The organism is Enterobacter cloacae complex sp. P38RS (genome assembly GCF_014930775.1).
Lineage (GTDB): Bacteria > Pseudomonadota > Gammaproteobacteria > Enterobacterales > Enterobacteriaceae > Enterobacter > Enterobacter bugandensis.
In genome coordinates, this window is the sequence record NZ_JADBRS010000007.1 from 57,672 (window position 1) to 113,639 (window position 55,968).

Annotated in this window: 58 protein-coding genes (2 of these 58 running past the window's edge); 42 read left to right on the forward strand and 16 right to left on the reverse strand. The window is 57.2% G+C overall.

The features are described 5' to 3' along the window. Both IM303_RS11365 and IM303_RS11370 read left to right on the forward strand, forming a co-directional pair. A protein-coding gene (locus tag IM303_RS11365; protein ID WP_193359920.1) for a VOC family protein crosses the window boundary here: on the forward strand, positions 1 to 484 show its 3' portion. The gene continues 860 nt to the left of window position 1, outside the view; 484 of the gene's 1,344 nt are visible here — the last part of the coding sequence; its start codon lies off the left edge, out of view; the stop codon is at positions 482 to 484. A 43-nt stretch (positions 485 to 527) separates the two neighbouring features. Continuing rightward, the gene (locus tag IM303_RS11370) at positions 528 to 2,033 is read left to right on the forward strand and encodes a carboxylesterase/lipase family protein (RefSeq protein ID WP_193359921.1); all 1,506 of its coding nucleotides are present in this window, start codon (positions 528 to 530) and stop codon (positions 2,031 to 2,033) included. On the opposite strand, the gene IM303_RS11375 is transcribed toward IM303_RS11370, so the two are convergent. Next, positions 2,020 to 2,862, reverse strand: a complete 843-nt coding sequence (locus IM303_RS11375) for a LysR family transcriptional regulator (RefSeq protein ID WP_193359922.1) — start codon at positions 2,860 to 2,862, stop codon at positions 2,020 to 2,022. The genes IM303_RS11370 and IM303_RS11375 overlap by 14 nt on opposite strands. 114 nt (positions 2,863 to 2,976) lie before the next feature. Between IM303_RS11375 and IM303_RS11380 the strand changes: the two genes are divergently transcribed. The 4 genes from IM303_RS11380 to rimL all read left to right on the forward strand — a co-directional run bounded on the left by IM303_RS11380 (position 2,977) and on the right by rimL (position 7,567). Continuing rightward, a complete protein-coding gene (locus IM303_RS11380; RefSeq protein ID WP_193359923.1) occupies positions 2,977 to 4,146 on the forward strand; it encodes a pyridoxal phosphate-dependent aminotransferase in 1,170 nt (389 codons plus the stop codon). 155 nt (positions 4,147 to 4,301) lie between these two features. After that, complete coding sequence (locus tag IM303_RS11385; RefSeq protein ID WP_025756391.1) at positions 4,302 to 5,075, forward strand: transporter substrate-binding domain-containing protein; 774 nt, start codon at positions 4,302 to 4,304, stop codon at positions 5,073 to 5,075. Positions 5,076 to 5,317: 242 nt separating this feature from the next. After that, complete coding sequence (locus tag IM303_RS11390; protein WP_045260490.1) at positions 5,318 to 6,973, forward strand: glucan biosynthesis protein D; 1,656 nt, start codon at positions 5,318 to 5,320, stop codon at positions 6,971 to 6,973. A 45-nt stretch (positions 6,974 to 7,018) separates the two neighbouring features. Further along, positions 7,019 to 7,567: a 50S ribosomal protein L7/L12-serine acetyltransferase gene (gene rimL, locus IM303_RS11395; protein WP_045260491.1), complete on the forward strand. Its 549-nt coding sequence runs from the start codon at positions 7,019 to 7,021 to the stop codon at positions 7,565 to 7,567. Here rimL and ydcK read toward each other — a convergent pair. Beyond that, positions 7,562 to 8,542, reverse strand: coding sequence for a YdcK family protein (gene ydcK, locus IM303_RS11400; RefSeq protein ID WP_048958177.1), 981 nt, complete (start codon positions 8,540 to 8,542; stop codon positions 7,562 to 7,564). The two genes, rimL and ydcK, sit on opposite strands and share 6 nt — an antisense overlap. Positions 8,543 to 8,664: 122 nt before the next feature. Between ydcK and tehA the strand changes: the two genes are divergently transcribed. Next, positions 8,665 to 9,666 carry a dicarboxylate transporter/tellurite-resistance protein TehA gene (tehA, locus tag IM303_RS11405; RefSeq protein ID WP_193359924.1) on the forward strand — a complete coding sequence of 334 codons (1,002 nt, stop codon included), beginning with the start codon at positions 8,665 to 8,667 and terminating at the stop codon, positions 9,664 to 9,666. After that, the gene (gene tehB, locus IM303_RS11410) at positions 9,666 to 10,259 is read left to right on the forward strand and encodes a tellurite resistance methyltransferase TehB (protein ID WP_028013116.1); all 594 of its coding nucleotides are present in this window, start codon (positions 9,666 to 9,668) and stop codon (positions 10,257 to 10,259) included. The genes tehA and tehB overlap by 1 nt, the downstream gene beginning before the upstream one ends. Here tehB and pepT read toward each other — a convergent pair. Further along, entirely contained in the window at positions 10,256 to 11,485 is a 1,230-nt protein-coding gene (gene pepT, locus IM303_RS11415; protein WP_193359925.1) for a peptidase T, read from the reverse strand. The two genes, tehB and pepT, sit on opposite strands and share 4 nt — an antisense overlap. 111 nt (positions 11,486 to 11,596) lie before the next feature. Between pepT and IM303_RS11420 the strand changes: the two genes are divergently transcribed. Continuing rightward, positions 11,597 to 13,192, forward strand: a complete 1,596-nt coding sequence (locus IM303_RS11420; RefSeq protein ID WP_193359985.1) for an ABC transporter substrate-binding protein — start codon at positions 11,597 to 11,599, stop codon at positions 13,190 to 13,192. Positions 13,193 to 13,326: 134 nt separating this feature from the next. Beyond that, positions 13,327 to 14,001, forward strand: a complete 675-nt coding sequence (locus IM303_RS11425; RefSeq protein WP_041910029.1) for a DUF3313 domain-containing protein — start codon at positions 13,327 to 13,329, stop codon at positions 13,999 to 14,001. 34 nt (positions 14,002 to 14,035) lie between these two features. Here the strand turns inward: IM303_RS11425 and IM303_RS11430 are convergent, their stop codons facing one another. Continuing rightward, positions 14,036 to 14,932 carry a DMT family transporter gene (locus tag IM303_RS11430; RefSeq protein ID WP_047365193.1) on the reverse strand — a complete coding sequence of 299 codons (897 nt, stop codon included), beginning with the start codon at positions 14,930 to 14,932 and terminating at the stop codon, positions 14,036 to 14,038. 174 nt (positions 14,933 to 15,106) lie between these two features. Between IM303_RS11430 and IM303_RS11435 the strand changes: the two genes are divergently transcribed. Beyond that, positions 15,107 to 15,979, forward strand: a complete 873-nt coding sequence (locus IM303_RS11435) for a helix-turn-helix transcriptional regulator (protein WP_193359926.1) — start codon at positions 15,107 to 15,109, stop codon at positions 15,977 to 15,979. Here the strand turns inward: IM303_RS11435 and IM303_RS11440 are convergent. Next, on the reverse strand, positions 15,953 to 17,125 hold the full coding sequence (locus tag IM303_RS11440) for a benzoate/H(+) symporter BenE family transporter (protein ID WP_193359927.1): 1,173 nt from the start codon (positions 17,123 to 17,125) through the stop codon (positions 15,953 to 15,955). The two genes, IM303_RS11435 and IM303_RS11440, sit on opposite strands and share 27 nt — an antisense overlap. A gap of 92 nt (positions 17,126 to 17,217) precedes the next feature. Between IM303_RS11440 and IM303_RS11445 the strand changes: the two genes are divergently transcribed. Both IM303_RS11445 and IM303_RS11450 read left to right on the forward strand, forming a co-directional pair. Next, positions 17,218 to 17,745, forward strand: a complete 528-nt coding sequence (locus IM303_RS11445) for a helix-turn-helix domain-containing protein (RefSeq protein ID WP_193359928.1) — start codon at positions 17,218 to 17,220, stop codon at positions 17,743 to 17,745. Positions 17,746 to 17,825: 80 nt separating this feature from the next. Then, positions 17,826 to 19,790 (forward strand): U32 family peptidase, encoded by a 1,965-nt coding sequence (locus IM303_RS11450; protein ID WP_193359929.1) that lies wholly within the window; start codon positions 17,826 to 17,828, stop codon positions 19,788 to 19,790. Here IM303_RS11450 and IM303_RS11455 read toward each other — a convergent pair whose 3' ends face one another. Continuing rightward, positions 19,791 to 20,021 carry a DUF2554 family protein gene (locus tag IM303_RS11455; protein ID WP_047368536.1) on the reverse strand — a complete coding sequence of 77 codons (231 nt, stop codon included), beginning with the start codon at positions 20,019 to 20,021 and terminating at the stop codon, positions 19,791 to 19,793. It abuts the gene before it with no gap. A gap of 246 nt (positions 20,022 to 20,267) precedes the next feature. On the opposite strand from IM303_RS11455, the gene IM303_RS11460 reads away from it, so the two are divergent. Then, the gene (locus tag IM303_RS11460) at positions 20,268 to 20,630 is read left to right on the forward strand and encodes a hypothetical protein (RefSeq protein ID WP_045260501.1); all 363 of its coding nucleotides are present in this window, start codon (positions 20,268 to 20,270) and stop codon (positions 20,628 to 20,630) included. Positions 20,631 to 20,785: 155 nt separating this feature from the next. On the opposite strand, the gene ftrA is transcribed toward IM303_RS11460, so the two are convergent. Beyond that, on the reverse strand, positions 20,786 to 21,793 hold the full coding sequence (ftrA, locus tag IM303_RS11465) for a transcriptional regulator FtrA (RefSeq protein ID WP_192986893.1): 1,008 nt from the start codon (positions 21,791 to 21,793) through the stop codon (positions 20,786 to 20,788). 73 nt (positions 21,794 to 21,866) lie between these two features. Between ftrA and IM303_RS11470 the strand changes: the two genes are divergently transcribed. From IM303_RS11470 to zinT, 8 genes are all read left to right on the forward strand, one after another. Beyond that, the gene (locus tag IM303_RS11470; protein ID WP_047365183.1) at positions 21,867 to 22,280 is read left to right on the forward strand and encodes a rhodanese-like domain-containing protein; all 414 of its coding nucleotides are present in this window, start codon (positions 21,867 to 21,869) and stop codon (positions 22,278 to 22,280) included. Between the two features lie 156 nt (positions 22,281 to 22,436). Further along, a complete protein-coding gene (locus IM303_RS11475; RefSeq protein ID WP_193359930.1) occupies positions 22,437 to 23,540 on the forward strand; it encodes a cobalamin-independent methionine synthase II family protein in 1,104 nt (367 codons plus the stop codon). Between the two features lie 202 nt (positions 23,541 to 23,742). Further along, positions 23,743 to 25,014: an urea ABC transporter substrate-binding protein gene (gene urtA, locus IM303_RS11480; RefSeq protein WP_192986895.1), complete on the forward strand. Its 1,272-nt coding sequence runs from the start codon at positions 23,743 to 23,745 to the stop codon at positions 25,012 to 25,014. A gap of 24 nt (positions 25,015 to 25,038) precedes the next feature. Then, the gene (gene urtB / locus IM303_RS11485; RefSeq protein ID WP_193359931.1) at positions 25,039 to 26,613 is read left to right on the forward strand and encodes an urea ABC transporter permease subunit UrtB; all 1,575 of its coding nucleotides are present in this window, start codon (positions 25,039 to 25,041) and stop codon (positions 26,611 to 26,613) included. Next, on the forward strand, positions 26,613 to 27,686 hold the full coding sequence (urtC, locus tag IM303_RS11490; RefSeq protein ID WP_047368539.1) for an urea ABC transporter permease subunit UrtC: 1,074 nt from the start codon (positions 26,613 to 26,615) through the stop codon (positions 27,684 to 27,686). The genes urtB and urtC overlap by 1 nt, the downstream gene beginning before the upstream one ends. Further along, a complete protein-coding gene (gene urtD, locus IM303_RS11495; protein WP_048999557.1) occupies positions 27,686 to 28,483 on the forward strand; it encodes an urea ABC transporter ATP-binding protein UrtD in 798 nt (265 codons plus the stop codon). The genes urtC and urtD overlap by 1 nt, the downstream gene beginning before the upstream one ends. A gap of 9 nt (positions 28,484 to 28,492) precedes the next feature. After that, positions 28,493 to 29,191, forward strand: coding sequence for an urea ABC transporter ATP-binding subunit UrtE (gene urtE, locus IM303_RS11500; protein WP_028013134.1), 699 nt, complete (start codon positions 28,493 to 28,495; stop codon positions 29,189 to 29,191). 52 nt (positions 29,192 to 29,243) lie between these two features. Next, positions 29,244 to 29,885, forward strand: a complete 642-nt coding sequence (zinT, locus tag IM303_RS11505; RefSeq protein ID WP_193359932.1) for a metal-binding protein ZinT — start codon at positions 29,244 to 29,246, stop codon at positions 29,883 to 29,885. 46 nt (positions 29,886 to 29,931) lie between these two features. Here the strand turns inward: zinT and ydeE are convergent, their stop codons facing one another. Beyond that, positions 29,932 to 31,125, reverse strand: coding sequence for an efflux MFS transporter YdeE (ydeE, locus tag IM303_RS11510; RefSeq protein WP_193359933.1), 1,194 nt, complete (start codon positions 31,123 to 31,125; stop codon positions 29,932 to 29,934). Between the two features lie 194 nt (positions 31,126 to 31,319). Between ydeE and eamA the strand changes: the two genes are divergently transcribed. Beyond that, positions 31,320 to 32,219: an O-acetylserine/cysteine exporter gene (gene eamA / locus IM303_RS11515; protein ID WP_192971062.1), complete on the forward strand. Its 900-nt coding sequence runs from the start codon at positions 31,320 to 31,322 to the stop codon at positions 32,217 to 32,219. Positions 32,220 to 32,257: 38 nt separating this feature from the next. Here the strand turns inward: eamA and marB are convergent, their stop codons facing one another. From marB to marR, 3 genes are read right to left on the reverse strand one after another with little or no spacing between them, the layout of a single operon-like run. Continuing rightward, on the reverse strand, positions 32,258 to 32,476 hold the full coding sequence (gene marB / locus IM303_RS11520) for a multiple antibiotic resistance protein MarB (protein WP_028013138.1): 219 nt from the start codon (positions 32,474 to 32,476) through the stop codon (positions 32,258 to 32,260). A gap of 33 nt (positions 32,477 to 32,509) precedes the next feature. Further along, positions 32,510 to 32,890, reverse strand: a complete 381-nt coding sequence (marA, locus tag IM303_RS11525) for an MDR efflux pump AcrAB transcriptional activator MarA (protein ID WP_008502237.1) — start codon at positions 32,888 to 32,890, stop codon at positions 32,510 to 32,512. Positions 32,891 to 32,910: 20 nt separating this feature from the next. Beyond that, the gene (gene marR / locus IM303_RS11530; RefSeq protein ID WP_028013139.1) at positions 32,911 to 33,345 is read right to left on the reverse strand and encodes a multiple antibiotic resistance transcriptional regulator MarR; all 435 of its coding nucleotides are present in this window, start codon (positions 33,343 to 33,345) and stop codon (positions 32,911 to 32,913) included. 256 nt (positions 33,346 to 33,601) lie between these two features. Here marR and IM303_RS11535 point away from each other — a divergent pair, with 256 nt between their 5' ends. Next, positions 33,602 to 34,267 (forward strand): MarC family NAAT transporter, encoded by a 666-nt coding sequence (locus IM303_RS11535; RefSeq protein WP_041909999.1) that lies wholly within the window; start codon positions 33,602 to 33,604, stop codon positions 34,265 to 34,267. A gap of 46 nt (positions 34,268 to 34,313) precedes the next feature. Here the strand turns inward: IM303_RS11535 and IM303_RS11540 are convergent, their stop codons facing one another. Then, on the reverse strand, positions 34,314 to 35,510 hold the full coding sequence (locus tag IM303_RS11540; RefSeq protein WP_041909997.1) for a sugar transporter: 1,197 nt from the start codon (positions 35,508 to 35,510) through the stop codon (positions 34,314 to 34,316). A 177-nt stretch (positions 35,511 to 35,687) separates the two neighbouring features. Between IM303_RS11540 and IM303_RS11545 the strand changes: the two genes are divergently transcribed. The 3 genes from IM303_RS11545 (at position 35,688) to IM303_RS11555 (ending at position 37,870) form a co-directional block, all read left to right on the forward strand. Beyond that, positions 35,688 to 36,476 carry a PhzF family phenazine biosynthesis protein gene (locus IM303_RS11545; protein ID WP_049137834.1) on the forward strand — a complete coding sequence of 263 codons (789 nt, stop codon included), beginning with the start codon at positions 35,688 to 35,690 and terminating at the stop codon, positions 36,474 to 36,476. 26 nt (positions 36,477 to 36,502) lie between these two features. Further along, entirely contained in the window at positions 36,503 to 37,297 is a 795-nt protein-coding gene (locus tag IM303_RS11550; protein WP_193359934.1) for a PhzF family phenazine biosynthesis protein, read from the forward strand. Positions 37,298 to 37,387: 90 nt separating this feature from the next. Then, positions 37,388 to 37,870: a GNAT family N-acetyltransferase gene (locus IM303_RS11555; RefSeq protein WP_193359935.1), complete on the forward strand. Its 483-nt coding sequence runs from the start codon at positions 37,388 to 37,390 to the stop codon at positions 37,868 to 37,870. Here IM303_RS11555 and IM303_RS11560 read toward each other — a convergent pair. Continuing rightward, positions 37,824 to 38,702, reverse strand: coding sequence for a LysR family transcriptional regulator (locus IM303_RS11560; protein ID WP_028013145.1), 879 nt, complete (start codon positions 38,700 to 38,702; stop codon positions 37,824 to 37,826). The two genes, IM303_RS11555 and IM303_RS11560, sit on opposite strands and share 47 nt — an antisense overlap. Positions 38,703 to 38,800: 98 nt before the next feature. Between IM303_RS11560 and sad the strand changes: the two genes are divergently transcribed. The 8 genes from sad (at position 38,801) to IM303_RS11600 (ending at position 47,668) form a co-directional block, all read left to right on the forward strand. Further along, on the forward strand, positions 38,801 to 40,189 hold the full coding sequence (sad, locus tag IM303_RS11565) for a succinate-semialdehyde dehydrogenase (protein ID WP_193359936.1): 1,389 nt from the start codon (positions 38,801 to 38,803) through the stop codon (positions 40,187 to 40,189). 107 nt (positions 40,190 to 40,296) lie between these two features. After that, positions 40,297 to 41,886, forward strand: coding sequence for a methyl-accepting chemotaxis protein (locus tag IM303_RS11570; protein WP_192986904.1), 1,590 nt, complete (start codon positions 40,297 to 40,299; stop codon positions 41,884 to 41,886). Between the two features lie 62 nt (positions 41,887 to 41,948). Next, a complete protein-coding gene (gene glsB, locus IM303_RS11575; protein ID WP_028013148.1) occupies positions 41,949 to 42,875 on the forward strand; it encodes a glutaminase B in 927 nt (308 codons plus the stop codon). Next, positions 42,875 to 43,237 carry a DUF4186 domain-containing protein gene (locus IM303_RS11580; RefSeq protein WP_192986906.1) on the forward strand — a complete coding sequence of 121 codons (363 nt, stop codon included), beginning with the start codon at positions 42,875 to 42,877 and terminating at the stop codon, positions 43,235 to 43,237. Before glsB ends, IM303_RS11580 begins: the two co-directional genes overlap by 1 nt. Before the next feature lie 170 nt (positions 43,238 to 43,407). After that, positions 43,408 to 44,373, forward strand: coding sequence for a sensor domain-containing diguanylate cyclase (locus IM303_RS11585; protein WP_028013150.1), 966 nt, complete (start codon positions 43,408 to 43,410; stop codon positions 44,371 to 44,373). Positions 44,374 to 44,456: 83 nt separating this feature from the next. Next, positions 44,457 to 44,984 carry a GNAT family N-acetyltransferase gene (locus tag IM303_RS11590; protein WP_193359937.1) on the forward strand — a complete coding sequence of 176 codons (528 nt, stop codon included), beginning with the start codon at positions 44,457 to 44,459 and terminating at the stop codon, positions 44,982 to 44,984. Positions 44,985 to 45,100: 116 nt separating this feature from the next. After that, the gene (locus IM303_RS11595; RefSeq protein WP_193359938.1) at positions 45,101 to 46,552 is read left to right on the forward strand and encodes a tagaturonate reductase; all 1,452 of its coding nucleotides are present in this window, start codon (positions 45,101 to 45,103) and stop codon (positions 46,550 to 46,552) included. Positions 46,553 to 46,753: 201 nt separating this feature from the next. Then, the gene (locus IM303_RS11600) at positions 46,754 to 47,668 is read left to right on the forward strand and encodes a bestrophin family protein (RefSeq protein WP_193359939.1); all 915 of its coding nucleotides are present in this window, start codon (positions 46,754 to 46,756) and stop codon (positions 47,666 to 47,668) included. Here the strand turns inward: IM303_RS11600 and IM303_RS11605 are convergent. After that, positions 47,656 to 48,204: a GNAT family N-acetyltransferase gene (locus IM303_RS11605; protein ID WP_028013154.1), complete on the reverse strand. Its 549-nt coding sequence runs from the start codon at positions 48,202 to 48,204 to the stop codon at positions 47,656 to 47,658. The genes IM303_RS11600 and IM303_RS11605 overlap by 13 nt on opposite strands. 144 nt (positions 48,205 to 48,348) lie before the next feature. Here IM303_RS11605 and IM303_RS11610 point away from each other — a divergent pair, with 144 nt between their 5' ends. The 6 genes from IM303_RS11610 (at position 48,349) to IM303_RS11635 (ending at position 53,820) form a co-directional block, all read left to right on the forward strand. Next, positions 48,349 to 48,819 carry a GNAT family N-acetyltransferase gene (locus tag IM303_RS11610; RefSeq protein ID WP_028013155.1) on the forward strand — a complete coding sequence of 157 codons (471 nt, stop codon included), beginning with the start codon at positions 48,349 to 48,351 and terminating at the stop codon, positions 48,817 to 48,819. 12 nt (positions 48,820 to 48,831) lie between these two features. Beyond that, positions 48,832 to 49,272, forward strand: a complete 441-nt coding sequence (locus tag IM303_RS11615) for a GNAT family N-acetyltransferase (RefSeq protein WP_028013156.1) — start codon at positions 48,832 to 48,834, stop codon at positions 49,270 to 49,272. Positions 49,273 to 49,417: 145 nt separating this feature from the next. Further along, positions 49,418 to 50,413, forward strand: a complete 996-nt coding sequence (locus tag IM303_RS11620; protein WP_028013157.1) for an alpha/beta fold hydrolase — start codon at positions 49,418 to 49,420, stop codon at positions 50,411 to 50,413. Positions 50,414 to 50,457: 44 nt separating this feature from the next. After that, positions 50,458 to 51,198, forward strand: coding sequence for a response regulator (locus IM303_RS11625; protein ID WP_059357547.1), 741 nt, complete (start codon positions 50,458 to 50,460; stop codon positions 51,196 to 51,198). Continuing rightward, complete coding sequence (locus IM303_RS11630) at positions 51,195 to 52,493, forward strand: ATP-binding protein (RefSeq protein WP_193359940.1); 1,299 nt, start codon at positions 51,195 to 51,197, stop codon at positions 52,491 to 52,493. Before IM303_RS11625 ends, IM303_RS11630 begins: the two co-directional genes overlap by 4 nt. Before the next feature lie 136 nt (positions 52,494 to 52,629). Then, entirely contained in the window at positions 52,630 to 53,820 is a 1,191-nt protein-coding gene (locus IM303_RS11635) for a cytochrome c biogenesis protein/redoxin (RefSeq protein WP_193359941.1), read from the forward strand. A 6-nt stretch (positions 53,821 to 53,826) separates the two neighbouring features. On the opposite strand, the gene tam is transcribed toward IM303_RS11635, so the two are convergent. Both tam and IM303_RS11645 read right to left on the reverse strand, forming a co-directional pair. Further along, positions 53,827 to 54,585: a trans-aconitate 2-methyltransferase gene (gene tam / locus IM303_RS11640; protein WP_048958805.1), complete on the reverse strand. Its 759-nt coding sequence runs from the start codon at positions 54,583 to 54,585 to the stop codon at positions 53,827 to 53,829. Between the two features lie 83 nt (positions 54,586 to 54,668). Next, positions 54,669 to 55,253 (reverse strand): NUDIX domain-containing protein, encoded by a 585-nt coding sequence (locus IM303_RS11645; RefSeq protein WP_063154080.1) that lies wholly within the window; start codon positions 55,251 to 55,253, stop codon positions 54,669 to 54,671. 86 nt (positions 55,254 to 55,339) lie between these two features. Between IM303_RS11645 and IM303_RS11650 the strand changes: the two genes are divergently transcribed. Continuing rightward, positions 55,340 to 55,968 carry the 5' portion of a DeoR/GlpR family DNA-binding transcription regulator gene (locus IM303_RS11650; RefSeq protein WP_193359942.1) on the forward strand. 127 nt of this gene lie beyond the right edge of the window, so 629 of the gene's 756 nt are visible here — the first part of the coding sequence; its start codon is at positions 55,340 to 55,342; its stop codon lies off the right edge, out of view.

A 55,968-nucleotide genomic window follows, 5' to 3' on the forward strand; every position in this document is an offset into this window, starting at 1 on the left:
CTTCGGTGAAATTGAACAGCGCGGCGTGGCACTGACCCCGAAAGGCCGTGAACTGTACGATAGCCTGCTGGCCCAGGCCGGAACCGGAAAAGATAACCTCACGCACCAGCTGCATTTGCGGGAGATTTTCAGCGCCTTCCCGGACAGCGAAATGTTCCTGCGCCGTCAGGAGCTGGCGTATTTTCGCTATCGCCTGACCCCGGCGGGAGAGGCCCATCGTCACGCGTTTCGTCCGGGGGATGACCCGCAGCCGCTGATCGAGCGCGGGTGGGTGGTGGCCCAGCCGATAATTTACGAAGATTTCCTTCCGGTCAGCGCGGCGGGGATTTTCCAGTCCAATCTCGGGAATGAAACCCAGGCGCGCAGCCACGGAAATGCCAGCCGCAATGCGTTTGAAGCCGCACTCGGCTGCCCGGTGTATGACGAATTTACGCTCTACGAGGAGGCGGAAAAGCGCAGCAAACAGCGTTGCGGTTTGCTCTGAAATCGTTACTCTTCAGGGGTGTGATGGAAAAAATAAGGTCGTTATGCAAAATCCTTCCGCCCCTGTGGTTGAAACGCGCCAGGGCGCACTGTCTGGTTTAACCGATGAAAACGTTCACCTCTGGCGCGGTATTCCCTATGCCGCACCGCCCGTTGGCGACTGGCGCTGGCGCTCACCCCGGCCGCCGGAACGCTGGGATGGCGTGCGTGCAGCTACCGACTTTTCGCCCTCAAGCTGGCAAAGCAGTGAATATTGTCAGGAGCTGGGCGGGGGCGATCCCGGCCAGTTTTCTGAAGACTGCCTCTATCTGAACGTCTGGTCCCCTATCGACCGTACCGGGCCGCTGCCGGTCATGGTCTGGCTGCACGGCGGCGGGTTTACGATCGGCGCCGGAAGCCTGCCGCCGTATAACGGCAAAGCCCTGGCATCCCGCGGGGTGGTTGTCGTCACGATTAACTACCGTCTCGGCCATCTCGGCTTCTTCGCCCATCCCGCTCTGGAAGGGGAAGAGGAGCGGGTGGTGCATAATTTTGCCCTGCTTGACCAGATGGCCGCGCTCGAATGGGTGCGGGATAATATTGCCGCGTTTGGTGGCGACCCGAATAACGTGACCCTGTTTGGTGAATCCGCCGGCGCGCGCAGCGTGCTGTCGCTGCTGGCCTCGCCGCTGGCGAAAGGACTATTCCATAAGGCGATAGTGCAAAGCGGGTACACTTTGCCGGATACGCCGCGCGCGCAGGCCCTGCAAAAAGGGGAAGCGCTGGCCGCCCACTTCGGGCTGGAAAATGCGACGGCAGAGCAGCTGCGCGCGATCCCGCCCGAGGCGTTCTGGCCGCTGACCGCGCCGCTGAACGTCGCCCCGGCCCCTATCGTTGGGGATTGCGTTCTGCCGGAGGCGATGCTGGACGTCTTTTTCGCCGCCCGCCAGCATCCCGTGCCGGTGATGATTGGCTCCAACAGCGATGAAGCCAGCGTGATGGCGGTGTTTGGTGTCGATCTCGCCGGGCAGATCCAGAAGCTTCGCCGGGAGCGCCGCTTCGGGCTGGGGCTCATCAAGCTGCTTTATCCGGGCGTGAAGGGCGACGAGGAGCTCGGCAGGCAGGTGTGCCGCGACATGGCCTTCACCACTATGGGCTACGTGGTGATGCAGGCCCAGCAGCGCGTCGGCGGGCTTTGCTGGCGCTACTGGTTTGACTATGTGGCCGAAGCGGAACACCCCACCTATATCAACGGTGCCTGGCACGGCAATGAGGTGCCGTACGCGTTCGATACCCTCGGGCAGGTGGAGCCTTCGCGCCAGTACGTTAACGAACGGGATCTGGCGTTTGCCGCCCAGGTGGCTGATTACTGGGTGAGCTTTGCGCGCGATGCCGGAACGCATGACAGCCTTCACGGGCCGACGCGCTGGCCCGCCTGCCGCAAAGGGCGGGACGTGCTGTTACGTATTGGTGTGAATAAACATGCAGGTTTCAGGCTTGAAAACCGCTTTATGCGCGCCCGCATGAGCCTCTTCAAGCGCGTAATGAAGCACCACGTCAGCCTCGATTAAGCAAACAGGCGCGAAACGCCGCCAGACCATTCTCCTGATAAGGCGTTTCGCGCAGCACCAGCCGGTAGCTCGCGCCGGTTTTAATGCTGGTCTCATAGGGCCGCATTAGCCTTCCGGCGCGGATATCTTCTGCCACCAGCGTTTCGTCGGCAATGGCTACGCCCAGCCCCTGAATGGCGGCGGTAATGGCGAGATCCATCGTATCGAAGTGTTGATTTTTGTGCATAGCAAAGCCCGGACCTTCCTGATTCGCCAGCCACAGTGACCAGTCTGTCTTATCCCTTGTCGGATGAAGAAACGTCAGCGAACCCAGCGCGGCACCCGCTCGCACGGGGCTGAACACCGGCGTCAGCGCCTCTTCGAACAGCAGATCGCCTGCGCTCATGTGCGTGCCGAAGACGATGGCAGCATCGTAAGATTCGGTTTTGAAATTGACGTTATGATCGGTCGTGGTGGTGAGCGCGATCTGCAGATCCGGCTGTTCGCGCTCCACTTCCAGCAGGCGCGGCACCAGCCAGCGCATCGCGCAGGTGGGGGCCTTGAGGCGGATCACCGTGTGCTGGCTGCGGGCCTGGTCGGCCACGCTCAGCAGTTGTTCGAAGGAGGACTGCAGTTCGGGAAGCAGGGCGCTGCCCTGAGGGGAGAGGCGCAACCCGCGCGCGTGGCGCTCAAACAGCGGAAAGCCAAACCAGGCTTCAAGGGAGGCAATCTTACGGCTCACGGCCCCCTGCGTCAGGCAGAGTTCCGCGGCGGCGTGGGTAAGATTCAGATGACGCGCGGTGACTAAAAATGCGTCGATGGCATTGAGCGGGAGCGAACGGCGTGACATTGAAACACCTCAGCTATGCATTTTTCTCATGGCTATTATGACAACAATTCGATTGTCCCGGCAACGGAGTTGTTGTTTGAATAGTTATGCAATATCCATGAGAGGGGAAAGAGGATGACTTTACGAACGCCGGTGCAAACGCGCTCCAAGCTGCCAGACGTGGGGACCACCATTTTTACCGTTATCGGCCAGCTTTCGGCCCAGCATAACGCCATCAACCTTTCTCAGGGGGCACCGAATTTTTCCTGCGACCCGAAGCTGATCGCCGGCGTTACCCGCGCGATGGAGGCAGGGCATAACCAGTATGCGTCGATGACCGGCCTGCAGCCGCTCAAAGAACGCATCGCCGATAAGATTGCCGCGCTCTACGGCACGCAGTATAACCCTGCCAGCGAGGTGCTGGTCACCGCCAGCGCCAGCGAAGGGCTCTATTCGGCGATAAGCGGGCTGGTGCACCCTGGCGATGAGGTGATCTACTTTGAGCCGTCGTTTGACAGCTACGCGCCCATCGTCCGTCTTCAGGGAGCAACGCCTGTCGCCATCAAGCTCACGGTGCCGGATTTTGCCGTCAACTGGGATGAAGTCCGTGCGGCAATCACCCCGCGCACGCGCATGATCATCATCAATACGCCGCACAACCCGAGCGGCCAGGTTTTCTCCGCTAATGACCTGCAGCAGCTGGCGGCGCTGACGCACAATACCGACATCATTATTTTGTCTGACGAAGTGTATGAACACGTCGTGTTTGATGGGGAACCGCACCACGGGATGGCCACGCACCCGCAGCTGGCGGAGCGTAGCGTGATTATTTCTTCTTTCGGAAAAACCTATCACGTCACCGGCTGGCGCGTGGGTTATTGTGTGGCGCCCGCAGAGCTGATGGACGAGATATGTAAAGTCCATCAATTTTTGATGTTCTCTGCCGATACGCCAATGCAATACGCGTTTGCAGAACACATGACCGATCCGCAAACCTGGCTGTCGCTGTCGGCGTTTTACCAGCGTAAGCGCGATCTGCTGCACGGCCTGCTGGCCGATTCGCCGTTTACCCTGCTTCCGAGCGCCGGGTCGTTCTTTATGCTGGCGGACTACAGCCAGTTTAGCGACGAGCGCGACAGCGAGCTGGTGAAGCGGCTGATTGTTGAGTACGGTGTTGCCACCATTCCGCTGTCGGCGTTTTATGCCGACGGCACGGATAATAAATTGATTCGTCTCTCTTTTGCGAAAGATGAGGCGACGTTACGGGCAGGTGCTCAAGCCCTGTGTCAGGTTAAACCACGCTGAGCCTATCCCATTAGGCTATTTTATTCGCCATTTTGGCACCGGGCAGTGCTCGAAATCCTCACGTACTACATGTACGTTCCGGTTTCTGTGCGCTGTCCGGTTCCAAACTGTCTTCAACAATTACGCCTACTGGGATAGGCTCTGAGGAGTTTGAAATGAAATTACGCGCGTTAGTTGTCGGCATGGGATTGCTATGTACCTTTTCCTCCTTCGCGGCCACCGAGCTGCGCTACGGTCTGGAAGCGGAATATCCGCCGTTTGAAAGCCGTAATGCGGCAGGCGAACTGGAAGGGTTTGACGTTGAGCTGGGAAATGCCATCTGCAAAGCGGCAGCGCTGAAGTGCAGCTGGGTCGAAACCTCGTTTGACGCGCTGATCCCGGGGCTGGTGGCGAAGAAGTTTGACGCCATCAACTCGGCGATGAACATTACCGAGCAGCGCCGCAAGAGCATCGATTTTACCCAGCCGATCTACCGCATTCCGTCTCAGCTGGTGGGCAAGGCCGGTACGGCGGTCGAAGCAACGCCTGAAGGGCTGAAGGGGAAAACCATCGGCGTGCTGCAGGGGTCTATTCAGGAAACCTATGCCAAAGAGCACTGGGAAAAGCAGGGTGTCACCGTGGTGTCGTATAAAGATCAGAATATGGCCTGGGGTGACCTGCTGAATGGCCGCATTGACGCCTCGCTGGTCATGTCCGCGGCCGGGCAGGCGGGTTTCCTCAGCAAGCCGCAGGGAAAAGGGTTTGGCTTCATCGGCAAACCGGTGTCTGACGACACAATCCTCGGCAGTGGGATCGGCTTTGGGTTGCGCAAAGGTGACGAGGCCACCAAAAAGCAGCTTGATGCCGCCATTGATAAAGTACGTGCCGACGGCACGATCGCCAAACTCGCTGATAAGTACTTCCCGGGTATCGATGTCAGCGTAAAATAACCGCCTCATTGGCCCCGTCAGCTGATGTCCTGACGGGGCATTTTTCTACACATTTTCCAGGCTTTCTTTACACCACTTTCGGGCCGTTCTGGTCGACAGAAAATATTTCTCACTTTGTTCATATAATCACCGGCCAACAATTGGATTCTTAACCATTTTTGTTTAGGCTGTGCGTTCTTTCTTGCCGTCATTTCGCCGAGCGCGAAACACATTCACACGACCATAAGGACGTTTTTCCAGGCATGAATCGCAGACGTTTTCTAAAAGGCTCGCTGGCTGTGGCAGCCCTGAGCGGCACCTCCGGCCTTGCTTCCCTGTTTTCCAAAGCGGCATATGCGGCTGACTCTGACATCGCTGACGGTCAGAGCCGTCGGTTTGACTTCTCCGTACTGCAATCCATGGCGCATGACCTGGCGAAAACCCCGTGGGGTGGCGCGCCGCGTCCGCTGCCGGAGACGCTGGCGACCATGACGCCGCAGGCGTATAACGCCATCCGCTACGATGAAAAACAGTCTCTGTGGAACAACATTGAAGGGCGTCAGCTGGACGTGCAGTTCTTCCACATGGGAATGGGGTTCCGCCGCCGTGTGCGGATGTTCTCGCTGGACCAGTCTACCTCTATGGCGCGCGAGATCCACTTCCGCCCTGAGCTGTTCAGCTACGGTGACACGGGTGTCGATACCAAACAGCTGGAAGGGCAAAGCGATCTCGGCTTTGCGGGCTTCCGCGCCTTTAAAGCGCCTGAGCTGGCGCGCCGCGATATCGTCTCTTTCCTCGGGGCGAGCTATTTCCGCGCGGTGGACGACACCTACCAGTACGGGCTTTCCGCGCGCGGTCTGGCGGTAGATACCTTTACCGACACCCCGGAAGAGTTCCCGGACTTCACCTCCTTCTGGTTTGAAACCGTCAAGCCTGGCGATACCACCTTTACCGTCTATACGCTGCTGGACAGCCCGAGCGTCACCGGTGCCTATAAATTCGTGATCCACTGCGAGAAGAGCCAGGTGATCATGGAGGTGGAAAACCATCTCTACGCGCGTAAGGACATTAAGCAGCTGGGCATCGCGCCGATGACCAGCATGTTCAGTTGCGGCAACAACGAACGCCGCATGTGCGACACCATTCACCCGCAAATCCACGACTCCGACCGCCTGGCAATGTGGCGCGGCAACGGGGAGTGGATCTGCCGTCCGCTCAATAACCCGCAGAAGCTGCAGTTTAATGCCTATCTGGACAAAAACCCGAAAGGGTTCGGCCTGCTGCAGCTCGATCGCGATTTCTCCCACTATCAGGACGTGATGGGCTGGTATAACAAGCGCCCGAGCCTGTGGGTTGAGCCGCGCAACGACTGGGGGAAAGGATCTATCGCGCTGATGGAGATCCCAACCACCGGTGAAACGCTGGATAACGTGGTCTGCTTCTGGCAGCCGGAAAAACCGGTGAAAGCGGGCGACGAGCTGGACTTTAAATATCGTCTCTACTGGAGCGCGCAGCCGCCGGTGCGTTCCCCGCTGGCCAACGTTTACGCGACCCGCACCGGCATGGGCGGATTCCCTGAGGGCTGGGCGCCGGGCGAACACTATCCGAAAGTGTGGGCCCGTCGCTTTGCGATTGATTTCGTCGGCGGCGACCTGAAGGCCGCCGCGCCGAAGGGCATCGAGCCGGTGATTACGCTCTCCAGCGGTGAAGCGAAGCAGGTTGAGATCCTTTACGTTGAGCCGTTTGACGGGTATCGCATTCTGTTTGACTGGTACCCAACGTCGGATTCGACGGAGCCGGTGGATATGCGCCTGTTCCTGCGCTGCCAGGGCGATGCCATCAGCGAAACCTGGCTGTATCAGTATTTCCCGCCAGCGCCGGATAAACGTCATTACGTTGATGACCGGGTAATGCGTTAACGATCGATTCCCTCTCCCTGTGGGAGAGGGTTAGGGTGAGGGGCAATGACCGCAACACAATCCGAAACTATTCCCGTATCTGACGCTCTCGAGCTTCGCGCCGTCGAAGAGCGCTACACCGCCGAACTGCATAACCTCGTCGTCAAAAACAGGGCCTATCTGCAAACCGCCTTTGACTGGGCGCAGCACGTGGGGACTGAAGATGACACCCGACGCAACGTGCAGAGTAACCAGATGCTGCACCAGCGCGGCTACGCCAAAATGTTTTTGATCTTCAGGGAGGATGCGCTGGTCGGCGTACTGTCGTTTAATGCGATTGAGCCTGCCAACAAAGCCGCGTACATCGGCTACTGGCTGGATGAAGCGCACCAGGGGCAGGGGATCCTCTCGCAGTCGCTGCAGGCGTTTATGCGCTACTACGCTGAGCGCGGTGAGATCCGCCGATTTGTGATCAAGTGTCGGGTGGCGAATCAGCACAGCAACAGCGTGGCCCTGCGCAACGGTTTTACGCTGGAAGGGTGCCTGCGGGAAGCGGAATACCTCAATGGCGCCTACGACGATGTGAACATCTACGGCAAAATTTATACCCTATAGCGCCCCCAGCAGCGGCGTGCGGGTGATGCGCTGGTCGCCGTTGATCACCTTTTCACCGCGCAGGTGAATGCTCTCACCAGCAAAGGCCTCTATCACCGCATCGTCGGTGATTTCTACCCGATGCTCAATCAGCACGTCGCCGCTGATCCGCGCGCGTCCCTGAATCACCACTTTATCATCCAGCATGATCGGCCCGCCGCGCAGCCATGCCTGACCGCCGATCAGGACGTGGTGCTTGATGATGCAGTTTCCTTCCACCACGGCGTTCTCGGCAATCTGAGAGCTGTAGCGCAGGGTAGGGATGGCGTCATCGTCGAAACCGGCTATCACGCGGGCGTTGCCGTACACTTTGGCGCAGTCGCACACCCAGACGTTGTTGAGTTCGTTACCTTCGAGGATCGCACAGTCGAACACTTCGGCGCGGTGCTCAACAAACGCGTTATTCACCATCGCCTCGCCGTATATTTGTGCCTGATGCACAATGCGCGATCGGCTTACCGTCGCCTTGCCGTAGATTTGCAGGATCTGGTCGTGGTCCGGCGTGAGGCCTTTAGCGGCAATGATGACGCTGTTGTGCAGCACGCGCGCATCGCCGTAGAGATGGCACTCACCCCGCACGCAGGAGTGCTGAATAGTGACGTTGTCACTTATTCGCGCTCCGTGGCTGACCTCTGCGGCGTCAAGCCAGCAGTTATCGCCGATATGCGCGTCATGGCTGACGGTGCACGGCAGGGTCAGGCGCGCGTTGCCGGACACGGTTGCGCCAGCGAATACCACGCTGTTTTCATCGTAGATCCAGCAGTCTCCGTCCTGCGCAAGGGCGCGCTCATCGTCAATCCAGCCGCCTTTCGTGCCGGCCTTCACATCGTTAAAGTCCACCGTAGCGATAATCTGCCGCAGCGTCGTTGAGTGGGATGTTTCGCCATTTTTCCATTGCCAGAGCCGGGTTTCATCGCTGAGCCGATACTTATTCATCGTGGGGTCCCTGATATGCGTCTTCACTAAACGTAGCAAACTTTTGGCTTTCCGTTGTGCTGGCATCCGTTGCTGAAACCCCTTAAAATGGCATTTAAAATACATTTTAAAAATTCAAATTAATGGATAAATTAAATAAACCTGAACAGGCGCTTAACCTTCCCGCCGGCTATTTTGGCATGGTGCTGGGCATCATCGGCATGGGTTTCGCCTGGCGATACGCCAGCACCCTGTGGCCGGTGACGCGCTGGCCGGGTGAGATTCTGGTCGCTCTCGCAGTTGCCTGCTGGTTTTTACTGACGACGGCGTTTATTACCCGTGCGATCCGTTTCCCGTACAGCGTGCTGGCAGAGATGCGCCACCCGGTAATGAGCAGCTTCGTCAGCCTTTTTCCTGCCACCACCATGCTGGTCGCCATCGGTTTTGTGCCCTGGTTCCGCCCGGTATCGCTGGGGCTGTTCGGCGTGGGCGTGGTGTTACAGCTTGCTTATTCCGCCTGGCAAAGCGCCGGTCTCTGGCGAGGCAGGCACCCGCAGGAGGCCACCACGCCCGGATTGTATCTGCCGACGGTGGCGAATAATTTCATCAGCGCGATGGCGTGCGGTGCTCTGGGGTTTAACGATGCAGGGCTCGTTTTTCTCGGCGCGGGCGTCTTTTCCTGGCTCAGCCTGGAGCCGGTGATCCTCCAGCGTCTTCGCAGCGCCGGGGAGCTTCCCACCGCGCAGCGCACCGCTTTAGGCATTCAGCTGGCGCCCGCGCTGGTGGCGTGCAGCGCCTGGTTTAGCGTCAACGGTGGGGAAGCCGACACCTTCGCCAAAATGCTGTTCGGCTACGGCCTGTTGCAGTTGCTCTTTATGCTGCGCCTGCTGCCGTGGTATGTGTCTCAGCCGTTTAACGCCTCCTTCTGGAGTTTCTCGTTTGGCGTGTCGGCTCTGGCTACCACCGGGCTGCATTTGGGTCACGGCAGTTCGTCTGGATTCTTCCACGCCATTGCCGTGCCGCTGTTTATCTTTACCAATCTCATCATTGGGATGCTGTTGGTCCGTACGTTTATTCTGCTGATTCAGGGCAAACTTCTGATGCGCACTGATAAGGCACTGCTTATGCAATCTGAGGAAAAATAATGGCTGTCGATGAAAATTACTTCACAGAGAAATATGGCTTAACCCGTACGCATTCAGAGGTGCTGTACAGCGCGGGGATCGTAAAGCCCGGCAAGACATTGGATCTGGGCTGCGGAAATGGCCGCAACAGCCTTTACCTGGCGGCCAACGGCCACGAGGTGACCGCCTGGGATAAAAACCCGATGAGCGTTGATAACATTGAGCGCATCAAGGCGGCAGAAGGGATTGAGAATCTGCACACTGCCGTCAAAGATCTTAACAGCCTGAGCTTTGACGGCGAGTACGACTTTATTCTCTCCACCGTGGTGCTGATGTTCCTGGAGGCGAAAACCATTCCGGGCCTTATCGCCAACATGCAGCGCTGCACCAAACCCGGCGGCTACAACCTGATCGTTGCCGCGATGGACACGGCGGATTACCCGTGCACCGTCGGCTTCCCGTTTGCGTTCAAAAGCGGTGAGCTGAGCAGCTACTACGAAGGCTGGGAGCTGCTCAAATACAACGAAGAGGTTGGCGAACTGCACCGCACCGATGAAAACGGCAATCGCATCAAGCTGCGCTTTGCCACCATGCTGGCGCGCAAGCCCGCTTAACGGGCGGCCAGCAGGCAGATCTGCAGGGCAGTCTTGTAAGACGCCTCGAACGACGACAGCGGCAGGAACTCAAACTTCGAGTGGAAATTATGCGCGCCGGTGAAGAAGTTCGGGGTGAGTAGCCCTTTTGCCGACAGCGCCGCACCGTCCGTGCCGCCGCGCATAGGGATCGGTTTTGGGGTGATGCCGAGCGATTCCATCGCCTCAAACATCAGGTCGATGGCGCGCCGGTCTTCACCAATCGCATTGCTGATGTTGCTGTAGGTATCTTCAATGCGATAGTCGACCTTCGCCGTCGGGTGTTGGGCGGCAATCAGCGCTGCGACGTCCGCAATCTGCTGCTTGCGGGCGTCAAAGCTGGTTTTATCAAAATCGCGAATATTAGCCTTTAGCACGGCATCGTTCTGTCCGGCCTGAATGCCGTTAAACCAGATATAGCCCTCGCGGCCCTCGGTGCACTCCGGGGTTTGCTGGCGGTCGAAATGGCTGATGAAGTCGGTCGCCATCAATAACGGGTTCACCAGTACCCCTTTGGCGGACATCGGGTGCGCCGTCACGCCGGTGAAGTGGATCTCTGCCGCTGCCGCGTTAAAATTCTCGTAAACAATTTCTCCCAGCTCACAGCAGTCGATGGTCCAGGCAAAGTCCACGTCGAAGCGTTTCAGATCCAACGCCTTGGCGCCGTTCAGGCCAATCTCTTCGTCGGGCACAAACGCGACCACAATGTCGCCATGCTGATGCGCAGCGGTGAGGTTTTCCAGTACGGTCATTACCACCGTCACCGCCGCTTTATTGTCTGCGCCCAATACGCTGGTACCGTCGCTGAAAATAATCTCCTCATTCGGATAAGCCAAAATTTCCGGGTGTTCGTTCACGCGCAGCCAGATGTCTTTTTCCTTATTCAGACAGAGATCTTCACCATTAAACGTTAATATTTGTGGATGAATATTCGGTGATAAACCGACGTCTACCGTATCAATGTGGGTAATAAAGCCGATGCGCGCCGCGCCGGGCACGTTGCCCTTTTTCACTGCCGTCACGGTCGCGAATTCGTCAATCACGATGTCGTCTAACCCCAGCTGTGTCAGCTCCTGTGCCAGCTCTCCCGCCATGTCCTGCTGGCCCGGCGTCGAGGGCAGAGTTTTCACTTTCGGATCGCTTTGGCTGGTAATCGCAAGATAGCGGAAAAAACGGTGCGTTAATTGTCTGGAAAGCGGCGAGCCCATAGTGTTTTCTTCCTTATTTATTTTTCGGGTGTTTGCCACTTCACTTTAATGTTATTTATGAAATGGCAAAAGAATTAATTAGCCGTCGAATTAAAAAGACAGGAATAAATGATGACAAGCAAACGCACAACGTTAACGCTGGCACTCGCTGCGCTCACGGTCAGTTCCACCGTAGCCGCGAAAACGCTGGTGTATTGCTCCGAAGGGTCACCGGAAAACTTTAATCCCCAGTTATACACCTCGGGCACCAGCGTGGATGCCAGCGCAGTGCCGGTCTACAACCGGCTGGTCGATTTCAAACCCGGCACCACGGAGCTGGTGCCGAGCCTGGCAGAGCGCTGGGAGGTGAGCGACGACGGCAAGGTTTATACCTTCCATCTGCGTAAAGGGGTGAAGTTTCAGAGCAATAAATTCTTCACGCCGACCCGCGATTTTAACGCCGATGACGTGATCTTCTCGTTTATGCGCCAGAAGGACGTGAACCATCCCTATCACAACGTCTCAAACGGCAGCTATTCCAACTTCGAAAGCCTGGAGTTTGGCAGCCTGATTACCGCTATTGATAAAGTCGATGACCACACGGTGCGCTTTACCCTGGCGCACCCTGAAGCGCCGTTTGTTGCGGATCTGGCATGGTATTTTGCCTCGATCCTCTCCGCGGAGTATGCCGATGCAATGTTGAAAGCGGGCACGCCGGAGAAGGTGGATATGCAGCCCATTGGCACCGGGCCGTTTAAGCTGGCGCAGTATCAAAAGGATTCCCGCATTCTGTTTACGGCGTTTGCCGACTACTGGCAGGGGAAATCAAAGCTGGACAGGCTGGTGTTCAGCATTACCCCGGATGCCTCCGTACGTTTTGCCAAAATTGAAAAGAACGAGTGTCAGGTCATGCCGTTCCCGAACCCAGCCGATCTGCCGCGCATGAAGGCCAACAAAGATATCACCCTGATGAGCAAGGCGGGGCTGAATACCGGCTTCCTGGCGTTCAACACGCAGAAGCCGCCGCTGGATAACGTGAAGGTCCGTCAGGCGCTGGCGATGGCCATCAACAAACCGGCCATTATTGACGCGGTGTTCCACGGTACCGGAACGGTGGCGAAGAATCTGCTGCCGCCGGGCGTCTGGAGTGCCGACAGCGAACTTAAGGATTACGACTACGATCCTGAGAAGGCGAAAGCGCTGCTGAAAGAGGCCGGTTTTGCCAGCGGCGTCAGCATTGATTTATGGGCGATGCCGGTCCAGCGGCCCTATAACCCGAATGCGAAACGCATGGCGGAGATGATTCAGGCGGACTGGGCGAAAATCGGCGTGCAGACCAAAATTGTCAGCTACGAATGGGGCGAGTACCTGAAACGCGTCAAGGGCGGAGAGCATCAGGCCGCGCTGATGGGCTGGACGACGGCCACCGGCGATCCGGACAACTTCTTTGGCCCGCTGTTTACCTGCACCTCGGCCAACGGCGGTTCGAATTCGGCGAAGTGGTGCTATAAGCCGTTTGATAAAATTATCGCGGAAGCAAAATCAACCACCGATCGCGACAAGCGCGTAGCGCTGTATAAAGAGGCGCAGCAGATCATGCATGACCAGATGCCGGCGGTCATGATTGCGCATTCAACGATCTTCGAACCGGTGCGCAAAGAGGTGACAGGTTACGAAATCGATCCGTTTGGTAAACATTTGTTCTGGCAGGTGGATATTAATCAGTAATTTTCTCTGCCCGGTACGCTGCCGGGCATTCTTTTCGCAATTTGTGCTCCCCACGTCATTTTTTGTCACAACAAACCCACCGAACTTTTGCTATAACTTCAAATGCATACTTGCAGATTACATGGAAAACTATCATGCGTACTCAAACTTTTTTTAAAGTTGCAGTGCTTACTGGTTTATTGGCAGTGGCGGGCTGTTCTTCAAAAGTCGCGGCTCCAGAACAATATTCAGGCTTTTTAAAAGATTATTCCGGCTTGCAGCAGACGACGTCTGCAACGGGTAAACCAACGCTGCGTTGGGTTGACCCTTCCTATAACGAAGCCAACTATGACAGCATTATCTGGACGCCGATCACCTATTATCCAGCGCCAAAACCAACCACTCAGATTGGTAAAAGAACGCTTGATGAGCTGCTGGATTACACCAATAACAAAATGAAAACGGCTATTGGTACCCGTAAGCCGATTGTGACCACGCCGGGTAAACACAGCCTGATTTTCCGCGGTGCTATCACCGGGGTGAGTTCGCAGAAAGAAGGCCTGCAGTTCTATGAAGTGGTGCCGGTCGCGCTGGTGGTAGCAGGTACGCAGATGGCTACCGGCCATCGCACCATGGATACCCATCTCTATTTTGAAGGTGAGCTGATCGACGCGGCCACCAATAAACCGGTGATGAAGGTGGTACGTAAAGGTGAAGGTAAAGAGCTGAATAACGAAAGTACGCCGATGACCTTTGCGACGCTGAAGCAGGTTGTTGACGACATGGCGACGGACGCCACCATGTTTGACGTGCATAAAACAGCGAAATAACGTTAAGCGGCCTGCATTGAGCAGGCCGTTTTTTTTACGCCGTACGCAGGCGCCTGAACCAGGTCTCTGGTTTCGTGAACATCACCATATTCCCGCCCAGAATCAGCAGCAAACCGACGATACCGTTGATGTGCCAGACGTAGCCTTCATACACCGTTGAGATAGAGAGCGCCACCAGCGGGAAGAGCAGCGTACTGTAGGCCGCTTTCCCGGGGCCGATACGTCCCACCAGCGTGAAGTAGGCGCCAAAGGCAATCACCGAGCCGAAGAGGGCCAGATAGAGCAGCGCGCCCATGTAGGTGACCGTCCATTCCGGGGTAAAACTGTCGCCTCTGAAGAGCGCAATACCCCCCATCACCAGCGTGCCGTAAAGCATAGCCCAGGCGTTGGTGGTCATGGTTTCCAGACCTCTGCGCTGATGGCGCATGCTGATCATATTGCCCAGCGAGAAGCCGTACGTGCCGAGGGCGGAAAGGCCAATGCCCGTCAGGAGCGATACGCTCCAGCCGCTGGCCAGCAGGTCGTCCCAGAAAAGGGTCACGATCCCCACAAGACCCAGCGCCGCCGCCGTCCAGAAACGCGCGGGCGGGCGCTGTCCAAAGAAAATAAAACAGTTAATAGCGTTGTAGAGCACCGCCATGGAGAAGATCACCGATTCCAGCCCGGTGTTGATGTGTGCCGCCGCGGTATAAAAACACCAGAAATTAAAGCAGAAGACGCAGCATCCCTGAAGCATGCAGAACAGATGATCCCGCAGCGCCAGCTTACGCAACCGGCGCAGGGCAAGTAACACCACCATCATCGTGGCGCTGGCCACCGCGAAACGCCAGAAAATAGAGACGGGGGCGGGTACGGGACCCTGCTGCAGGAAAATGGCAATCCAGGTGGTTCCCCAGATGATCACCACCAGTCCGTATAATAACGCGTTCATATTTTTTCTCTTCTCAAACCACGGAAGCCCGCAGTATGGCGCTGTCATCGCTCTGGGGCTTTCACCGGCTTGCGGTAGACTTGCAAAATCTTGCGCTTTTTTCTTTTCCGGGGGCTGGCAACGGGGGACAACAGTTCTTAGACTGAGCGTTCACACAATAACGCGCTAACGGTTATGTCTTACGCTTACGATACCTTTGAAACGCTTCGCCAGCAGAATGCGGTCCTGCGGGAAACGGTCGCGCTCAATTCCGGCATTCAGCTGGCGGCGTGGTACAACAAGCACGATACGATAACGGTCAAAAGCAATCATCATACCCTTAGTCTGTACGTCGCCGACGGTTACGAAAGCTATCAAAAGACGCCGGGCGGCTGGAAGAACGGCGGGGGACCGGACCGTTTCTGTCTCATGCCGAAAGAGAGCGAATCGACGTGGGACATCCGCGATGACCTGTCGTTTGTCCATCTCTACTGCACCGATGAACACCTGCGCGATGTGGGCGAAAAAATCTGGGACAAGCGGCCCCTGTCGCTGACTCTGGACGAGCGCATTTTTGGCAGCGACCCGAAGATCACCGCGCTGTACCGCCAGTTTCTGCTCGGCTGCGACTGGCAGCAGCAGGCCAACCAGCTCACCCTGAGCACGGCCTCTACGCTGCTGTTGACCCACCTGCTGCAAAACTACGCCAACGTTCAGTGGAAGCTTCCGGTCGTTACCGGCGGGCTATCGCCGTTTGTTCTGCGCAACGTGCTGGCCTTTATTGAAGAAAACCTCGGACAGCCCCTGACGCTGGCCGAGCTGGCGGCGCAGGCCGCGCTCAGCGAATACCATTTTGCCCGCATGTTCCGCCAGTCGACGGGGCTGGCGCCGCATCAGTACGTCATGCAACGGCGCATGGAAAAAGCGAAAAACCTGGTGCAGAATACCTCGACGCCGCTGACGGATATCGCGCTGGCCTGCGGGTTTAACTCCGCCAGCCACTTCAGTAACCGTTTTCGCAGCGTCATGGGCATCACGCCGTCACAGCTGCGCGCGGCGAGCGCGTGAAAACAGGGCATAGCTTACGCCGCCCAGCACCAGCCCCCAGAATGCCGAGCCGATGCCCAGGATCGTAACGCCGCTTGCGGTCATCAGAAACGTGACGATAGCCGCGTCGCGCTCCGCTTCATGATTCAACGCCTGATATAAACTCCCGCTGATGGTACCCAGCAGCGCCAGACCGGCCAGCGTCTGGATCCAGCTGAGCGGCAGCGCAGCCATTATCCCGGTGATGGATCCGCCGAACACTCCCGCCAGCAGATAAAACCCGCCCGCGGCGATGGCCGCCAGCCAGCGTTTACCGGCATCGGGGTGGGCATCCGGGCTTTGACAGATAGCGGCGGTAATGGCGGCTATGCAGATGGAAAAGACGCCGAAGGGGGACAGCAGCAGCGCCAGCCCACCCGTAAAAATAATGAGCGGTGAGACCGCCAGCGGATAGCCGGACGCTTTCATGGTCGCGAAACCGGGCGCATTTTGCGAGGCCATGGTCACCAGGAAGAAGGGCAAGCCGATGCTCACCAGGCTGGTGAAGGTGAACGTGGGCGCAATAAACTCAGGTATCACGAAGGAAATGGTGATTTTATCGGTGACAACGTCACCTCCCGCCCATGCCACGATCCCGCCCACCAGCAGCGTAATGACGATCGCATAGCGCGGTGCCAGCGCTTTCGCCAGCAGCCACGCGGCAATCATGCTGCCGCACAGCAGAAAGTGCCCGTCCAGATGGGCAAACGCATGCAGCCCAAACTGAAGGAGTACGCCTGCCAGCATGGCCGCGGCCAGTGAGTGTGGGATCAGCTTCATCAGGCGGGCGAAAAGCCCGGTCATGCCGCAGAGTAAAATGAGCGCGTTGGCGAAGATAAACACGCCGATTGTCTCGGCCAGCGTCACGCCGTGCAGGCTGGTGGCGAGCAGCGCCGCGCCGGGCGTAGACCAGGCGGTCAGCACCGGAGCTTTATACCACCAGGAGAGCGCCAGCGTGCTGACGCCCATCCCAACCCCCAGCGCGGTCATCCAGCCCGCAATCTGCTGCGCGCTGGCGCCTGCCGCCGCGGCGGCCTGCCAGATGATGGCTGCCGAACTGGCGTAACCGACCAGAACGGCGACAAAGCCAGCCAGTACGACTGGAACGAGATGAGAGATAGGGCGCATAGAAACTCCGCTGTGCGTTATAACGTCCGCAATAAGGTAACACTGTGCGCTATAGCGTACAAGTGGTATGCTCAGGGCCATCAGGAGGGAGCATGGACATTACACAACATCTTGCAGCAACGCTGAAAACGCTGCGCCAGGCGCGCGGCTGGAGTTTGTCGAAGCTGGCGGACGAAACGGGCGTGTCGAAAGCGATGCTTGGGCAAATCGAGCGCAATGAGTCCAGCCCGACGGTGTCGACGTTGTGGAAAATTGCCACCGGGCTGAACGTCCCGTTTTCCGCTTTCATTACGCCTGAGGCGGACAGGCCGGCTGTGTTTGATTCACAGCAGCAGGCGATGGTGGTCAAACCACTCTTTCCCTGGGATGAGACGCTCCGGTTCGATCATTTCTCTATCACGCTGGCACCGGGAGCCCTGAGCGAGTCCACGCCGCATGAGGCAGGCGTGATTGAACATGTGGTGGTCATCAGCGGCGAGCTGGAGATGAACATCAACGGTGAGTGGCAGACGGTGCATGCCGATTCGGGCATCCGTTTTGCCGGTGATAAACCGCACGCCTACCGCAACAGCAGCGACAGGCCGGTGCATTTTCACTCTCTGATCCATTATCCCCGCTGAGGCTACGCAAAACTGTTTCGCTGGCGCATACTTCTGACTACAATAGCCGCCATTTTGACCATAACGGATAACGACGAAGTATGCGCCTGCAATCCCATCATCTTGAACTTTTAAGCCCGGCCCGCGACGCCGCCATTGCCCGTGAAGCGATCCTTCATGGCGCTGACGCCGTCTACATCGGCGGCCCTGGCTTCGGTGCCCGCCATAACGCCAGCAACAGCCTGCGCGATATTGCCGATCTGGTGCCGTTCGCCCACCGTTTCGGGGCGAAAGTGTTCGTGACCCTGAACACCATTCTTCATGATGATGAGCTGGAGCCCGCGCAGCGTCTGATTACCGATCTCTACCAGACCGGCGTCGATGCCCTGATTGTTCAGGATATGGGCGTGCTTGAGCTGGATATTCCGCCTATCGAGCTGCATGCCAGCACCCAGTGTGATATCCGTACGGTTGAGAAGGCGAAGTTTCTCTCCGACGTGGGCTTTTCGCAGATCGTGCTGGCCCGCGAGCTGAACCTCAATCAGATCCGCGATATTCACCAGGCAACCGACGCGACGATCGAATTCTTTATCCACGGCGCGCTGTGCGTGGCCTATTCCGGCCAGTGCAACATTTCCCACGCGCAGACGGGCCGCAGCGCCAACCGCGGCGACTGCTCGCAGGCCTGCCGTCTGCCGTATACCCTGAAAGACGACCAGGGTCGCGTGGTGGCGTTCGAAAAACACCTGCTTTCCATGAAGGATAACGATCAGACTGCCAACCTGGGCGCGCTGATCGACGCGGGCGTGCGTTCCTTTAAGATTGAAGGGCGCTACAAAGATATGAGCTACGTGAAGAACATCACCGCGCACTATCGCCAGATGCTGGACGCCATCATCGAAGATCGCGGTGACCTGGCGCGCGCCTCGGCCGGTCGTACCGAACATTTCTTTATTCCGTCAACGGACAAAACCTTCCACCGCGGCAGCACGGACTATTTCGTGAACGCCCGCAAAGGGGATATTGGCGCGTTTGACTCACCGAAGTTTATCGGTTTACCGGTCGGCGAGGTGCTGAAAGTGGCGAAAGATCACCTGGACGTTGAAGTGACCGAGCCGCTGGCGAACGGCGACGGCCTGAACGTGATGATTAAGCGTGAAGTGGTGGGCTTCCGCGCCAACACGGTCGAAAAAACCGGCGAGAACCGCTACCGCGTCTGGCCGAATGAAATGCCTGCCGATCTCTACAAGGCAAGGCCGAACGCGCCGCTCAACCGTAACCTGGATCATAACTGGCAGCAGGCATTGCTGAAAACCTCCAGCGAGCGTCGCATCGCGGTGGACATTGAGCTGGGCGGCTGGGAAGAGCAGCTGATCCTGACCATGACCTGCGAAGACGGCATCAGCGTAACGCATACCCTTGATGGCCTGTTCGAGGTGGCAAACAACGCGGAGAAAGCGCTTAACAGCCTGAAGGACGGCGTAGCGAAGCTGGGCCAGACGATTTACTACGCGCGCGCCATCGAGGTTAATCTGCCGGACGCGCTGTTCGTGCCGAACAGCCTGCTGAACCAGTTCCGCCGCGAAACGGCAGAGATGCTGGATGCCGCACGCCTGGCGCAGTACCCGCGCGGCAGCCGTAAGGCCGAATCCGTTCCTCCGCCTGTGTATCCGGACACCCATTTATCGTTTCTGGCCAACGTTTACAACCATAAAGCGCGTGAATTTTATCATCGCCACGGCGTGCAGCTTATCGACGCGGCCTATGAAGCGCACGAAGAGAAGGGCGATGTGCCGGTGATGATCACCAAGCACTGCCTGCGCTTTGCTTTTAACCTGTGCCCGAAACAGGCGAAAGGGAATATTAAAAGCTGGAAGGCCACCCCCATGCAGCTGGTCAACGGTGACGAAGTCCTGACCCTGAAGTTTGACTGCCGTCCTTGTGAAATGCATGTTATCGGCAAAATGAAAAACCACATTTTCAAAATGCCACCGCCGGGCAGCATCGTTGCGTCCGTGAGCCCGGACGATCTGATGAAAACCCTTCCGAAACGCAAGGGCAGTTAATTACCTTACGTGCGTGTCCGGTTTGCGCGATTTCTGCCACAGGTGGTGTTCGCGCAAACCCTCCGCTGACTCTTCCGCTACACTGCGTAACTCGTCACTGTCGGCCTCATGCCGCAGCTGATGTTCCACATTCTTTACCCAAACATATTCATGCCCTTTGTGCCCGGCCATCAGCTGGCCGGAAAAGAGGGCACAAATAAGCATGATAAAAGATAGCCCTTTTTTGAACATAAATTCACCGAATAAGAACAGCGCGGGTTAATCATGCCAATTATTGTTTAGGGTTATTATTCAAAATTTCAAAATAGCGCAAAGAAAATGTCAAATAACGTGGGTTCATAATACCGATTAGGATTTTTCTTAAAATATATGTGCGTTTTTGTAAACCTCCTATTTCTGGTCCATAGTTGGATGTTCGCTTTAAGGATAAATCCTATATAATAGTGAATCTCTGGCTAAGGAATGGGTCATTCATAAATGAAAAAAATAATAGCGTTTTCGCTTCTGGCTGTTGCGGTAGGTGCCGTTGCAGCGATTCGTTATGCAGGTAATGACGAACCAGAATATATTCAGTCCGCTGAAATTCGCGTTGGTTCCTATTTAACCAGCGACTATGGACGCGTAGCCTGCACTAGTAAAAGAGTAAATGAACAGCGCTGGGAATTAGACTGCACCCATCCGGCACGGGGAAAAACATTCCAGTTTGCGGTTTATCCCTCTGAAAAGGCTCCCTATGGCGTATCGCGATCGTTTTATCTCGAGGCCCTTAACGATGATGCCAGGCAGAGCGCTGAGCAGGGCCTGATGCGCTATTTGCAAATCAACACCAGCGCGAGTTAATCAGGCTGTTTAGCTTTCGTTGAGACAGCCAGTGTTAGTTTGTATGAGATCCGCTGCCCGACCATGGAGCGTCGGGGACGTAGAGACCAAAATACAAATCTATCCATGCAAGCATTTACCGCCAGATAATGGCGGTTTTTTTTGCGCTTTTGCCGCTAGCGGGCAGTATCAGAACGTGAAAATTGTTTGCGATACTGAGCCGGGGAAAGCGCAAACTGCTGACGAAAATGATGACGCAGCGTCGACGCCTGACCAAACCCGGTCTGTTCCGCGATGCTGTCGATGCTTAAACGGCTGCTCTCCAGATAATCTTTTGCTCTCAGCAGGCGTTCATTAAGCAGCCAGCGTGCGGGCGTCGTGCCCGTTGCCGCCTCGAAGCGACGAAGAAAGGTGCGCTGGCTCATGCCGACCCGACGCGCCAGCGAGTCGACGCTGTGCGGCTCGGTAAGATGCGTGTGCAGAAAATCAAACAGCTGGCCCAGGCGCTGGCTTTCCCGCAGCTGCGCCACCGGGCGGCTCAAATGCTGCGGCTGTGAACCATCCCGGTGAGGGGGGATCACCAGCCGACGCGCCACGCTGTTGGCGGTTTCCAGCCCATAATCCCTTCGTACAACATGAAGGCAGAGATCGATCCCCGCCGCGCTGCCCGCGGAGGTCAGGATATCGCCCTCGTCCTGGTAGAGCACATCCTCAACCACCTCGATGTCAGGGTAGCGGACCTTAAGCGCGTCAATGTAGCGCCAGTGCGTCGTGGCTTTACGTCCGTTCAGCAGCCCCGTAGCGGCCAGTACGAACACGCCCGAGCAGATGGACAGCAGCTGACATCCGCGCGCGCTGGCCTGGCGCAGCGCCTCGCAGAGCGCCGGAGGAACCGGTGAGTCCAGCCCCCGCCAGCCGGGAACCACGATCAGGTCCGCCGACGCAAGCAGGCTCAAGTCCCCATCGGTAACGATGCGGATCCCGCCGGTCGCCCGCAGTTCTCCGCTATCCACGCTCGCCACCGCAAAACGATACCAGTCGTCGCCCAGCTCCGGACGCGGCAGGCCAAAAATCTCAACCGCCACGCCAAACTCAAAGGTACATAGCCCGTCATACGCCAGCACCACCACCTGCGGGCGGGTAATCTGTCTTAAGTTTGTCATCTTTTTGCTGTTTTCTGGCATAAGCGAGCGCATTCACGGGCTGAATTTGTGGATAGAGTAGTGTTAACACAAACGCCAAAGATGAGGAAGGATCATGAGCTATGTTACTGAATTTCCGGCTGCCGAGCCGCAGGAAGCCGTTACCCATTTTCTGCGTCGCCTGAGCGTCGAAACCGACTGCGCCGACGTGCATCACGCCATCGCCAATAATGAGCAGGACTTCGTGCTGCTGCACGTGGTGGGGAGCCCGGAGCAGTTTGCCCGCCGCCATGTGCCGGGCGCACTGCATATGCCCTGGAGCCAGATGACCGCTGAGCGGATGTCTCAATGGCCGGAAGGGACGCTGTTTGTCGTCTACTGTGCGGGGCCACACTGTAACGGCGCGGACAGGGCGGCGCTGAAGCTGGCGCGTCTCGGGCTGCCGGTCAAAATCATGCTCGGCGGCATCACCGGCTGGGAAGATGAACGCTACGCCTTTGCCAGCCAGGCGCACGCTGACGCGCTGTGAAGATGAATTTTTTTCAACACCCGTGAAATTTTCTCGTTTGCCGGAAACGGTAAGGTATGACATCTTTTTTGGACATTTAGACATCCAGAAGTCTAAAGGTTCAAATAATGAATTATCACTGCGGGCAATTAATACCGGCAGACTGAGGAGATTTCCATGCAACGACAGCACGCCCCATACCGCGCCGACGTAGTCGGCAGCTTTTTACGCCCGGATGCCATCAAGCAGGCTCGCCTGAAATTCGCCAGCGGCGAGATTGATGCCGGACAGCTTCGCGCGGTGGAGGACGAGGCTATTCGCCACGTCGTCGAGCAGCAGTGCGCGTGCGGCCTGCATGTGGTGACCGACGGTGAATTTCGCCGTGCCTGGTGGCACTTCGATTTCTTCGACGGTCTTCAGGGGGTTGAGCGTTACGATTCACAGCAGGGGATTCAGTTCAACGGAGTACAAACCAAAGCCCACGGCGTGCGCGTGACCGGCAAGCTGGGCTTTGGCGACCACCCGATGCTGGAAGACTTCCGCTATCTGAAAAGCATCAGCGGCAATGCCGAGCCGAAGATGACCATTCCCAGCCCAAGCGTGCTCCATTTCCGCGGCGGGCGCAAAGACATCGACGCGACGGTGTACCCGGATCTGAACGACTATTTCGACGATCTGGCAACCACCTGGCGCGACGCGATACGCGCATTCTACGACGCGGGCTGCCGTTATCTGCAGTTGGACGACACCGTCTGGGCCTACCTCTGCTCGGACGACCAGCGCCGTCAGATCCGCGAGCGCGGCGACGATGCCGATGAGTTGGCTCAAATCTATGCCCGCGTACTGAACAATGCCCTGGAAGGCAAGCCGGAGGATCTGACCATCGGGCTGCACGTCTGCCGCGGTAACTTCCGTTCAACCTGGATTTCCGAAGGCGGCTACGAGCCGGTGGCGGAAGTGCTGTTCGGGACGGTCAACGTTGACGCATTCTTCCTGGAATACGATAACGACCGCAGCGGGGATTTCGCGCCGCTGCGCTTCGTTCGCCCGGGCAAGCAGCAGGTGGTGCTGGGCCTGATCACCACGAAAAACGGTGAGCTGGAGAACCCGGAAGGCGTGAAGGCCCGTCTGGAAGAGGCGGCGAAATACGTGGCGAAAGAGCAAATCTGCCTCAGCCCGCAGTGCGGTTTTGCCTCCACCGAAGAGGGCAACAGCCTGAGTGAGTCCCAGCAGTGGGATAAGGTCCGTCTGGTGACGCAGATCGCCAGCGAAGTCTGGTAAAACCGCTTCCTCAGCGCTGCATTATAAAAGTGCAGCGCTGTGCCATTCTGAGTCGTTCTCTTTACATCCTGCCGTCTGTCTCCTGCAATAACGCTTCCTCCATTCTGGCATCCTTTTTGCTCCTGCTTCGCTGACACCTTTATTTCCGCGTCCATGCCGTAACGGACGTTTTCGCACAGCGTTCTTTTTCAGGAGTGAAAATATGCAGCGTCGTACCTTATTAAAAGCCTTTGCGTTATCCGCGTCCGTCGTGGCGATGGGAATGAGTTTTGGCGTGCAGGCGGCCGACACCATCAAAGTGGGGATCATGCACTCTCTGTCCGGCACGATGGCCATCTCCGAAACCCCGCTGAAGGACGTCGCCCTGATGACCATCGACGAGATCAATGCCAAAGGCGGCGTGCTGGGTAAGAAACTGGAGCCGGTGGTGGTGGATCCGGCCTCAAACTGGCCGCTGTTTGCCGAGAAGGCTCGCCAGCTGCTGAGCCAGGATAAAGTGGCGGTGGTGTTCGGCTGCTGGACGTCGGTTTCGCGCAAATCCGTGCTGCCGGTGTTTGAGGAGCTGAACGGCCTGCTGTTCTATCCGGTGCAGTATGAAGGCGAAGAGATGTCGCCAAACGTCTTCTATACCGGCGCGGCGCCGAACCAGCAGGCCATCCCGGCGGTGGAATACCTGATGAGCGAGGACGGCGGCGGGGCGAAGCGCTTCTTCCTGCTGGGTACCGACTACGTTTACCCGCGCACCACCAACAAGATCCTGCGCGCGTTCCTGCATTCGAAAGGGGTGGAGGATAAGGACATCGAAGAGGTTTACACCCCGTTTGGTCACAGCGACTACCAGACCATCGTCGCCAGCATCAAGAAATTCTCCGCCGGCGGCAAAACCGCCGTGGTGTCGACCATCAACGGCGACTCCAACGTGCCGTTCTACAAAGAGCTGGCTAACCAGGGGCTGAAGGCCACCGACGTGCCGGTGGTGGCGTTCTCCGTCGGCGAAGAAGAGCTACGCGGAATCGACACCAAACCGCTGGTGGGTAACCTGGCGGCGTGGAACTACTTTGAGTCCGTGGATAATCCAACCAACCAGGCGTTCGTCGCGGATTACAAAGCCTATGCGAAGGCGTACAAGCTGCCGAATGCCGATACCGTGGTGACCAACGACCCGATGGAAGCGACTTACGTGGGGATCCATATGTGGGCACAGGCGGTGGAAAAAGCGGGCACCACCGACGTGGATAAGGTGCGCGCGGCGATGGCCGGTCAGTCATTTAAGGCGCCGTCTGGCTTTACGCTCACCATGGATGCTACCAACCATCATCTGCATAAGCCGGTCATGATCGGTGAAATTGAAGGCAACGGCCAGTTCAACGTGGTCTGGCAGACGGAACAGCCGGTGCGCGCCCAGCCGTGGAGTCCGTTCATTGCCGGGAATGACAAAAAGCCCGACCAGCCGATGAAAACCGCCAGCAACTAGGCCATTGCCTCAGGGAGAAACGTCATGAACGCCATGCGCATGTTCATCGCTCTTGTATGGCTTTCCGGACTGCTGCCAGGGATGGCGCAGGCATCGGATGCCGATCGTTTTGTTGCCGCCAGCCGCGGCCAGCAGGCGGAGCTCCTCACGCAGTGGGCCGCTGCGCCGGATGCCGCCAGGCTTCCGCTGCTTCAGTCCCTGCAAAAGGAAAACCTGTATACCGACAGCCAAAAGCACGCCTTTGCGAAGCGTAATGGCGAAATGGTTTCGCTCGGTGAGGCGCGTGCGGCAGTAGGGCAAACCAAAGCTGTACGCCTGACAAACCGGCTGCGCGTGCTGGCTGCAACGGCCATTGCCACGCATCAGCTTGTTAGTGACAGTGTCACCGAAAGGCGGGCTGCAGCCCGTCAGCTCCAGCGGGATGCTCAGCCCGACATGCTCGCTTTTCTGGAAAAGCGCGCCGGGGATGAAGCGGACGCTGTGGCGCGGCAGGCGCTCCTGCTGGCGGTAGCGAATCTCCAGCTGGCGAGCCCGCAGCCGGAGGTGCGCCGCAGGGCCGTCGAACTGCTGGGCCAGTCAGACGATCCGGAGGTACAGTCCAGACTCACTCCGTTTACCCAGGCGCAGACCGAGCCGGATGCCGGCGTGCGCGCGGCCGCAGAAGAGAGCCTTAGCCAGATTACGCATCGCCTGATGTGGGGCGATCTGCTGGGCCAGGCGTTTATGGGGCTTTCTCTGGGGTCGGTGTTGCTGCTGGCCGCGCTGGGGCTTGCGATCACCTACGGTCTGCTGGGCGTCATTAACATGGCCCACGGCGAGATGCTGATGCTGGGGGCGTACGCCACGTGGATGGTGCAGCAGGCAATGGCCGGGCTTGCCCCTCAGTGGCTGGCGCTCTATCCCGTTATCGCCTTGCCGGTAGCGTTCTGCCTGACGGCGGGCATTGGAATGGTGCTGGAGCGCACCGTGATCCGTCACCTGTACGGTCGTCCGCTGGAAACCCTGCTGGCGACCTGGGGGATCAGCCTGATGCTCATCCAGCTGGTGCGCATGACCTTTGGTGCCCAGAACCTCGAGGTGGCAAACCCGGCATGGCTTTCCGGCGGGGTGCAGATTTTTGCTAACCTGACCCTGCCGTGGAACCGCATTGTGGTGCTGGGCTTCGTGCTGCTGGTGCTGTTCTTCACCTGGCTGATTCTGAATAAAACCCGTCTTGGGCTGAACGTGCGCGCGGTGACGCAAAACCGCAGCATGGCCGCCTGCTGCGGGGTACCGACCGGGCGCGTCGATATGCTGGCGTTTGGGCTGGGCTCAGGGATCGCCGGGTTAGGCGGCGTGGCGTTATCCCAGCTAGGTAACGTCGGGCCGGAGCTTGGTCAGGGGTACATCATCGACTCGTTTCTCGTAGTCGTTCTCGGTGGCGTAGGCCAGCTCGCAGGCAGCGTGGCTGCCGCGTTCGGGCTGGGCATATTCAATAAAATCCTTGAGCCGCAGATGGGGGCGGTGCTGGGCAAGATCGTGATTCTGGTGGCGATCGTCCTGTTTATCCAGAAGCGCCCTCAGGGGCTGTTTGCGCTGAAAGGGAGGGTGATTGACTGATGAGCCAGCCGCTGACCTTAACGCTGGCGCGTAAAGCGCCGCGCACGACACAGATTGCAGGCAGCCTGCTGGTGGCGTGTCTGCTGATTTTACCGTTTTTCGCCTTGCTGCCCGCCACGCATCCGCTGGCGCTGTCGACCTGGATGCTGACGCTCATCGGCAAGATCCTCTGCTATGCCATCGTTGCGGTGGCGCTGGATCTGGTGTGGGGCTACGCCGGCATGCTCTCTCTTGGACACGGCATCTTCTTCGCCCTGGGCGGCTATGCGATGGGCATGTACCTGATGCGCCAGGCGTCAGGCGACGGCCTGCCCGCGTTTATGTCGTTTCTCTCCTGGAGCGAGCTGCCGTGGTTCTGGTGGGGCACCCAGCACTTTGCCTGGGCGCTGGTGCTGATCGTGATGGTGCCGGGTTTGCTGGCGCTGGTGTTTGGCTGGTTTGCCTTCCGCTCGAAGATCAAAGGGGTTTACTTCTCGATTATGACCCAGGCGCTGACCTACGCGGGCATGCTGCTGTTCTTTCGCAACGAAACCGGCTTTGGCGGCAATAACGGCTTTACCGGCTTCACCACGCTGCTCGGGTTTTCGGTGACGGAAACGGCAACCCGCATCGCGCTGTTCCTGGCGACGGTGCTGTTGCTGCTTCTGGCGTTGGGCACCGGATTTGCGCTGGCGAAGAGCAAGTTTGGCCGCATCCTGACCGCCGTGCGCGACGCGGAAAACCGCCTGACGTTCTGCGGGTACGATCCGCGCGGGTTCAAGCTACTGGTGTGGACGCTCTCCGCCGTGCTGTGCGGCCTGGCGGGGGCGCTGTACGTTCCGCAGGTGGGCATCATTAACCCCGGTGAAATGTCGCCGACCAACTCGATAGAAGCCGCCATCTGGGTGGCGCTGGGCGGGCGCGGCACCCTGGTGGGGCCGGTGATTGGCGCGGCGCTGGTGAACGGGGCGAAAAGCTTCTTTACCGTTGCCATGCCGGAGTACTGGCAGCTGTTTCTGGGGCTGATTTTTATCGCCGTCACGCTGTTCCTGCCGCGCGGCGTCTACGGTCTGTTGCGTAAGGGAGAGAAATAATGCAGCCAACGGAAGAGTTATTTACCCGCCAGTTGCCCGGCGATCGCTACCGGGACCAGACTGACCCGGTGCTTCAGCTTGAGGCCATTAACGTCAGTTTCGACGGCTTCCAGGCGCTGACCGATCTCTCCCTGAATATCGGCGTGGGCGAGTTGCGCTGCGTGATTGGCCCCAACGGGGCGGGTAAAACCACGCTGATGGACGTGATCACCGGCAAAACCCGACCCAAAAGCGGGAGAGCGATTTACGACCAGTCCATCGACCTGACCGGGCTGGAGCCTGCGGCCATTGCCCGTCAGGGGATTGGCCGAAAATTCCAGAAACCCACGGTCTTTGAAGCGCTGACGGTGTGGGAGAACCTTGAGATCGCCATGAAAACCGATAAATCCGTCTGGGCGAGCCTGCGGGCAAAACTCAGCGGCGAGCAGCGGGACCGCATTGACGAGATGCTGGTTCTTCTGCGCCTTGGCAGCGAGCGGGGCCGTCGCGCCGGGCTGCTTTCGCACGGGCAGAAACAGTTCCTAGAGATCGGCATGCTGCTGGTGCAGGACCCGCACCTGCTGCTGCTGGATGAACCCGCCGCCGGGATGACCGATGCGGAAACGGAATACACCGCCGAGCTGTTCAAAACCCTGGCGGGCAAGCATTCGCTGATGGTGGTGGAGCACGACATGGGCTTTGTTGAAACGATTGCCGACCACGTCACGGTGCTGCATCAGGGGCGCGTGCTGGCGGAAGGCTCGCTTCGCGAGGTGCAGGCCAACGAGCAGGTGATTGAGGTCTATCTGGGCCGCTAAGGAGCGATGATGTTACAGGTTAACGAACTGAATCAGTACTACGGCGGCAGCCATATCCTGCGCGGCGTGAGCTTCGAAGCCGCTCCCGGTGAAGTCACCTGTCTGCTGGGGCGCAACGGCGTCGGGAAAACCACGCTGCTGAAATGCCTGATGGGGCTGATCCCGGCGAAAACCGGGGAGGTCATCTGGCAGGGTAAAACGATCACCCACAGCAGGCCGCACCAGCGGGTGCAGTCCGGCGTGGCGTATGTCCCGCAGGGGCGCGAGATTTTCCCGCGCCTGACCGTGGAAGAGAACCTTTTGCTTGGGCTGTCGCGTTTTTCCGCCCGCGAGGCAAAGCAGGTTCCTGACGAGATCTGGCAGCTGTTTCCGGTTCTCAAAGAGATGAAGCACCGCCGCGGGGGCGATCTCTCCGGCGGGCAGCAGCAGCAGCTGGCGATTGGTCGCGCGCTGGCGAGCCGTCCGCAGCTGCTGATTCTGGACGAACCGACGGAAGGCATACAGCCTTCCGTCATCAAAGAGATTGGCCAGGTGATCCGCACCCTCGCAAACAGAGGCGATATGGCAATCCTGCTCGTCGAGCAGTTTTACGACTTTGCCGCCGAGCTGGCCGACAGCTATCTCCTGATGTCCCGCGGCACTATCATTCAGCGCGGGAGGGGCGAAAATATGGAGCAGGAGGGCGTTCGCGGCCTGGTTGCGATTTGAAATGTTATATTATAACATCATCATTCTTATAAAACGGAATGAGGGCGTTACTTTGGCTGCACATATTGGAAAATTTGCCATGACTCTGGGGGCGCTGCTGGTCAGCGGCCAGCTGTTCGCTCACTCGCACGGCCATCAGATGACCGAAGCGGAACAGAAGGCGGCGAACGGCGTGTTTGAGGATAAAGACGTGAAGGACAGAACGCTGTCCGACTGGGACGGCACCTGGCAGTCGGTGTATCCGTTCCTGCTGGACGGTTCGCTGGATCCGGTCTTCAAACAGAAAGCGCAGAAGGATAAAAGCAAAACCTTTGACGAGGTGAAAGCGTACTACCGCAAGGGATATGCCACGGACGTGGATGCCATCGGCATTGAAAATAACGTAATGGAATTCCACAGAGGCAAGGCGGTCAGCAGCTGTCAGTATGACTACAGTGGCTACAAAATTCTGACCTACGCATCGGGCAAAAAAGGCGTTCGCTATCTGTTTGAGTGTAAGGATGCCGACAGCAAGGCGCCGAAGTTCGTGCAGTTCAGCGACCACATCATCGGGCCGAAAGCCTCATCGCACTTCCATCTTTTTATGGGCAATACCTCCCACGAGGCGCTGCTGAAAGAGATGGACAACTGGCCGACCTATTATCCAAACGAGATGTACAAAGAGCAGGTGGTGGAGGAGATGCTGCACCACTGATGCGTTATTGCCGGGGGGCGGCTTCGCCTTACCCGGCCACTATTTTTTACGCCGCTTTGGGGGATTCGTTCCACGCCTTCACGCTCATTCCCCGCAAAATCATCAGCCAGGCAACGACGATGGCAACCATCATGATTGCAAACAGCGACCAGTGCGGCAGGTTGGTCAGGATAATGCCGGTGATCATCGGGTTTGCCGCCGCGCCGAGCCAGCCCAGCGCCTGCGCGGAAAAATAGCTCGCCTTCATCCCCGGCGGGGCGATGTTGTCGATCAGCATGTATTCACCCGGTGCGTAGATAATCTCACCCAGCGTAAAGATGGCGGCGGCGATGCCCCAGTAAATCAGGTTCTCCCCGGAGAGCATAAAGCCTCCCAGACCCAGGATAAAAAACAGCGTTGCGGAGGTCATTAAAGGCCGAATATTGCTGGCGGAGATCTTCCGCCCCAGCGCGTACTGCAGCGTCACCACCACGGCGGCGTTAACGGGCAGCACCACGGCGACCACCTTCTGGGCAAAATCGCTGTCGGCATTGGCGGCCAGTACGTATTGCGAAATGCAGCTGGCGAACGATCCGCCCACGTAAGACGCGAGCAGGCCGGAGAGGGTGAACCAGAACAGGGCGCGATCTTTCAGCAGCACCGACGGCTGCCAGGGCATCTTCTCCTCGGCGGTATCCAGCGCGACGCTTTTTTGCACGAAGAAATGAATAAACCCGAGCGGCAGCGCGGCGCAGAAGGCCGCCAGCCAGAACGGCAGCTGCAGGCTGTACATCACCAGCAGGGTGCCAATCGGCGGCCCAATCGTCCAGCCAATGTTCAGAAAGCTGTAGTTGAGCGAGAAGACGCGCGCTTTCTGGCTGGAGGTCAGCACGTCCGAGAACCAGGCTTTCAGCACCGTCGAAAAGACGGAATAGGCGCAGTTAATAAGGGAAAAGAACAGCACTACCAGGGTGACGTTATCCACCAGCGGAATCGCGACAAAACCGGCGATAAAAGCCACGATCGCGATCAGCATATAGCGTTTTTTATCAAACTTATCGGCCAGAATGCCAAATCCCAGGCTGAACACCACGCCAACGGTCAGCGCAATCGTCAGGGCATAACCAATATTCTCGACGCTCATATTAAACACGCGCGTGAGATAAATGGTCATGAACGGCAGCGTTGCCCCCCGACCGATGGTTAATAACAATGACGATGCCAGCAGCGCTGCGGTTGAGCGCCTGAGAGATGGTTTCATATACCTTCCCGACGGTTGCTTATGCTTTTTTTAGACGAGTGTTAACAGGATTACCATGACATAAGGGGCTTGTATAGCACCCGATTTATCCCTAAGTGCTTCAGCTGCCTGCCAGAAATAATGATCTTCTCGCGGCACACTTTTTTCTGTTACCTTGAAGTGTTAACAAATTATTAATAATTCAGGGGCAGGATATGACGCGTAAAGACGGACTGCTGGCGTTGCTGGTGGTCGTGGTATGGGGACTCAATTTTGTGGTCATTAAGCTGGGATTGCACAACATGCCCCCGCTGATGCTGGCCGGTTTGCGTTTTATGCTGGTGGCGTTCCCGGCGCTCTTTTTCGTCGCCCGTCCGAAAATCCCGTTAAAACTGCTGCTGGGCTACGGTCTGACCATCAGCTTTGGCCAGTTCGCGTTTCTCTTCTGCGCCATCAAGTTCGGCATGCCGGCCGGTCTGGCCTCGCTGGTGTTACAGGCGCAGGCGTTCTTTACCATTATTCTCGGCGCATTTGTGTTTGGCGAACGTCTGCAGGGCAAGCAGCTGGCGGGGATAACGCTGGCGGTATTTGGCGTGCTGGTGCTGATTGAAGCCAGCCTGAACGGTCAGGATGTGGCGCTGCTCGGGTTTATGCTCACGCTGGCGGCGGGGCTGAGCTGGGCGTGCGGCAATATTTTCAACAAGCTGATTATGCAGCACGAGGCGAGGCCTCAGGTGATGTCTCTGGTGGTCTGGAGCGCATTGATCCCGATAATCCCGTTTCTGGTGGCGTCGTTTATTCTGGATGGTCCGGAGGTGATGCTGAACAGCCTGGTCGAGATCGATCTGACCACGATCTTTTCTCTTATCTATCTGGCGTTTGTCGCCACCATCGTGGGCTACGGGATCTGGGGTTCGCTGCTGGGGCGCTATGAGACCTGGCGCGTCGCGCCGCTGTCTTTGCTGGTTCCGGTAGTGGGGCTTGCCAGTGCGGCGATACTGCTGGATGAAACGCTGAGCGCGCTGCAGCTGCTCGGTGCCGTGCTGATCATGGCCGGGCTATACATCAACGTGTTTGGCCTGCGGGTTCGCCGGGCGGCGCGGGTAAGGGGATAGGGCGTAAAAAAGCCCCGCGGCTGCGGGGCAAAAACGAATCAGAGGCCGTGCTGATTATAATAAGGCACGCCTAATTCGTCGGATTTGTCGCTACCAGCACCCATGTGGTTGAAATCATAAGGCGACTGGTCATGTGCTGACGGCAAAATCATCGTGTCATGATTATTTTGCTGCGTTGCACCTGGGGTTTGCTCCGCGAAGGTCTGGCTGGAAAACAGCACCAGCAAGGCGAGGGCGGCGGAGGCGGTAACTTTCATTTTTTCCTCGGTTACGTCTTTTACAGGCGATGATTAACTACAGTGTTTTAACGGATACAGATAACGGGATTCACCCGGCACGCTGGTGATTCGGTACTTATGAGGCGGCACGTCAAAATAGTTCTTGAACGTACGCGTGAGGGTTTGCTGTGATTCAAATCCGTAACGCTCCGCCAGATAAAGGATCGGTTCATTGCTTTCTTTCAGTTTCTGGGCAATTTCCGTCAGCTTGCGGCTGCGAATATATTGACCTAATGAATGACCGGTCTCTTTTTTGAACATCCGTTGCAGGTGCCATTTGGAGTAACCTGAACGCTCAGACACTTTTTCAAGGGAGAGCGGCGATTCCAGGTTATCTTCGATCCAGTCCAAAATGCTATGAATAGTGATAGCGTCAGTATTGCGTCTGGACATCGTCATACCTCTTTTTCTGTTTACGGCAGTATTTTCTTCAGCAAAAGCTCAAGGGTAGCCACTTCATCTGCCGTTAAGTTTTTTGTTAGTTCCTGATGCAGTGTTTGTCCTACTAATTGATGACATTGCTCGCACATAGCCGCACCATCGCTGGTGAGCCTGACCAGTACGCCGCGTTTGTCATTCGGGTTAGGGCTTCGTTCTACCCATCCTTTGCAGACGAGACGATCGAGCATGCGGGTTAACGCACCCAGATCGACAGAGAGCACCTTTTTCAGCTCAACCGGCGTGATACACACTTCGCAGCGAATGGAACACAGCACTTTGAACTGTGTTGCGGTGATATCCAGCGGTGACAGGTAGTCATTGAGCAGGCGATCTTTTTTCTGGTTAACCATATGAATAAGACGACCCAGCGGAACAACGTCGTTAAAGATATCACTGGTGCTTTTCACAATGGTTGCCCTGGCAAGTAGTTTAATCACGGCAGATATTATTGCTCAGGCAAGTATAAGTCAACTGAATGAATCAGCCGATGCCACGAATTGCTAAAACGTTTCATGAACGATTTTTGCAACCTTTCAAATCAGGAAGATAACAAACGGGTATCGTTCCCAAAGGAAAACTATCGTTACGTTGCGCCGATGGCTGAACGTCACACTTTCACCCTATAATCGCGATGTTAAATATGGATAAGGACAACGACGCACTATGTTGGATTTGATTAAAGCAATTGGTCTCGGGCTGGTGGTACTGCTGCCGTTAGCTAACCCGTTAACGACGGTGGCGCTGTTCCTGGGGCTGGCAGGGAATATGAACAGCGCCGAGCGCAACCATCAGTCGATGATGGCTTCGGTGTATGTGTTTGCCATTATGATGGTGGCCTACTACGCCGGGCAGCTGGTGATGAACACCTTCGGGATTTCAATTCCCGGGCTGCGTATAGCGGGCGGGCTGATTGTGGCCTTTATCGGCTTCCGCATGCTGTTCCCGGCGCAGAAAGCGCACGAGTCTCCGGAGGCAACCAGCAAATCTGAAGAGCTGGAGTCCGAACCGAGCGCGAATATTGCTTTTGTACCGCTGGCCATGCCGAGTACGGCCGGGCCGGGTACCATCGCGATGATCATCAGTTCTGCATCGACGGTGCGCGACAGCTCTACCTTCCCGGACTGGGTACTCACCGTTGCGCCACCGCTAATTTTTGCGCTTATTGGGGTTATCGTGTGGGCGTCTCTGCGCAGTTCCGGTGCGATCATGCGCTGGGTGGGCAAGGGCGGTATCGAGGCGATTTCCCGTCTGATGGGCTTCTTACTGGTCTGTATGGGCGTGCAGTTTATTATTAACGGCGTGCTGGAGATTATTAAGACCTACCACTGATGTCATTGCCGGGTGGCGGCTACGCCTTGCCCGGCACAAACGCACCTCACCCGTGCTGCCCCTGTTCCTCCAGCGCCACCGGCCACTTGCGGAAGATGAGTACCGACCAGACGAGCGCGACGAGCGCCGGAATCGCCCCCAGATAGCCAATCGCCGACATCGATACGTGCAGGCTAATCTGATTGCCCACCAGCGCCCCCGCGCCAATCCCCAGATTGAATATCCCCGAGAACAGCGACATCGCCACGTCCGTGGCATCCGGTGCCAGGGCCAGGACTTTCACCTGCATGCCGAGACCAATAATCATGATCGCCACGCCCCAGAACAGGCTCAGGATCGCCAGCTGGCTTTCGCTGCCTGACGCAGGCAGCAGCAGCACCAGGCACGCCAGAAGCAGGCCGATGGCGCTGCTCACCAGCAAGGAGGCATGCTGGTTACCCAGTTTACCAAACAGCACGCTGCCAATAATGCCCGCGCCGCCGAGAATGAGCAGTAAGAGGGTGGCAAAGTTTGCGCTAAAGCCCGCGACCACCTGCACAAACGGTTCAATGTAGCTGTACGCCGTGTAGTGCGCGGTGACCACGATAACGGTAAGCAGGTAGATACTCAGCAGCGCCGGGCGACGCATCAGCAGCGGCAGGCTTTTCAGCGAGCCGGAGTGTTCGCTTGGCAGCGCGGGCAGCAGCTTAATCAGACACACCAGCGTCACCAGCGCGCCCATGCCGATGGCAAAGAAGGTGGTACGCCAGCCGAAGTACTGTCCCACGATGCGGCCAATGGGCAGCCCCAGCACCATCGCCAGCGCGGTACCGGTGGCAATCAGGCTCAAGGCCTGGGCGCGTTTACCCGCCGGCGCGAGCCGAATAGCCAGCGACGCGGTGATCGACCAGAACACCGCGTGGGCAAAGGCAATGCCGATGCGGCTAATGACCAGCACCGTAAAATTCCACGCCATAAACGACAGGACATGGCTGGCAATGAACAGGGCAAACAGGCCGATCAACAGCCTGCGCCGCTCCATCTGGCTGGTCAGCAACATAAACGGCAAAGACATCAGCGCCACCACCCAGGCGTAGATAGTTAACATAATCCCCACCTGCGCCGTTTCCATCTGGAAGCTTTCTGCTATGTCAGACAACAGCCCAACCGGAACAAATTCTGTGGTGTTAAAAATAAATGCGGCAATGGCCAGCGTGACCACGCGTAGCCACGCGACCCTGCGGGAAACTGTGTTCGTTGTCATAGGGATGTCGGAGATTCGTTGCTGGAAAGATGAGAAGGCGATCTTAAAACGTCATACGGCGAAAACTCAACCATTATGTGACGCAGATCTCAATATTTACCTTATGAAAGCGGTAGCCGGGGGCGTTGTTTTCATTGAATATAAAAGTACAACACAGCAAAGACAGGCGGTAAGACAATGCAGGAGATTGATTTTTATCTGGTAGATGCGTTCAGCAATACCTCGTTCGGCGGCAATCCGGCAGCGGTTTGCCCGCTGAACGAATGGCTGCCGGATGAAACGTTACTGAAAATGGCGCAGCAGCATAATCAGTCGGAAACCGCATTTTTCGTCTGCACTAAGGGCGGCATTGAGCTACGCTGGTTTACCACGCTCACTGAAGTCAATCTCTGCGGTCACGCCACCCTGGCCGCCGCGTACGTTCTGTTTAATGAACTCGATTACCCCGACTCGCGGATCCACTTTGATACCGCCTCTGGCCGACTGACGGTCAGCCGGGAGGGAGAGTGGATGACGCTGGACTTCCCGGCGTGCCCGACCCGTGAAGAGACGCCGCCGCCGGAGATGCTCGCGGCGCTCGGTATCCGCCATTACGTTGCAGCCCGTAAAGGCCGCGCCTGGGTGATTGTGCTGGAAAATCCCCGGCAGGTTGAAGCACTTGCGCCGCGCTTTTCGGCGATGACGCCGGGCGAGCATAAAGTGAGCGTGACGGCACCGGGTGAAGGGGAATATGACTTTGTCAGCCGATTCTTCTCACCGGGCGTTGCCGTTCCGGAAGATCCGGTGACCGGATCCGCGCACACGATGCTGATCCCCTACTGGAGCGAAAAGCTGGGGAAAACTGCAATGTTTGCCCGTCAGGTTTCGGCGCGCGGCGGGGATGTGCGCTGCGAGCTGAAAGGGGAGCGCGTATTGATGAGCGGTCAGGCGTCGTGCTACCTGAAAGGCACTGTGTATCTGCGCTAAAACTGATAACAAAAGAGGAAGAGACAATGCGGGAAATTGATTTTTATCTGGTGGATGCCTTCAGCGACAAAACCTTTGGCGGCAACGCGGCAGCGGTATGTCCTCTGGAAGAGTGGCTGCCGGACGAGACGCTTCTCAAAATGGCACAGCAGCATAACCAGTCGGAGACCGCGTTTTTTGTGCGAACCGACGGCGGATTTGAACTGCGCTGGTTCACCACGCTGCATGAAATTAACCTCTGCGGCCATGCGACCCTCGCGGCATCACACGTCATTTTTGAGTATCTGGACTATCCGCATACGGAAATCCACTTTACCACGCGCTTCGTAGGGGAGCTGACGGTCAAACGCAGCGGCGACTGGCTGACGCTGAATTTCCCCGCATGGTCCACGGAGGTCGTCGATAACCCACCGCCTGCACTGTTTAGCGCGCTGGGCATCCCGGCGGCAAAAGAGGTGCGCGTCGGGCGAGACTACCTCGTGGTGCTGGAGAGCCAGCAGCAGGTGGAGGCATTAATGCCGGATATTGGCGCGATGGTTCCGCTGGGCAAAATGGTCTGCGTAACCGCGCCGGGCGAAGGGGAATATGACTTCGTCAGCCGCTTTTTCTGCCCGGGCGAAGGGGTGCCGGAAGATCCGGTTACCGGGTCCACGCACAGCATGCTGATCCCTTACTGGAGTGAAAGGCTGGGTAAGACGTCGCTCAACGCCCGCCAGGTGTCGTACCGCGGCGGGGATCTTAGCTGCGAGCTGAAGGGCGACCGCGTACTCATTGCCGGCCAGGCCACCCTGTACCTGAAAGGGCGGATCTTTTTACGCTAGCGGCTGCGCGATAAGTTAATACTATGAAGCAGCCTGGCAGGCCTGCGCTATGTTGACATTGAGTTTCACAAATAAAGCAAGGAGCCTGCCATGTATTCCATTACCTCTGAATCTGCACGTCACCCGGACATTCTTATGCTGATTGCGGCCCTCGACCGTTATCAGAGCGAACTCTATCCCGCCGAAAGCAACCATCTGCTCGATCTTTCAGAACTGCCCGCGGCATCCCTTATCCTGATGATCGTCCGCGATCCGCAGCTTCAGGCCGTTGGCTGTGGAGCTATCGTGCTTAACGGCGACGGAACGGGGGAGATGAAGCGGGTTTATATCGAGCCGACCCATCGCGGGCAACATCTGGCTGAGAAGCTGCTGGCCGCGCTGGAAGATGAGGCCCTGAGCCGTCACTGCCATACCGTACGGCTGGAAACGGGCATCAAACAGCATGCCGCGATTCGTCTTTATGAACGAAGCGGCTACGATCGGCGTCCGGCGTTTGCCCCGTATGTGGACGATCCGCTCAGCCTGTTTATGGAGAAGGCGCTGGTTGAAGACGTTCGTTTAGCAGCGCTATAAACGCTTCCAGCTGGCGGGTCATCGCCCCGCGTCGCCACACCAGCCAGGTAGTGAGCCAGCGCCAGTTTTCCGCCAGCGGCCAGGCTTCAACCTGATGGTGGCCCGGCATACTTTCCAGCATTGAGCGCGGCATCAGCGCGATGCCCGCGCCCGCGATGACGCAGGCGAGCATGCCGTGATAGGACTCCATCTCATGAATGCGTCCCGGCGCGGCTCTGTCTGCATGAAACCAGCTCTCCAGGTGTCGGCGATACGAGCAGTTTGCGCGAAAGGCATAAACATCACTGCCGCTCACCTGCGCAGCGCGCGTTACCTCTGTCTGCCCGGCAGGGGTGACCAGCATCATCTCTTCCCGGTAGACCGGCATCCCCTCCAGCTCCGGGTGCGACAGCGGCCCGTCGACAAAGGCGGCGCTCAGGGTTCCCTCCAGTACGCCATCAATCATCGTCCCGGACGGCCCGGTAGAAAGGGCAAACTGGATGCGCGGATAGCGCTGGTTAAACTGCGCCAGCGTCTCAGGGATGCGCACGGCGGCGGTGCTCTCCAGCGCGCCGAGGGCAAACAGCCCCTGCGGCTCATCGCCCGCGACGACCATGCGCGCTTCATCCACCAGCGCCAGGATCTGCCTGCTGTAGCGCAGGAAGTTATGACCGGCGGGAGATAAGCGTAAACGCTGGTTCTCACGAATAAACAGCTCCACGCCAAGATCGGCCTCCAGCTGGCGGATGCGGGTCGTCAGATTCGAAGGAACGCGATGCACCTTCTGCGCCGCCTGGGTGATGCTGCCCGTCAGCGCGACGGCGTTAAACATTTCAAGCTGGGTTAAGTCCATAGCATTCTCGTTTCGTGAATAAGGTGGTCAGTATTATTCATTTTTAAGAAATAGCAGAGTGAGCCACACTTAATCAACCGAAATGCGTGGAGAACATCATGAAATATTCATCTGCTACACATGCTCTGTCCGTTAACCCTGCAACGGGCGAAACGCTCGCCTCGTATCAGTGGGCGACGCAGGAAGAGGTTGAACGTGCCATCGCGCTGGCTGATGCGGGCTTTCGTCACTGGCGGTGCGAAAGCGTAGCCCACCGGGCGCAGAAGCTGCGCGATCTCGGCACCGCGCTGCGCGGTCGCGCGGAAGAGATGGCCCGGATGATGTCCCGCGAGATGGGAAAACCCATTCAGCAGGCGCGGGCGGAAGTGGCGAAATCAGCGGGCCTTTGCGACTGGTATGCCGAACATGGCCCGGCGATGCTGAATGCTGAACCCACGCAGGTCGAGAATAACAACGCGGTCATCGAGTATCGTCCGCTGGGGCCAATTCTGGCGGTGATGCCGTGGAACTTCCCGCTTTGGCAGGTGCTGCGCGGCGCGGTGCCGATCCTGCTGGCAGGTAACAGCTATCTGCTCAAACACGCGCCCAACGTGCTCGGCTCGGCGGAACTTATCGCGCAGATTTTTGCGGACGCCGGCTTCCCTGAAGGGGTATTCGGCTGGGTGAACGCCACCAATGACGGCTTAAGCCAGGCGATTAACGATCGTCGCATTGCGGCGGTAACCGTCACCGGCAGCGTGCGCGCCGGGGCAGCCATTGGCGCGCAGGCGGGGGCGGCGCTGAAAAAATGCGTTCTTGAGCTGGGGGGTTCTGACCCGTTCATCGTTCTCAACGATGCCGACCTGGATCTTGCCGTGAAGGCGGCGGTAGCAGGGCGCTACCAGAATACCGGGCAGGTGTGCGCGGCGGCCAAACGGTTCATTGTGGAAGAGGGTATCGCAGACACCTTTACCCGACGCTTCGTTGACGCCGTCGCCGCGTTAAAGATGGGCGCGCCGGATGAAGAAGAGAACTACCTTGGCCCGATGGCGCGCTATGATCTGCGCGATGAACTGCATCAGCAGGTGCAGGCGAGCCTGGCAGAAGGGGCAACGCTGCTTCTGGGGGGAGAGAAAATCAGCGGTGAGGGGAATTATTACGCGCCAACCGTGCTGGCGAACGTCACCCCATCGATGACGGCCTTCCGCCAGGAGCTGTTTGGTCCGGTCGCGGCCATTACGGTTGCGAAAGACGCGGCGCACGCCCTGACGCTTGCCAATGACAGCGACTTTGGCCTGTCTGCCACGGTCTTCACCGCCGACGCAGCGCTTGCGGATAAATTCTCTCGCGAGCTGGAGTGCGGTGGGGTGTTTATCAACGGATACAGCGCCAGCGACGCGCGCGTGGCCTTTGGTGGCGTGAAGAAAAGTGGCTTTGGCCGCGAACTTTCCCATTTTGGTTTGCACGAATTCTGTAATGTGCAGACGGTGTGGAAGGATCGCGTGTAATTTATTCGGCCCTCATCACGAGGGCCGTTGTCATTTATCTGCAATGGTTCTGTCATTTTCGTTTCGTAGACTCGCACGCGTCTAACGTCTTGTTACTGAAGAAAATTATGAACCTAACGCAAATTTTTCGCCGTATTGCGCAGCGTCTTATCCCTCGCCAGTTTGGCCTGCTGACGGGCATCTTTTGTATTATTGGCCTTTTCTCCGCGCTGCAGCTCTCCTCATCCTTTCTGCTGAACGCCTCCCTGAAGGAAGCTCAGCGCAATGAACGACAAAACCTGCTGGCGTATCAGCAGCAGAGCAAGCTGGATCTGGCGCGCGTCTCTCTGCTGGCGGCGAGCGATCTGCTCAACCGCTCCGGCGTCTGGTTTATGCAGGATAAAGAAACCGGCTCGGAAGGAAGCTGGCACAGCCTGATGGACGACGCACAAAAGTCGCTGGCGGTTTCTCAGCAGGCATGGAAGGCCTGGCTGGCGCTCAGCCCGCCAAAAGATGAGGCGCTGATTAACAGCTACCAGCTTTTCTACGATGCCATTAAGGAGCAATCGGAAGCGCTTGTCAGAACCAACTCGATTGATGCCTTTTTTGCCGTGCCGGCACAGGCGTTTCAGACCGACTTTAACGACAACTACGCGCGCTATCAGCAGGCCAGCGAGAAGCAGGCCCTGCAGGGGCGTCAGGCTTTAATGGCGCAGCTCTCCGGTCTGCAAACGTTGTTCCTGCTGGCGCCGGTTCTGCTACTCGCCATCGCCGCAGCCGTCTGGTTCGGCATGTCCAGGTGGGTGATTACGCCGTTGCGTCGGCTTATTGCACATATTAACCGGCTGGCCGCTGGAGATCTCTCCGGCACGCCGCCAAACGTGATGCGCTTTAACCGGGAGACGGGGCAGCTTAGCGACAGCGTTGCCACCATGCAGCGCGGCTTGCAGCAGCTGGTGACGCAGGTCAGCCACGCCACAGCCACGATGGTGGAGAACATTGGCTCCCTCGCGGAGGGAAACCAGAAGCTGTACCAGCAGTCGGCGCGTCAGGCAAAGGAGCTGGAGGAGGTCACAGCGCATATCGCGGCGCTGGAAACCCACGTGGAAGGGAATACCGGCTATGCCCGCCTCGCCAGCTCGCGCGCGGATGAAGCGCGTCAGGCTGCCGTAGGAGGCGACCAGATGATGTCGACCGTGAATGCCTCCATGCAGGCGATCGTCGAGCGATCGTCAGAGATGCGCGGGATCGTGGCGATGATCGACAGCGTGGCGTTTCAGACTAACATTCTGGCGCTCAACGCCGCCATTGAGGCCGCCCATGCCGGAAACCAGGGGCGCGGGTTTGCCGTCGTCGCCCGGGAAGTCGGGCTCCTGGCGCGAAAGAGCAGCCACTCGACGCAGACCATTCAGGAGTTGATCAACCGCTCCGTGCAGGGCATTGAAGACGGCTCCCGCGCCGTGAATCTGATGGAAGAGAACCTGCAGCAGGTCACCGGTCTGGTGGGCAATTTAAGCAGTTTGCTGAATGAAATCTCGACCGCCACGCTCAGTCAGGGAGAAAGTATTCACCAGATGACGCGCCAGCTTCAGGCGCTGAATCAGGTCTCGCGCCAGACGGATCTGCTGGTTTCTGACGCCTCGGAGGCCTCTGAACGTCTGCAAAAGCAGTCCGATCTTTTATTGCAGGCCGTTTCGCGTTTTCGTCTTAGCGCCTGACGCAATACATTAGCCTCTGTTATACTCGCAGCCCGTTTTAGCCTGAGGGCAAGGAGCAAAGAGTGGCTGCGGTCATCCATAATGAGATGCTGGACGAGATTCTGGCGCAGGTTCGTCCGTTATTGGGAAAGGGGAAGGTGGCCGACTACATTCCGGCCCTTGCCTCGGTGAGCGGGAATAAGCTGGGCATCGCTATCTGTACCATAGACGGACAGCGATATCAGGCAGGCGATGCCACTGAACGCTTTTCAATTCAGTCTATTTCTAAAGTGCTGAGTCTGGTCGCGGCGATGCGCCAGTATGAGGAAGAAGAGATCTGGCAGCGCGTGGGAAAAGATCCGTCCGGCCAGCCCTTTAACTCACTGCTTCAGCTCGAAATCGAGCAGGGTAAACCGCGTAACCCCTTTATCAACGCCGGGGCGCTGGTGGTCTGCGATATGCTGCAAAGCCGCCTCAGCGCACCGCGTCAGCGAATGCTTGAGATTGTTCGTCAGCTTTCTGGCGTGGACGACATTGCCTATGATTCAGTGGTGGCGCGCTCGGAGTTTGAACACTCGGCCCGCAACGCGGCTATCGCCTGGCTGATGAAATCCTTCGGCAATTTCCACAATGACGTGGCGACCGTGCTGCAAAACTACTTCCATTACTGCGCCCTGAAGATGAACTGCGTTGAGCTGGCCCAGACGTTTCTGTTCCTTGCGCACCAGGGGCACGCGCCGCATCTCGATCAGGAGGTGGTTTCCCCGCTTCAGGCGCGTCAGGTTAACGCCCTGATGGCTACCAGCGGCATGTATCAGAACGCCGGAGAGTTTGCCTGGCGGGTTGGCCTTCCGGCCAAATCGGGCGTTGGCGGCGGGGTGGTGGCGATTGTGCCGCATGAAATGGCGATTGCCGTCTGGAGCCCGGAGCTGGATGAAACGGGAAATTCACTTGCCGGCGTGGCGGTTCTGGAGAAGCTGACCCAGCGCCTGGGACGTTCTGTATACTGATGTCTGACCTGGATCGCCTCTTTTCCCGCCTGGCGCGATCGACGTTTCGCTCGCGCTTCCGCTTAGGCAATAAGGAACGACAGTACTGCTGGGACAAAGGCCCCGAAACCATTGACCAGCATGCCGCCGATTTTGTCGCTAAACGCCTTGCACCCGCGCAACCCGTAAACGACGGCAAGCAGACGCCCATGCGTGGCCACCCGGTGTTTATCGCCCAGCATGCCACCGCGACCTGCTGCCGGGGCTGTCTGGCAAAATGGCATAACATTCCCCAGGGCGTGCAGCTGAGCGCGCAGCAGCAACATTATATCGTCAGCGTGATCCACCGCTGGCTGGTGATACAGATGAACGCCCAAAAATGATATTTAATGCGTTCTGCGCTTACCGCCTGCAGCCTCGTACCCGGCTGGCGGACGAGCAAATCGTCATAACGCATTGACGTGAAATGGATAGCGGCTTAACAGGACGTCGAACGCTGACAATGTCTCGGTTTAAGCTACGCTTTGAGTAACGCTTTACGTCAGGAGACATTATGAAAGCACCTGCAACACCTGAAAATGAAATTGACAGACTTAACGCGCTGCGCGAATCGGGTCTGCTTGAGATTGACAGTTCCCCGGCGTTTGACCGCTTAACGCGTCTGGCAAAACGCTTTTTCCAGGTACCGCTGGCCATGGTCAACCTTATTGATGAGCATACGCTGATCGTTAAGTCGGCGGATGGGCAGGCCCCCGACTCCGTTCCGCGCAACATCTCTTTTTGTGGCCATACCATCCTCACCGAAGCACCGCTGATCGTCGGGGATATGCTTCAGGACGATCGTTTTGCGGATAACCCGCTGGTGGCCGGCGAACCTCGCGTGCGGTTTTACGCAGGCTTTCCGCTTCGCTTACGCAACGGTGCAAGCGTTGGCTCGCTTTGCCTGATTGACTACGCACCGCGGGAGTTCTCAGCGACCGATCTCGCCGTGCTGGGGGATTTGGGCGCGCTGGCTGAAGATGAGTTTGCGGCAATCAGCGCGGCGACCACGGATGAATTGACCGGATTATTCAACCGACGGGGCTTTAACCAGCTCGTGCGGTTCACGCTCTCCATCGCCCGACGCCGGGCCGAGCCGTTAACGCTCGGCTGGCTGGATCTGGATCGTTTCAAGGAGATTAACGATCGCTACGGGCACGAAGAGGGAGATAAGGCGTTAAAGACCATGGCGCAGCTGATGCGCGCCTCTTTCCGCGAAGCGGATATGCTGGTTCGTTTTGGTGGCGATGAGTTTGCCGTGCTGTTTGCTGATACGGATGAGAAGGGCGCGTGGATTGCCATGCAGTATCTCGCCGAGCAGGTCGAAAACTACAATGCACGCAAGCTACATCCGTGGTCGCTTCTGTTCTCCTGGGGGCTGAGCGAATTCGATCACAACGGCAACGACCTGCAGCAGTGGCTCAAAGATGCCGATGAAAAAATGTATGCCATGAAGCAGCAGCGGCAGCGGGCCAGATGACATAACAAAAGCGTATGACCGTTCCGTTTGCGTTAATGAAATGTTAAATGCAAAGTGAGGGTATTCATCCTAAGGACAAAAAAATGAATACCTCACTGCAAATCAAAAACCTCACCCGCGACGACATTCTCACCTATCTTGATGCGCTGGCCGGGATCCTCGAAAACTGCGTAAACGGCGGCGCATCCGTCAGCTTTATGCTGCCCTTTAACCTGGAGAAGGCCCGTTCATTCTGGCTCGGCATAGCTGACAGCGTAGGGCGCAACGAGCGCGTGGTGCTGGCCAGTATTGATCCGCAGGAGGGTGTCATCGGCACGGTGCAACTGATTACCGACCAGCCGGAAAACCAGCCGCACCGTGCGGACGTGGCAAAGCTGCTGGTTCATGAAAAAGCGCGTCGAAAAGGGGCCGCAATGGCGCTGATGGAAGCGCTGGAAGCTGAGGCCTGGGCCAGAAACATTTCGGTTCTGGTGCTCGATACCTCCACCGGCAGCGGCGCCGAAACCTTCTACCAGCGTGCCGGCTGGCAAAAGGTCGGTGAGATCCCGCGCTACGCCCTGATGCCTGACGGCGCTATGACGGCCACGTCGGTGTTCTATAAATTCTTATAATTTTTTCACAACCACGCCGGGGATTGATCGAAACAGGGTTTCTGGTCGTAAAGTTTTGATAAGTTATCGTACCAATCTTATCAGGCTGTATGACTAATCATAAAAGGAACCCTCTTGTGAACACGCTCAACCGTCGTGATTTTCCCGGTGCGCAGTATCCCGAACGCATTATTCAGTTTGGCGAAGGCAATTTCCTGCGTGCGTTTGTCGACTGGCAAATTGACCTTTTGAATGAACATACCGATCTCAACGCCGGTGTGGTTATCGTTCGTCCTATTCAGAGCGACTTCCCGCCGTCGCTGAACACGCAGGATGGGTTGTACACCACCATCATTCGTGGCCTGAATGAGCAGGACGAAGAGGTGAGTGAAGCCCGACTTATCCGCTCTGTTAACCGTGAAATCAGTGTCTACGACGATTACGACGCCTTTCTGAAACTGGCACACAGTCCGGATATGCGCTTTGTTTTCTCGAACACCACCGAAGCCGGAATCAGCTATCACGCGGGTGATAAGTTCGACGATGCGCCTGCCGTCAGCTACCCGGCGAAGCTAACGCGCCTGCTGTTTGAGCGCTTTAGCCACTTTAACGGCGCGCCTGACAAGGGGTGGGTAATCATTCCGTGTGAACTGATTGACTACAACGGTGACGCATTGCGTGAACTTGTGTTGCGCTATGCCCAGGAGTGGGCGCTGCCTGCCGCATTTATCCAGTGGCTGAACGAGGCAAACCACTTCTGCTCAACGCTGGTTGACCGTATCGTAACCGGTTACCCGCGCGATGAAGTGGACACGCTTGAGGCCGAGCTGGGTTATCACGATGGGTTCTTGGACACGGCTGAACACTTTTATCTGTTTGTCATTCAGGGGCCAGCCTCGCTGGCTGGTGAACTGCGCCTGGATAAGTACCCGTTAAACGTGCTGATTGTCGACGACATCAAGCCCTATAAAGAGCGTAAAGTCGCCATTCTAAACGGTGCGCACACGGCGCTGGTACCGGTGGCCTATCAGGCCGGGCTGGATACGGTTGGCGAGGCGATGAATGATGAAGACGTATGCGCTTTCGTCGAAAAAGCAATTTATGAGGAAATTATTCCGGTTCTCGATTTGCCCCGCGATGAACTGGAGTCGTTCGCCAGCGCGGTAACAGGGCGTTTTCGAAATCCCTACATCAGACACCAGCTGCTTTCCATCGCGCTCAACGGCATGACCAAGTATCGCACGCGTATTCTTCCGCAGCTGCTGGCAGGGCAGAAGGCTTCAGGTCAACTGCCAGCGCGTCTGACGTTTGCGTTAGCGGCACTGATCGCATTTTATCGCGCGGAGCGTAACGGAGAGAACTATCCGGTGCAGGATGATGCGTTCTGGCTGGAACGTTATCAACAGCTATGGGCGCAGCATCGCGATAATCAGCTCGCTACCCGCGAACTGGTGCACGCCGTGCTGAGCGTAGAAGCGCACTGGGAGCAGGACCTGACGAAGGTGGACGGTCTGGTTGATCAGGTGACGCGGGATCTTGATGCCATTCTGCTGAAGGGCATGCGCGCAGCGGTGAAGCCGCTTTGCTAATTACGTGACCCGGCTTCGGCCGGGTTTAAACAGGCATTATTTTAGTTACAACATACTATTTACCCTGTTTTTTAAAATCAAATGCAGCACCGTGCGGTTTTCATTCTTCAGGTGAGAGATTGCAATGTTCCGTTAACATGCTTGCAACCGTGATGGGGATCACGTTTAATAGCCACGCTCTTTTCTTGCCTGAAACTCACTATGATTGTTCGTCCTAAACAGCACTGGCTACAACTGATTTTTGTCTGGCACGGTTCGGTACTCCCCAAAATCTATACCCGACTGCTGCTCAACTTCCTGCTTTCTATCGCCGTTATCCTGATGCTGCCGTGGTATACCTCGCTGGGCATAAAATTTACCGTGGCGCCATTTAGCATTCTCGGCGTGGCGATCGCAATCTTTCTTGGTTTCAGAAACAACGCCTGCTATTCACGCTACGTTGAGGCTCGCCAACTGTGGGGGCAACTGATGATAGCGGCACGCTCGTTGTTTCGCGAGGTAAAAAACACCTTGCTGGACGATAAGCACCTGGGAGAATTTGTCCGCCTGCAGATCGCCTTTGCCAACTGCCTGCGCATGACCCTGCGCCGGGAAATGAACGCTGACCAGCTCTCTCGCTATCTTGCCCCGGACGTTTTAGCTCAGGTAATGGGCGCCAACTCGCCGGCGAACCGTATTTTGCTGGTCATGGGGGAGTGGCTGGCCGTGCGGCGACGTAACGGGCAGCTTTCGGACATCCTGTTCCACAGCCTTAACAACCGCCTGAACGATATGTCCATCGTCCTTTCCGGCTGTGAACGGATTGCGACAACGCCAGTGCCGTTTGCCTATACGCTGATTTTGCACCGCACGGTGTATCTGTTCTGCATCATGCTGCCGTTCGCGCTGGTTGTGGATCTGCACTACATGACGCCGTTTGTCTCGGCGCTGATCTCATACACCTTTATCTCGCTGGACACCCTGGCGGAAGAGCTGGAAGACCCGTTTGGCACAGAAGATAACGACCTTCCGCTGGACGCCATCTGCAACATGATGGAACGCGATCTGCTGCAGATGAACGATGAAGAGAACATTCCGGAAAGGCTGATGCCGGATAAGCACTATCAGCTGACCTGATGGGCGTTCCACTCGTCGCGGGTGATCTCCCACAGTTCGGAGTCCAATATCCCGCTGACGTAGGCTTTCTTTTCTGTTCTGATGAGCCGCATGCCGCTGCTGTCTGAAATACGACGGGAGCGGCTGTTCGCGGCGGCCTTCGGCGCCCGCAAAACGGGTTTGTTGAGCGTATTAAACCAGTAATCCGTCGCGGCAATGCTGGCCTCACGCATATATCCCTGTCCCTGAAACTCCGGCGCCAGCCAGAATCCGCGGTTATTATCATCAACATCGTACAGACAGATAATCCCCATCAACGCATCCGGCACCTCACGACGGCGGATGCTCCAGATCCAGGCTATCCCTTTTGCCATATCCGGCAGCGCGACGTTATTCACATAGTTTTCCGCGCCATTATCCGGGTAGGGCCAGGGCACGGAAGAGACCAAATAGCGGACAATCTCCCAGCGCGGATACAGCTTTTGAATCTGAACCGCATCTTCGGCGACCAGCGGTTTCAGCAGGAGACGTTCTGTCGTGAGGGTCGGTATTGTCATCTGCGGATCTCCTTATTTAAGCGTTATGTTTTTGTTTGCGTTCTGGTATTTTCATCTCTATCACATTCTGGTGAGGCGTGCTGTGGTTATTCACTACCAAAACTGGGCAACGTCTCTTTCATGGCGAAATATCGAAGAGGTGATATGACGTTACGAACTGCTCATCCACAGGAAGCCGAAATACTCTGGAATATACGCAATCAGGCGATTCGTCACGGCTGCAAAACCAGCTACGACGCTGACGTGATTGCACGCTGGACGCCGGATCTTATGCCCGAGCATTACCGTCAAATGGTCATTGATTACCCTTTTTACGTGGTGGAAGACGAGAAGGGCGTCATTGCGGCTACCGGCTATCTGGATCTCGATACCCATTACCTGGAGGCCATATTCACCTTGCCTTCAGCCACCGGAAAAGGCATGGCGACCCGAATTATCGAGGCGCTTACACACGAGGCGCGCAGCCGGGGGATAACCCGCCTGAGGCTGGATGCAACGCCTAACGCCCACTCCTTTTATCAGAAGCTGGGGTTTGTGACGTTGCGCGAAAACTATCATCACTCGCGTATGGCGGGGGCTGATTTACGCTGTTTTGAAATGGCAATCGACTTGTAATGTGAGGAACGCATGGCTGTCACGGTAAGACCTCTACGCGAAGACGACTATCCCCAGTGGCGACCGCTGTGGGATGGCTATACCCATTTTTATGATTGCTACCTCGAGGAGTCCGTTACCGCATCGACATGGGAAAGGGCGCTCTCAGCGCATTCACCGATGTTCTGTCGGGTGGTAGAGAAAGACGCAAAGGTCATCGGTTTCGCAATGTGTGTTCTGCACGAAGGAACCTGGTCAACCGCGCCCATCTGCTACCTGGAAGATCTGTTTGTTGATGCAGCCGAGCGCGGCGCGGGAGCGGGTAAGGCGTTGATTGATGCCTTGATAGCGGAAGGCAAGCGCGAAGGGTGGTCAAAGCTCTACTGGGTTACCCGGGAGAACAATCCGGCACGTAAACTCTACGATCGATACGGTGACGCTGACGATTACGTCCGCTATCGTCTCTCCCTTTAAGGCAAAAATGCCTGTGTTTGTATCACACTGTATCCGTGTTCCAGATACATACACAGGCTTGCAATAAACGCGTTTCCGCACATATCCGCTATACATTGAACTGTTGTTATATCCCCGTGAATTGTACTCAACCGGAGATACCAACATGTTCAGCAAACTCGCTTATTCAACGCTTGCTCTCACCGTTTCCCTTGGCACCGTCATGTCATGTCAGGCCGAAGTCACCGGCACTAACTTAGCGGCGGCTTTCGATCGTCCACAGCAAATTAACGCCGGCGATCTTAACGTCGGGTATGTCGACATTGGTCCTAAAGACGGCCAACCGGTCATTCTGTTACACGGCTGGCCCTACGATATTCACAGCTACGCTGAAGTCGCGCCTGCGCTGGCGGCAAAAGGCTACCGCGTGATTGTGCCTTCTCTGCGCGGCTACGGTACTACGCGCTTCCTGTCGGCAAAAACGCTGCGCAACGGCCAGCCTTCCGCGATGGCGAAAGATATCGTGAACCTGATGGACGCCCTGAATATCAAGCAGGCGGTGTTTGCAGGCTATGACTGGGGTGCCCGTACGGCCGATATCGTTGCGGCGCTGTGGCCAGAGCGCGTTAAGTCGCTCGTTTCGGTAAGCGGTTATCTCATCAGCAGCCAGCAGATTGGTAAACAGCCGTTGCCGCCAAAAGCGGAGCAGCAGTGGTGGTATCAGTTCTATTTCGCCACCGAGCGCGGCGCTGAAGGCTATGCCAAAAACACGCATGACTTCGCTCGTTTGATCTGGTCTCAGGCCTCACCTGACTGGAAATTTAGCGACGCTGTCTTTAACGCCAGCGCCAAATCCCTTGATAATCCGGATCACGTTGCGGTAACGCTCAGCAACTATCGCTGGCGCTTAGGGCTGGAAAAAGGCGAGCGCAAATACGACGCCTACGAGCAAAAACTGGCCACGCTGCCGAATATCACCGTTCCGACGATCACCATCGAAGGTGGAAACAACGGGGCGCCGCATCCGGCACCGCAGGCCTACGCGGGTAAATTCACCGGTAAGTATGAACACCGTACCTTCGGCGCAACCGTGGGGCACAATCCGCCTCAGGAAGATCCGCAGGATTTCGTCAAGGCAGTTGTTGACGCTGACAAACTCTGAAATGTGCTATTTTCAGTACGTTACCCTTCGGTCTGGAGATTTCGGTGGAGCATATTGATCATATCCTTGTCGTCGATGACGACAGGGATATTCGTGAACTGATTATCGACTATCTCGTTAAGTCCGGTTATCGCGCCTCTGGCGCGGCAAACGGCAAAGAGATGCGCGTCGTGCTGGAGAAGCAGCATATCGACCTGGTGGTGCTGGACGTTATGATGCCCGGCGACGACGGGCTTACGCTGTGCCGGCAATTACGCGTCGGGAAATATAAAGATCTGCCCATCCTGATGCTGACGGCGCGCAACGAGGAGACGGACAGGATCCTGGGTCTGGAGATGGGAGCCGACGATTACGTCGTAAAGCCTTTCGTCGCGCGAGAATTGCTGGCGCGTATCAAAGCGATTTTACGCCGTTTTCGCACGATGCCGCCCAATTTACAGGTGACGGAAGCAGGGCGGCTGGTGACGTTCGGCGAATGGCAGCTCGATACCGTTGCCCGCCACCTGATCGACCCGGAAGGGGTGATTGTGGCGCTCAGCGGGGCGGAGTATCGCCTGCTGCGCGTTTTCCTTGACCACCCGCAGAGGGTGCTGACCCGCGATCAGCTGCTCAACCTGACGCAGGGGCGTGACGCCGAGCTTTTTGAACGCTCAATCGACCTGCTGGTTAGCCGGGTTCGCCAGCGTCTGAATGAAGATGCCCGTACGCCCGCGTATATTAAAACCGTGCGCAGCGAGGGCTATGTGTTTACCATGCCGGTCACCATCAAAGAGGCTAACGAATGACGCTCTGGCCACGCTCGCTGCTGGCCCGCTTGCTGATCGTCGTGCTGCCCGGCCTGTTGCTCGCCAATGCCCTGAGCCTGACGCTGGTCATGATAGAGCGAATGCACAGCGCCCGAACGGTGATGCTCGGTAATCTGGAATACGATGTTGCGACCAGCGTGGCTATTTTAGACCGCTTACCCGCCAGCGAGCGCGCGGCCTGGTTGCCGCGCCTTGAACGGGGTAACTATCGCTATATTCTGGGGCCGGGAGCTCCTGGCAACGCGCCGACGGATAAGCGTTCCCGGGACGCCATCCGAACCTTAAAAGCGACGCTTGCGGAACAGTACCCGCTCAGCTTCACCGCCGTTCCCGGCGCCATTTCACATATCCAGGCGCATCTCACGCTACATGATGGCGCGCCGCTGACCATTGACCTGATCCCTCGGATGCCGCCGGTCGCCAGCTGGCTGCCCGTTGTTCTTATTCTGCAGTTGCTCGTGCTGGCTGCCTGCTCCTGGATCGCCGTACGCCAGGTGATACGGCCTTTTTCACAGTTTACCCGCGCGGTAGACTCCCTGGACCCGGCTGCCAATTCGCCAATGACGGAAAAGGGGCCGATCGAGGTGCAGCGGGCAGCACATGCCTTCAACGCGATGCAGGCGCGCATTCAGTCCTATCTCAGGGAGCGGGCGCAGATCCTGGCATCCATATCGCACGATCTCCAGACGCCCATTACCCGCATGAAGCTTCGTGTTGAAATGGCGGATCAGCCTGACCTGCGCGACAAGCTCTTAAACGACCTTGATAACATGTCGCGTCTGGTGCGGGAGGGTATTGCATATGCCCGGTCATCAGAATCACTGGAAGAGACCTCGCTGAAGCTGGAGCTGAACGCCTGGATAAACAGCATCGCCTGCGATTATCAGGACATCGGTAAAAACGTGCAGTTTCAGGCAGGCGAAAACCGTTTGCCCATCGTCACGCGTCCACAGGCGCTGCGCCGGGTGATGACCAACCTGCTGGATAACGCCCTGAAATTTGGCGACTACGCCACCATTAGCATTGATGACTCGGCCGCCGGAGAGGTGGTGATTCACATCATGGACGGCGGGCCTGGGATACCGGATGCCGAGCTGGAGGCGGTATTACAGCCGTTTTATCGGGTAGAAACATCACGCAACCGCGACACCGGCGGGACAGGACTCGGCCTGGCGATCGCAGCGCAGCTCACCGCTCAGCTGGACGGAAAGCTAAAGCTGGAGAACCGCGCAGAGGGCGGGCTGGACGTTTCGATTACTCTCCCGCGCCTTTAATTGTACGGTTCTGTATCTCCCCGCGTGGCCGATACAGAGCCAGACAAAAACCCACGCTTTTACACATATCCTGAACACATCCGCACGATGAAATAGCCTCACTGCAGCGTCGCAGGACTTGTATTGTGAGGTGTCTATGTTTCTGATAATTGCTTTCCTGGGCGGGATGATAAGCTTGCTCAGTCCATGTACGCTCCCGGTAATTCCTCTCCTGTTCGCCGGTTTTCAGGGGCAGCGGCGACATATTCTGGCGCTGCTCGCGGGGATGATCGTCATGTTCACCCTGGTGGCGATGGTCGTCACCGTCGCCAGCGAGTGGATAGCAGAGGCAACTATCGTCGGGCGCTGGATCGCGCTTATCGTCCTGGCCACGGCCGCGCTGGCCTTAATTTTTCCGGCCTTTGCCCAGCGTATCGCCGGGCCGGCAGTCAGCGCGGGAAATGTCCTCAACACCCGAAGCGGGCAAACGCGTGGTATGGCATCGGCTTTTCTGGCCGGGCTTGCCGTCGGGCTGCTCTGGTCTCCCTGCGCGGGACCGATTCTGGGCGCCATTTTCAGCATCAATATTGCCGGACACTCGGCCATTGCCACAGGAGCCTTGCTGGCCGCCTATGGTAGCGGCTGCGCGCTGATGCTGGGCCTGCTCGTTTTCGGAGGCCGCACGCTGATGGCGCCGCTGAGAGCAAGGTCGGCGCTGATGGAAAAGTTACGTAAGGGGGCAGGCGTGGTGATGTTAGCGGCCGTTGTCTTTAACGCAACGGGGATGACGTCTGTTCTGCAAGGCGCAAACGGCGTCGCGGATCGTCTTGAAACCGCGCTGCTGAATCTGGCAAAGCCCGCCGCGCAACCGGCGAAGCTTCAACCGGTCGTCATGACCGAGCCCAGCAGCCAGCTGCCTTCATTAAGCGGTGGAACAGGGTGGGTAAATGGTGACCCTGTCACGTCTGAATCGTTGCGCGGGAGGGTGGTTCTGATCGATTTCTGGACCTGGGACTGCATTAACTGCCAGCATACGCTTCCGCACGTGCGCGACTGGGCAACAAAATACCAGTCTCAGGGCCTGGTCGTCATAGGGGTACACACGCCTGAATACTCCTGGGAGAAACCGATCGCCTCGGTGAAAAACGCGGTAAATAAATGGCAACTGCCGTACCGGGTTGTGACGGACAACAACTATCAGATCTGGAACGCTTTTGGCAACCAGTACTGGCCCGCGCACTACTATTTCGATGCTAAAGGTCAGCTACGCTATACCTCGTTTGGCGAAGGGAATTATGAGCAGCAGGAAAAGATTATCCAGCAGCTGCTCAAAGAGGCCCGTTCATAGCGCCGTTCAGGGCTGACGCTGGGCAACCATAAACAGTCGAGGAAAAGCCAGCAGTATCTGCCCGTTTTCCTGGAGCGGATACTGCTCTTCCAGCAGTTCATGGTAGCGTTTCAGGAAACGTTGCTGCTCGCTCTCGTTCAGTTCCTGGAGCCACGGGCGCAAACCGGTCGCGCTGACCCAGTCAATAATGGCCTGGTGCGAACTCATTTTATGGAAATAGGTTGTCCGCCAGATATCCACATCGCAGCCGGCCTCCGACAGGATATCATAATAGGCATGCACGCCAGGCAGCGGCTCGCGCCCACGGTCCGGGTAGCCTTGCTCCAGAGCCACTTCACGCATCGCCACATGCGTGGGCTCAAGCCAGTTGTCCGGCATCTGGATCGCCAGCACGCCATTGAGCGCGAGCAGTGACGCCAAGTGCGGCAGGAGATCGTAATGGTCAGGTATCCATTGTAGGGATGCGTTCGCATAGATGAGGTTCAACGGCTGGCCAGGCCTGAACTGGCGGATATCGGCCTCAACGAACTGACAGTCGGGCAGTGCCTTGCGCGCCTCTTCCAGCATAGCCGGTGAGTTATCGACGCCGACAATCTGCGCTTTTGGCCAGCGATGCTGCAACAGCGCGGTGCTGTTTCCCGGTCCGCAGCCCAAATCGGCAATGGTGGCAACGTCACTCAGGGGAATTCTGGCAAGCAGCTCGGCGGCAGGGCGCGTTCGTTCAGCGCCGTATTGCAGATAAAGCGAGGGGTTCCAGTCGGCCATCTTCAGATCTCCGTTTTGCGTGTTTCAGCAAGGATAGCACAGGCCGACACCTGCACCGGGACAGGCGTCGGGCGAGCGGCAGGTTACAGAATGCCTTTCAGTGCAATATGGTAGAGCAGCATGATGGTTTTTCCGTCGACGATTTTGCCCGTATCAATTCCCCGCAATGCCTCTTCAAAGGGCATTTCCAGCACGTCGATATCTTCTCCCTCCGCTTTGATACCGCCGCCTGCGCTGGTTTTGTCCTTCGGCTGATACTCGGCAATATAGAAATAGAGTTTCTCCGTGACGGAGCCTGGGCTCATGTAGGCTTCAAAGATTTTCTGCACGCTCGACACGTTAAACCCGGTCTCTTCTTCCGCCTCTGCTCTAATGCGGCTTTCCGGATCCATGTTATCAAGCAGGCCGGCCGCCGCCTCAATCAGATTGTCCTCATGGCCATTAATAAAGACCGGGAAGCGGAACTGGCGGGTCAGAATCACCGTTTTTTGGTCACGGTTGTAGAGCAGGATCGTAGCGCCGTTCCCCCGGTCATAAACTTCACGCGTTTGCCGCTGCCATTCGCCATCGCGTCTTTGTAGGTCAAAGGTATATTTTTTAAGTAAGTACCAGTTATCTGACAGGGTTTCACTGTCAATGATGCGCACATCTGCACGTTTTGATTGCACGTTTCGTCCTCCTTACGTAGAGTAACTATCAATACCAGCACTATCGTGCATTTTCAAGATTAAACATGCAACGTCAGGAATACATCATGCTCACCAGTCAGCGAAAACAGTTGATCCTTGAAAAGCTCGGTGCCGAAGGTCAAGTCCAGTCAAAAGCGCTTAGCGTTCTCTTCGACGTCTCTGAAGACACCATCCGACGCGATTTGCGCGAGCTGGCGGCAGAAGGGCGTTTACAGCGGGTTCACGGCGGCGCGCTGCCGTCGTCTTCCGCTACTGTGCCTTTCGCGGAACGACAGTCCGTTAAAATGGATGCCAAAAGAAAGGTGGCGCAGAAGGGGGCGCAGCTTATTTCTTCGGGCCAGGTGGTGATCGTTGACGGTGGAACGACCACTTCAGAATTGCTCGCTTTTTTACCGCAAGACCTGCGTATTACCGTGGTGACGCACAGTCCGAGCATTGCCCTGGGGCTTGTTAATCATCCTTCCATCGAGGTGATTCTCATCGGCGGCCGTTTGTATAAACACTCGATTGTCGCCGTCGGCGCGGCGGCCATCGAAGGTATCGAAAACATTCATGCGGATCTGTTCTTTATGGGCGTGACCGGTATCCATCCGGAAGCAGGGCTGACGACCGGAGATTTCGAAGAGGCGTGCATCAAACGTGCATTTTCCGGCAGAGCCGCCGAGACGGTTGTCCTGGCGTCGCCGGAAAAAAT

Bases quoted from the DNA above. Each gene is read 5' to 3' on its own strand.
- IM303_RS11475 (WP_193359930.1), top strand. From the start codon at position 22,437: ATGCAACGACAGCACGCCCCATACCGCGCCGACGTAGTCGGCAGCTTT.
- IM303_RS11605 (WP_028013154.1), bottom strand. From the start codon at position 48,204: ATGACAATACCGACCCTCACGACAGAACGTCTCCTGCTGAAACCGCTG.
- IM303_RS11610 (WP_028013155.1), top strand. From the start codon at position 48,349: ATGACGTTACGAACTGCTCATCCACAGGAAGCCGAAATACTCTGGAAT.
- IM303_RS11630 (WP_193359940.1), top strand. From the start codon at position 51,195: ATGACGCTCTGGCCACGCTCGCTGCTGGCCCGCTTGCTGATCGTCGTG.
- ydeE (WP_193359933.1), bottom strand. From the start codon at position 31,125: ATGAAACCATCTCTCAGGCGCTCAACCGCAGCGCTGCTGGCATCGTCA.
- marA (WP_008502237.1), bottom strand. From the start codon at position 32,890: ATGTCCAGACGCAATACTGACGCTATCACTATTCATAGCATTTTGGAC.
- IM303_RS11375 (WP_193359922.1), bottom strand. From the start codon at position 2,862: ATGTCACGCCGTTCGCTCCCGCTCAATGCCATCGACGCATTTTTAGTC.
- sad (WP_193359936.1), top strand. From the start codon at position 38,801: ATGAAATATTCATCTGCTACACATGCTCTGTCCGTTAACCCTGCAACG.
- IM303_RS11535 (WP_041909999.1), top strand. From the start codon at position 33,602: ATGTTGGATTTGATTAAAGCAATTGGTCTCGGGCTGGTGGTACTGCTG.
- tehB (WP_028013116.1), top strand. From the start codon at position 9,666: ATGGCTGTCGATGAAAATTACTTCACAGAGAAATATGGCTTAACCCGT.
- ftrA (WP_192986893.1), bottom strand. From the start codon at position 21,793: ATGCCAGAAAACAGCAAAAAGATGACAAACTTAAGACAGATTACCCGC.
- rimL (WP_045260491.1), top strand. From the start codon at position 7,019: ATGACCGCAACACAATCCGAAACTATTCCCGTATCTGACGCTCTCGAG.
- IM303_RS11585 (WP_028013150.1), top strand. From the start codon at position 43,408: ATGAAAGCACCTGCAACACCTGAAAATGAAATTGACAGACTTAACGCG.
- IM303_RS11445 (WP_193359928.1), top strand. From the start codon at position 17,218: ATGGACATTACACAACATCTTGCAGCAACGCTGAAAACGCTGCGCCAG.
- IM303_RS11380 (WP_193359923.1), top strand. From the start codon at position 2,977: ATGACTTTACGAACGCCGGTGCAAACGCGCTCCAAGCTGCCAGACGTG.
- IM303_RS11590 (WP_193359937.1), top strand. From the start codon at position 44,457: ATGAATACCTCACTGCAAATCAAAAACCTCACCCGCGACGACATTCTC.
- IM303_RS11425 (WP_041910029.1), top strand. From the start codon at position 13,327: ATGCGTACTCAAACTTTTTTTAAAGTTGCAGTGCTTACTGGTTTATTG.
- marB (WP_028013138.1), bottom strand. From the start codon at position 32,476: ATGAAAGTTACCGCCTCCGCCGCCCTCGCCTTGCTGGTGCTGTTTTCC.
- urtD (WP_048999557.1), top strand. From the start codon at position 27,686: ATGCAGCCAACGGAAGAGTTATTTACCCGCCAGTTGCCCGGCGATCGC.
- IM303_RS11545 (WP_049137834.1), top strand. From the start codon at position 35,688: ATGCAGGAGATTGATTTTTATCTGGTAGATGCGTTCAGCAATACCTCG.
- IM303_RS11430 (WP_047365193.1), bottom strand. From the start codon at position 14,932: ATGAACGCGTTATTATACGGACTGGTGGTGATCATCTGGGGAACCACC.
- IM303_RS11450 (WP_193359929.1), top strand. From the start codon at position 17,826: ATGCGCCTGCAATCCCATCATCTTGAACTTTTAAGCCCGGCCCGCGAC.
- tam (WP_048958805.1), bottom strand. From the start codon at position 54,585: ATGGCCGACTGGAACCCCTCGCTTTATCTGCAATACGGCGCTGAACGA.
- IM303_RS11580 (WP_192986906.1), top strand. From the start codon at position 42,875: ATGTCTGACCTGGATCGCCTCTTTTCCCGCCTGGCGCGATCGACGTTT.
- IM303_RS11550 (WP_193359934.1), top strand. From the start codon at position 36,503: ATGCGGGAAATTGATTTTTATCTGGTGGATGCCTTCAGCGACAAAACC.
- IM303_RS11470 (WP_047365183.1), top strand. From the start codon at position 21,867: ATGAGCTATGTTACTGAATTTCCGGCTGCCGAGCCGCAGGAAGCCGTT.
- IM303_RS11615 (WP_028013156.1), top strand. From the start codon at position 48,832: ATGGCTGTCACGGTAAGACCTCTACGCGAAGACGACTATCCCCAGTGG.
- IM303_RS11555 (WP_193359935.1), top strand. From the start codon at position 37,388: ATGTATTCCATTACCTCTGAATCTGCACGTCACCCGGACATTCTTATG.
- IM303_RS11435 (WP_193359926.1), top strand. From the start codon at position 15,107: ATGTCTTACGCTTACGATACCTTTGAAACGCTTCGCCAGCAGAATGCG.
- urtA (WP_192986895.1), top strand. From the start codon at position 23,743: ATGCAGCGTCGTACCTTATTAAAAGCCTTTGCGTTATCCGCGTCCGTC.
- IM303_RS11635 (WP_193359941.1), top strand. From the start codon at position 52,630: ATGTTTCTGATAATTGCTTTCCTGGGCGGGATGATAAGCTTGCTCAGT.
- IM303_RS11540 (WP_041909997.1), bottom strand. From the start codon at position 35,510: ATGACAACGAACACAGTTTCCCGCAGGGTCGCGTGGCTACGCGTGGTC.
- tehA (WP_193359924.1), top strand. From the start codon at position 8,665: ATGGATAAATTAAATAAACCTGAACAGGCGCTTAACCTTCCCGCCGGC.
- IM303_RS11420 (WP_193359985.1), top strand. From the start codon at position 11,597: ATGACAAGCAAACGCACAACGTTAACGCTGGCACTCGCTGCGCTCACG.
- IM303_RS11455 (WP_047368536.1), bottom strand. From the start codon at position 20,021: ATGTTCAAAAAAGGGCTATCTTTTATCATGCTTATTTGTGCCCTCTTT.
- IM303_RS11600 (WP_193359939.1), top strand. From the start codon at position 46,754: ATGATTGTTCGTCCTAAACAGCACTGGCTACAACTGATTTTTGTCTGG.
- IM303_RS11390 (WP_045260490.1), top strand. From the start codon at position 5,318: ATGAATCGCAGACGTTTTCTAAAAGGCTCGCTGGCTGTGGCAGCCCTG.
- urtB (WP_193359931.1), top strand. From the start codon at position 25,039: ATGAACGCCATGCGCATGTTCATCGCTCTTGTATGGCTTTCCGGACTG.
- IM303_RS11620 (WP_028013157.1), top strand. From the start codon at position 49,418: ATGTTCAGCAAACTCGCTTATTCAACGCTTGCTCTCACCGTTTCCCTT.
- urtC (WP_047368539.1), top strand. From the start codon at position 26,613: ATGAGCCAGCCGCTGACCTTAACGCTGGCGCGTAAAGCGCCGCGCACG.
- IM303_RS11440 (WP_193359927.1), bottom strand. From the start codon at position 17,125: ATGCGCCCTATCTCTCATCTCGTTCCAGTCGTACTGGCTGGCTTTGTC.
- IM303_RS11385 (WP_025756391.1), top strand. From the start codon at position 4,302: ATGAAATTACGCGCGTTAGTTGTCGGCATGGGATTGCTATGTACCTTT.
- IM303_RS11560 (WP_028013145.1), bottom strand. From the start codon at position 38,702: ATGGACTTAACCCAGCTTGAAATGTTTAACGCCGTCGCGCTGACGGGC.
- ydcK (WP_048958177.1), bottom strand. From the start codon at position 8,542: ATGAATAAGTATCGGCTCAGCGATGAAACCCGGCTCTGGCAATGGAAA.
- eamA (WP_192971062.1), top strand. From the start codon at position 31,320: ATGACGCGTAAAGACGGACTGCTGGCGTTGCTGGTGGTCGTGGTATGG.
- IM303_RS11370 (WP_193359921.1), top strand. From the start codon at position 528: ATGCAAAATCCTTCCGCCCCTGTGGTTGAAACGCGCCAGGGCGCACTG.
- pepT (WP_193359925.1), bottom strand. From the start codon at position 11,485: ATGGGCTCGCCGCTTTCCAGACAATTAACGCACCGTTTTTTCCGCTAT.
- IM303_RS11460 (WP_045260501.1), top strand. From the start codon at position 20,268: ATGAAAAAAATAATAGCGTTTTCGCTTCTGGCTGTTGCGGTAGGTGCC.
- urtE (WP_028013134.1), top strand. From the start codon at position 28,493: ATGTTACAGGTTAACGAACTGAATCAGTACTACGGCGGCAGCCATATC.
- IM303_RS11570 (WP_192986904.1), top strand. From the start codon at position 40,297: ATGAACCTAACGCAAATTTTTCGCCGTATTGCGCAGCGTCTTATCCCT.